Below are 54,915 nucleotides of genomic sequence, written 5' to 3' on the forward strand. Positions count from 1 at the left end.
GCCGCGCTACATCATCAACGGCTATGTGACGTTCAATGCGGAGCCTGCCACGCTGCAGGTGCAGGTCCGTCACATCTCCAGCGGCACCTACAACAACTCGCTGATCGGGCCTGGCCAATATGGCTATGACCCGAACCTCGATAACAGCGTCAACGACAACTACATCGCGCCCTGGACCTATGTGAACCTGAACGGCAGCGTCGCGGTCTGGAACCGTGGCGACCAGAAGATGGAGATCTTCGGCGCGATCAACAATCTGTTCGACAAGGATCCGCCGGTGGACGCACCGTCCAGCTTCGGTCCGACCAACAACGTGCTGTATGACGTGGTTGGCCGTTCCTACCGCATCGGTGCCCGGTTCAAGTTCTGATCCGTTAATGATGTGCCCGGCGGTCCAACCGATCGCCGGGCATTTTTAATTTCCAGACGAGAGGATAGTCGATGAGCGATACGGCCGGCTTCACGCTGATCATGCAGGATAGCATTGATCCCACGACAGCACCGGGCAAGCCGCCGCTGCCGCCGATTGCCCATGAGCAGTGGGAAGAGGACGGCCTCCTCATCGATCGCAATATCCAGGTGACGCTGCGCGACGGCGTTCACATCTATGTCGATCTTTATCGTCCCGCCGATGCCGCGGAGGGCCCGCTGCCGGTGCTGCTGGGCTGGAGCCCTTATGGAAAGCATGGCCTGTCCGATAAGCTCTTCCCGCCCCATTCGGGCGTGGAGGCCGGTTGGATGTCGCGCTTCACCGCCTTCGAGGCGCCCGATCCTGCCTTCTGGTGCGCGCATGGCTATGCCGTGTGCAATGCGGACTCGCGCGGCATGTGGCAGTCCGAGGGCGAGGTGCGCCACAACGGCCTGGGCGAGGGAGAAGATTGCTACGATCTCATCGAATGGCTTGGCGTGCAGGATTGGAGCAATGGCAAGGTCGGAATGACCGGAGTCTCCTATCTCGCTGCGATCCAGTATCTCGTCGGTCAGCTCAAGCCGCCGCATCTCGCCGCCATCAATCCTTGGGAGGGCTTCTCGGACTGGTATCGCGAGTTTGCCTATCATGGCGGCATTCGCGAGACGGGCTTCCTGCCGCGCGGCAGCAGCAACCTGCGCTTTGGCCATCAGCGCTACGAGGATACCAACGCCAATGTGCAGGCGCATCCCTTGTACGACGCCTATTGGGCAAGCAAGGAAGTCGACCTGTCGGCCATCGACATTCCGGCGCTGGTCGTCGGCAGCTGGGCGGATCAGGCGCTGCACACGCGCGGCACCTTCGAGGCCTTCCGCCAGTTCTCCTCGGCGGACAAATGGCTGATCGGCCATGGCCGCAAGAAATGGGCGCATTATTATATGCCCGAGAGCAAGGAACTGGCCCGCGTCTTCTTCGATCGCTATCTCAAAGGCGTCGAGAGCGGCCTTGCCGACTGGCCTAAGGTGCTGCTCGAAGTTCGCGAAAGCGCGCAGACATGGACCATGCGCGGCGAGCAGGAATGGCCGCTGGCACGCACGGTCTACACGCCGCTCTATCTCGATGCCGCGACCGGCACGATGCAGGGCGAGCCCGTGGGCAATGCAGCCAGCGCCTCCTATGATCCGCTCGACGAAGCCGGCGAGGCCTGCTTCGATATCCGCTTCGACACGGATACCGAGCTGACCGGCTATATGAAGTTGCGCCTGTGGGTGGAAGCGCAGGGCGCGGACGACATGGACCTGTTCGTCGCGCTGCAGAAGCTGGATGCCGATGGCAATCCGGTGGGTATGACCTTCTACGCCTTTTTCGAGAACGGCCCTGTGGCGCTCGGTTGGCTGCGCGCCAGCCATCGCGCCTTGGATGAGGCACGCTCGACGCCGTTCCAGCCGGTTCACAGCCATCTGGTCGAGGAGCCGCTGGAGCCGGGCGTTCCGGTGCCGGTCGATATCGAGATCTGGCCGTCCTCCACGCTGTTCCGGGCGGGCGAGCAATTGCGCGTGGTGGTGAAGGGCATGGATATCTATCGCGAGGGCCTGCCGATGCTGCCCTTCGCGCGCCACGAAGAACTGCGCAACGCCGGCACGCATATCATCCACACCGGTGGTCAATATGACAGCCATCTGCTGGTGCCGGTCATCCCCAAGGCGTGAATGCGAACGCCCGCGACGTGGAGTTTTCCATGTTGCGGGCGCGCTCGCGCACCTAAATGCTAGCGGAACTGAGAGGGTAGGCGGCTGCGCGTTGTTCAGGCTGCCGCGCCCTGATTGGCGGCGCGTAGCGTTTGAATAGCGGGCTGCTTCAGAGGTAGCGTTCCGACCAATTAAATGCTCCATGCCTTGAAAGACATGATATACCATATCATAATGGTGGCATGGAATTGAATCACGCAGCCGCCGCATCTCCCCTCACGCAAACCCGGAGCAGAAACGACTGGCTGGACGGCTTTGCCGTCTGCGCCTCCGTCGCCTGCATGATCCACTGTCTGGGACTGCCGCTGCTGCTGGCAGCCCTCCCGGCCTTCGCCGATCAGATCGATCCGGGCGAGAGCTTCCACGCGATCGTCCTCGCGCTCGCGGTGCCGACCAGCGCCTTCGCGCTGGTGAGCGGTTGGCGCAGGCACCGGGCGCCCGTGCCCTTGGCGATCGGCGCGGTCGGCCTGGCGCTGATGGCGGTCGGCATCCTGTTCGCCAGCCGGGAGATTCTGGAAACGGCGATCACGGTCTCGGGCAGCCTGCTGCTCGCGGGGGCGCACATCGCCAACTGGAGGCTACGGCGTGCGCGGAACCGGTGATGTCCTTCACGACACCGGCAGTGGCTCCCGCCCGACATGCGCAAGGTCGAACGCGGTGGTTTGATAGGCCTCGTTGATCCAGTTGGCGAACAGCAGATGGGCGTGACTCCGCCAGCTGTTCAGCGGTGGACGCGTTGGGTCATTCTGCGGGAAATAGTCGACAGGCAAACAGGCCCCGCCATCGCGGGCATATTCGCGCGCGAGCGTCTCGGTATCATATTCCAGATGATTGAACATGTGGAGCATGTGCCGGGCCTCGTCATAAACCAGACCCGCGCCTGTTTCGGGCGCATCGGCCAGGACCTGCACATGCGGCGCCGTCTCCAGTTCGACCTGCGGCACCTCGGTCCATCGCGACACCGGCACGTCGAACTCGTCGGACATACCCCGCAGATATGGCGAGGTCGGCAGGCGATTGCGATGCGGGAAGATCCCGAACGCCTTCTGCTCCAAGGTGCGCTTGCGCAGGCCATGGAAGTGATAAAACGCCGCCTGCGCCGCCCAGCAGATCGTCAGGCTGCGGTGAACATGCGTCTGCGTCCAGTCGAAGATGTCGGTCAGTTCCGGCCAGTAGCGTACATCCTCATAATTGAGCCGCTCCACTGGCGCCCCGGTGATGATGAAGCCATCGAACCGCTCATGGCGTACCGCGCACCACGGGCGATAAAAGGCGGCCATATGATCGGCGGACGTATTGCGGGTGGCGTGATCCGTAATCCGCACAAGCGTCAGTTCGATCTGGAGCGGCGTGGCGCCGAGCAGCCGGGCGATCTGCGTCTCGGTGCTGATCTTGTCCGGCATCAGGTTCAGCAGGCCGATCCGCAATGGCCGGATGTCCTGCCGCGTGGCGGTGCCTTCGTCCATCACGAGGACGCCTTCCGCTTCCAACGTGCGGCGGGCGGGAAGGTGGTCTGGTATCTTGATCGGCACGGTGCGTCGGTCCTTGTCTGGGTCGACGCTGAGTGGCTTGATCCGCATAATTGCCGTTCGGCCACATCCTCCTTGCGGAGTGCCACCTTGCCCGGATTGGCAGGTTGGCGTTGGGCGTCGCCCCAACTCTTGATGTACGGGTCCTGCTAGACGCTCGCGCGGGCTTTGGCAACCGCGCCTGCTATCAGTCTGTGAGATCGATGCCGAAAAAGGCCTCGCCTTCCACCTGCTTGCCATCCACGAACCGCATCGTCTCCAGCGCGCGCCGGGATCGGCCATTGCGTTGCGCGAGATAATGGACGTCCACCACCTGTGCCTCGACGTCGCACACCGCCGCGAGGAGGGTGAAGTGCATGTCCGTGGTGACCGCAAGCGCATCGGACCAATAAGCGCGCAACGCGGCCTTGCCCTCGATAATGGGCGAGCCGGCAATCTCCTTGGCCAAGGGACTGATGAAGCGCGCGTCCTCGGCGAAGTGCGAAAGCACCGCCTCCAGATCACGCGCGTTCCAGTTGGCGATCCACTGGGTCGCAAAGCGGATCATTTCGTCGCGTGTCATGTGCCTATCTCCCTAAATTAGAAACAGCAGGGCAGTGAGTGCCGTCATGATGGCCATGGTCCGCACGAACAGGGTCATAGCCTTGCGACTCTCGAGCAGTTCGCGCGCGCCAGCGCCCATGGCCGCCCAGCCCGCGATGGAGGGCAGGCCGACCAGCGAGAAAGCCGCGACGATCACCGCAAGCTGCAGACCCAGCGGCCGATCCGGCACCGTAAAGGTGGCGATGGCAGGCACCGTGATCGTCCATGCCTTGGGATTGATGAACTGGAAGGCCGCCGCTTGCCAGAAGGTCATCGGATGCGCGCCTTCACGCCGTGCCATGCCTTCGGACTGCCAGAGTTTGACCGCCAGCCAGGCCAGATAGGCTGCGCCCACGATGCGCAGCACCCAGCGCAGGATCGGCCAGGCGTCGAAGATCGCGCCAAGGCCAAGCCCGCTCAAGGCCAGCATCGCCGCACAACCGAAATTGATGCCGAAGATATGGGGCAGCGTCCGCCGGAATCCGAACACCAGCCCGGATGAGGCGAGCATGATGTTGTTAGGCCCAGGCGTGGCCGTGCAGACGAAACTGTAGAGCGCCAAAGGCGCGAGCAGGCTGGTATCCATGATGATCTCCCGCTTGCGGAAATGATCGCGATTGATCCATGTGTCAAATGTGATATTGAACCGGTTCAATCGAGCGAGGATGATGGATGAAGGACTGGCGGCCGGAGGTAACGGGCGACGATGCGCCGATGTACGAGCGCCTTGTCGCGGCGCTGGAGCGCGACGTGCGCGAGGGGCGGCTCGTCCCCGGGGATCGCCTTCCGCCGCAGCGGGACCTTGCCCATCGTCTGGCGCTGAGTGTCGGGACGGTCAGCCGCGCGTATGTCGAGGCGGAACGGCGGGGCTTTATCTCCAGCCATGTCGGGCGCGGTTCCTTCGTCGCGGACCGGGCGCGGCCGCAGTCGCCGTCCGAGGCTGGCGGGCCATTGGACATGGCGCGGAACATTCCGCCGCTAGCGCCTGCCGAGCGCTGGATCGGCGAAGGGTTGAGCCGTGTGCGCCAGCGCGCGGATCTGGCGACAGCCGTCAACTACGCCCCGCCCGAGGGGCTTGAATCCATCCGCGAGGCCGGCGCCTCCTGGCTCAGCCGTCGCCATGGCGTTCAGCGCGCCACGCGGGATCGCGTGATTCAGTGCAATGGCGGGCAACACGGCCTCGCGCTTGCCTTCGCAGCGCTGGCGCGGCCCGGCGATACGATCTTGTGCGAGGCGGCTACCTATCCCGGCATCCGGACGCTGGCCGATCATGCCGGCTATCGCTTGCGCGGTGTCGCCATGGACCAGCGCGGGCTCGAGCCTGAGGCACTGGCCCGGGCCGCCCGCGAGACCGGTGCGCGGGTGGTCGTGCTGATCCCGACCTTGCAGAACCCCACCACCATCACGCTCGATGCCGCGCGACGCGCAGAGATCATCGAGGTGGCGCGCGCGCGGGATCTGATGATCGTCGAGGACGATGCCTATCGCGTGTTCGCGGATCGCGACGCCCCGGAGAGTTTCGCCGATCTGGCGCCCGAGCGCACGCTGATGGTCGCCGCCGTGTCCAAGGCCGTCGCGCCCGGCCTTCGCCTCGGCTTTCTGCTGCCCCCGGGGGATGCCGGGGTTCGCGACCGATTGCTGCTCGGTGTCCGCGCCTTTGGTTATACGCCGCCGTCCTTGGGCGGTCTGGTGTTCAGCCAGTGGGAGCAGGATGGCACGGCCGATCGCATCGCCGACGAGCTGGTTTCAGAGACGGAGATGCGGACGCAGCTTGCCCGCGACATTCTCGGCAAGGCCATGGCCGTCCCTGGCGCGGCGGGCAGCCTCCATGTGTGGATGCCGATGCCGATGCTCGATGCCGAACGCCTGAGCGCCCGCGCCCTGCGCGCCGGCATTGCGCTCACCCCGCCCGATGCGCCGGCCGTCGATCCCTGTGCGCCCTCGGGCGTGCGGCTGTGCCTCGGCGCAATCCCGTCACGGGATCGTCTGGAACAGGCGCTTCACGAGGTGGTGGAGATGCTGACGCCGGCGGGCGACAGCGCCGCGCGAGGGCTGGTGTAAAGCGCGGTCGTCGGTCAGGCTGAGGCGTTGGCGCTGATCCTGCGCAGCACGAAATCCGCGCGCTCGTCCGGAGTCGTAAACGGTAGCGGCACGAGATTATATCCAAGGTCGGAATAAACCCGGGCCATGACCTCATGGGTCGTCACGGCTTCTGACCAGTCCTGTTTGCGCTCGGCATCCTGCGCATAAATGTCCGCCCAGGGCGGGGCGATGAAGACGTCGTTATTGTAGCGGCGCGCGCTAGCGGTTCGGTGCAAATTGTCGGGAATGGGAAGGCCGCACAGAGCACGATAACCGATCACATCCGGGATGCCTCGGTCGAAGAGGATCGGGCCGGGCCGTGTCTTCGCTGCCTCATAGGACTTCACGTCGAACGCAAGCATCTTCTCCGCAAACGCCTCCCGGTCGGCCCAGGGCAGGGCGCTGCCGCCTGCGGCCATCTGTTGCTGGATGATCGCGCGCCCGGCCTCGGCCATGGTCGCGATGCCGTGCCGGGCCAGCGCATCGAGCAGTGTGGTCTTGCCCGATCCGGGGCCGCCGGTGACGATGAAGAAGCGATCCACGCCGGCCGCTCAGCGCCCCGCCGCATTCGCGAAGGTCAGGACCAGCGTATCTCGCCACGCCGGCAGATCCCCGACTTCCGACTGGATCGGCGTGGTTCCGTGGCGCACCTCTCCGTCATCGAGGAGCAGCGCCTCGCCGGCGTGCGCGAGCCGGTGTTCGAGCAGGCATGCGCCCGAAACAGTTTCGACGCGGGTCGTGCCGCCGGAATAATTGCTGCCGCCGACCAGCAGGATCAACACCCAATCGCGTCCATCCTGATGCATCCCCTCAGGCGTCGGAAGGCCGGGGAGGTCGGGCAGGGCCTCGATGCGAAACTGATGGGCTTCGACCATCCATGCGTGCTCTTCGCAACCGCTGGCCTGCGAAATGCGCGCCGCAGTATTCCGCATCAGATCGCGCAATAACGCGCTCGTGGCCTGCCCGTCCGCCATGGGGGCAAACCAGCGTTCGACGCCGCCGTTCAAGGGATTGTGATTGCGATCCTGATAATGGGCGCGATGCGGCAGGCGCCCGCAGGCGTCGCCATCGACCTCAAACGCTGCGTAGCGGCGGCGGCGATAGGTTCCGCCATCGGCCATCCACATGTCGCGGGGCAGCTCATCCCAACTTTGCGCGAACGAGCGCCATTCGGGCCGAGCAGGGAGCGCCAAGTCGCCGGGCTGCAGCAGCAGGGCTGTGGGACGAGTCAGGGTCTCGATGCGTGGCCTCATAGCGTAAGGCCAGCTGTACGGTGAATGCGCATGATTGAACCAATACATTATTTCGTTTGGTCGGCGGACCTGCTGATACAATGACGCCGGCCTGTGGGCAACCCCGCCGCGTTCGCTCATCGGCCGCGCAGTCAGTCGAGCCTATCAAACGGCCTTATCGTCGTCTTCCTGCTTGGCTGGCCCGTCGTCCTTCTTCGCGATGAAGCTCATTTTGCCATTGGGTTCGAGGATTGCCCAGGCGACCTCGGATATGTTGGCGATACCCGCCAGCCGCATCTCTATTTCAACCTCGGCCCGGGTGACGCGATCGCGGCGCATGTTGGGGGTAATCAGTTCCCCATCCTTGATCAGCACGCGCGGTACGCCTTCCAGCAGCCGTTCGGCGCGTGGGGAAAGATAGGTGATCCAGCTCAGCGCCAGCGCCCAGAAGGCAATGGTGCCAATGGCGAGGGCGGCGCCGGTCATGCTGAGATCATTATGAGTGATGCCCTGCTGGACGAGATCGCCCATCACCACCAGCAGCACTAGTTCGAACGGCGTGACTTGACTGAGTTCGCGTTTGCCCAGCAGCCGGAGCAGCATGTACATGATGAAGAACATCACGCTGGCGCGCAGGATGATATCCATCAGGGCAAGACCTTGATGTGGACGGGCAGGGCAGCGAGTTCGCGCTCCCCGTCGAGGGCAGCGATCTTGCCGCGCGTGCCGGCGAACAGCGGCGGGTTGATCTGCCCGTCGATCTTGAAGCGGAAGGTCTCGCCGGGTTTTGCCTCGCCGAAGGAGAACTGCCGAGAGCCGTCTTTATAGCGTTCCTCGCTTGCGGCCGGGATCATCGTGTTGATCGTCATCTCCCGCCAGAGGTCATCCGACACGGCAATCACCAGCTCACCGACCGGTTTGCGCGGCGTCACCTCGACGATGGTCTCAAAAACCATGCCGTTGCGCAGCGTTTCCGGCGTTTGCACGACGAGGGTGATGCGGTCGTTCGAGGTGTAGCGCACGACAGGGGCCTGCCCCGCAAACAGGCCGGTCAGACCGGCGCCCAAGATCACCGTGAGCAGGACCAGCGGCCAGGGATTGGCCCGCCGGCTGTTGCTCTCATGCTCTTGCGTGATGCCATCGGGTGCCGGGGTCGCCATGGGCGGCCTCACGCGACCTGCTGAGGATCGGCGACCACCTCGGCGAGCATCTCGCCCAGCATGGCAAGCGCAACGCGCAGGCATTCGATCCGGGTCGCGCCGCGCCCGATGTCGCCGAAGTGATGGACGCCGTGGCGCGTCTCCGCCCCATGCGCGGCGCAGGCGAAATGGACCAGCCCCGGTTCGTCGTCGGAGGCGCCGGGGCCGGCAAAGCCGGTGATCGCAATCGCCAGTCGCGCTTTGGAGCGGCGCAAGGCCCCTTCAGCCATCGCGCGCGCGACGGGTTCGCTCACCGCGCCGTAATCCTCGACAAGCTTATGGCTGAGCCCGAGCAGATCGCATTTGGCATGCTTGCTGTAGACGACGAAGCCCCGGTCAAAGGCATTACTGGTCCCCTCGATATCGGTCAGCAGCGATGCGAGCAGGCCCCCGGTGCAACTTTCTGCGGTGGCGATCCCGATCTCCGCCTGACTGGCGGTTTCGAGCACGGCCATGGCTGCCGCAATGATGCCATCGGGTAATGCCGGGGACAGGGTCTCGGCATCCGAATCTTCTGAGGGTTTCTCCTGCGGAAACATCATCTTTCGACCTGTTGTCCTTATCGCTGGAGAGAAACTTCCATCCGGTCGACATCGTTCCCGGCGCCGGGGTCTCCGCGAGGAGTCGGCCGGCGCTCGGCGCGGCCCGTTGCCGTCCCAGTCCAAGCTTGCGTGTCATTTGAGATCGCGCAGTTATTTGGTCTTCTGATGCCTTTGCGCTTCCTCGCCGGCTTCGATCAGGCTCTCGCCCGTGGCAACGGCTGCGTCCGCCGTCATGGTGACAGCGATCCCACCCGGACCCTCGAGGATGACATGATCCTCCTCGGCCGTGGCGACGCCGGGTTCGGCATAAGGCTCGATTGGGGAGTGGACAGTCATGCTGGTCCTCCTTGCTGGATATCTGCGCAGGGGGCGAGATACAGATAATCTGATGAAAAATTGCCCCGGCGGGCCAGACCGGCATAATCGTTGATCTGGACCAGCGAGGCGTGCCTCTCGCACAGTCCGGCTTCTCTTAATTGGCGGAGCACCCGATTGGTGTGAACGGTGGTCAGGCCGCAAATCTCGGCAATGTCGCCCTGCGTCAGGGTCAGCACGAAGCGATGTCCGTCCGATAATCCCACCGCATACAGGCGGGCATTCATCTCGCACAGGAAATGGGCGACACGCCCGACCGCGTCGAGCCGGCCCACCCGGAACAACCAGGCACGATGAAGGGCAGCATCGATGAGCGTCGAGAACCACAACTTGCGCGCCAGATCGGGCCGGGGGTCGAGTACTTCCCTCAAGGCTTTGTGCGGCACGATGGCGATGCTCGCGGTCGTGAGCGTGCCGATGGCATGGTCCAGCTCTCGCATGGGATAGGCATGGAGATCGACGAATTCGCCCGGCACATGGATGGCGACGAGTTGCCGCAAGCCTTTGCGATCATCGATGTAGCGCGACATGATCCCTTCGACCAGGAAGCTGCTGACATCCACAATCTGACCCGCTTCGACAATCGTCGTGCGGGGCTCAAAGGTGCGAACCTCGAGAATCGTGTCTTCGAGCGCGGCTCGTTCTTCCGGCGTCAGGGCAACGCCGCGGCGGTTTGCAAGGAGGCGATCCATCAACATCGAGTGGCTAACGGATAAGCCGCGCTGGCGATCCAGCCCCGATCGGCTTTCACTATGATCAATGTTAATTCCTAGCCTTAACAGGCAACTGTCATCCGGACGGCGTGTTGGTGAAGCACGAGACGAACTCGTTCACATCCCAGCAATGACAAGGAACCGCGATGGCGAAACAGGCAACGCGTGCGGCGAAAGGCCGTGCGCCGATGAAATCCGATCAGCAGCGGTCATCGGCAAACAGCTCTTCTGCAGATGCCGCCTTTGAGGACATGCCTGTTTTTGAAGGACCGATGGGCGAGGGTGGCGAGACGCGGCAGACCGCTGGCGGTGATGTCGCGACGCTGACGACCGCGCAGGGCGTTCCCGTTTCCGATGACCAGAACAGCCTCAAGCAGGGCGCGCGCGGCCCCGCGCTGCTGGAAGACTTCCATTTTCGCGAGAAGATGTTCCACTTCGATCATGAGCGTATCCCGGAGCGCGTGGTTCATGCGCGCGGTTATGGCGCCCATGGCTTTTTCGAGCTGACAGACAGCCTGTCCGACATCACCCGTGCCGATCTCTTCCAGCGGGTAGGCGAGCGGACCGAGGCCTTCGTTCGCTTCTCGACCGTGGCCGGGTCCAAGGGCTCGTTCGATCTCGCGCGCGATGTGCGCGGCTTTGCGGTGAAGCTCTACACCAAGGAGGGCAATTGGGACCTCGTTGGCAACAATATCCCGGTCTTCTTCATCCAGGACGCGATGAAGTTTCCCGACCTGATCCATGCCGCCAAGCCCGAGCCGGATCGCGCCTTTCCGCAGGCCCAGACGGCGCATGACAACTTCTGGGACTTCATCAGCCTGACGCCGGAATCGATGCACATGGTCATGTGGATCATGTCCGACCGGACGATCCCGCGCTCCTTCCGCTTTATGGAGGGCTTTGGCGTCCATACCTTCCGGCTGGTCGACGCAGACGGAAAGTCGACGTTCGTCAAGTTCCACTGGAAGCCCAAGCTGGGCCTTCAGTCGGTGGCTTGGAACGAAGCGGTCAAGATCAACGGCGCCGACCCCGACTTCCACCGGCGGGACCTCTGGGCCGCCATTGAAGCCGGCGATTTTCCCGAATGGGAACTGGGTCTCCAGCTCTTCGATCAGGAATTCGCCGACAGCTTCGATTTTGATGTGCTCGATGCCACCAAGATCATTCCCGAGGAACTGGTGCCGATCCGCGTCGTGGGTCGTCTGGTGCTCGATCGTCTGGTCGATAATTTCTTCGCCGAGACCGAGCAGGTCGCCTTCTGCACCCAGAATGTCGTGCCGGGCATCGACTTCAGCAACGACCCGCTGTTGCAGGGGCGCAATTTCTCCTATCTGGATACGCAGCTCAAACGCCTCGGCTCGCCCAATTTCACGCATCTGCCGATTAACGCCCCGCGCTGCCCGTTCGCGCATTTCCAGCAGGATGGGCATATGGCGATGCGCAATCCCGTCGGTCGCGCCAATTATGAGCCCAATAGCTGGGGCGCGGAAATCGGCGGTCCGCGTGAGGACCCGCAGCGCGGCTTCAAGAGCTTCGCGGAGCCGGCCGACGGCGACAAGTTGCGCATCCGGCCGGAAAGCTTTGCCGATCATTATAGCCAGGCCACGCAGTTCTACGCGAGCCAGACGTTGATCGAGCAAAAGCATATCGGCGATGCTTTGGTGTTCGAGCTCTCCCGCGTGGAGCGGCCGGACATCCGGTCGCGCATCGTTTCGCATCTGCTGAACATCGATGCGGACCTCGCGGCGACCGTCGCAAACGGGCTGGGGCTGGCCATGCCGCAGGCGGCGACCACGGCGGTACAGCCGCGGACCGATCTGGCGCCGTCCGATGCGCTGAGCATCATCAAGCGCGGGCCGCAGAGCTTTGCCGGCCGCAAGCTCGGCCTGTTGGTGACCGATGGCGCCGATGCGACGCTTGTCCAGGCGATCATTAACGCGGTCAATGAAGCCGGTGCGATGATCGAGTTCATTGCCCCCAAGATCGGCGGGGTCACCCTGTCGGACGGTAAGATCCTCGGCGCGCACTACAAGGTGGATGGCGGGCCTTCGGTCCTATTCGATGCCGTCGCGGTCGTCGCCTCGGCCGAAGGCGGGCAATTGCTCGCGCTCGATGCCACGGCGAAGGACTTCGTGACGGACGCTTTTGCCCACTGCAAGTTCATGGGCCTGAGCAAGGAAGCAGAGCCGCTGCTGACCAAGGCCGGTCTGATGCCCGACCTCGATGAAGGCTGCTTCGCCCTCAAGAGCAAATCCGATGCGACGGCATTCGTCGCGGCGCTGGCGCCGCTGCGGTTCTGGGCACGCGAGCCGCTCGTCGATCTCGATGCCGTTGCCTGAGTTCCTTCGAAAAGGAGATTAATCATGTCCATCATCGATAAGGTCATCGCCGCTGTCACCCCGCCCGAAAGCGAGGAGGCGCGGGCCGAGGCCCGGGCCAAGGCCGAAGGGCTTGCGACGCGCGGCAGCTGGCTCGCGCATATTCTCGATCATCACCGGCAGATCGAGGCTCTGTTCGCAGCCGTGAAGGCCGCAACAACGGCCGAGACGCGTCGCGATGCGCAGGAGCGGTTGGCGCTGCTCCTCACGGGCCATTCTATCGCGGAGGAAGCGGCGATCTATCCCGCGCTGGCCGCGGACAAGCAGGTCGGCCATGCCGAGCTTGCCTATCAGGAACAATCCGCCGCCAAGATGGAGATGGGTCTGCTGGAACGGCTGGACCCGATGAGCCAGGATTATCTCGACAAGCTCGAGCATATCCGCGGCGCGGTCGCCCATCACATCTATTCCGAGGAGGGAACCTGGTTCCCCAAGCTGATGGAGGACGTCTCGTCCAGCGAGCAGGCGATGATCACCCGCCGCTATTCTGAGGAGTTCGTCCGATATGTGGGCAACGGTCCCAGCTGAGACGCGTTGACTGATCATACGCTCACTGAGCCAACCCGCGACAGGAGAAGTAGAATGCCCGATGCGCGCGACGACGCACCGCTGACGACCTCCAAAGATCGCCACGCGGTCGATGAGGCCGCGGCGACCCTGGTCGAACCCAAAGGCGACAGTCTGGTCGGCCGCTCCGTGACGATCAATCGCCCCCGTGCGGAGCTGTACGCTTACTGGCGTGACTTCACTCGGCTGCCGACCTTCATGGACAATGTCGTGCGGGTCGACATGATCGACGATGTGACCAGCCATTGGGTGGTGAAGGCGCCCGGGGGCCGCACCGTCGAGTGGGATGCAGTCATAACCGAAGAGAAGCCCGACGCGTTCATCGCATGGGCCTCGACGGAGGGTGCCGACGTGCCGAACAGCGGTCGCATCGATTTCCGCGATGCAGGCGCGCGCGGCACCGTGGTCACGGCGACGATCCTCTACGATCCGCCCGCAGGATTTATCGGCAAGGTCATCGCGAAGATGTTCCAGCGCGAGCCGGCCATTCAGGCTCGGCGCGACCTGCGGCGCTTCAAGCAACTCATGGAAACCGGCGAGATCGCCACGTCGGCGTGGACGCACAAGCAACTGGAAGAGGAGACGGCCTGATGCGCGCGCTCACCTGGCACGGCAAGCATGATGTCCGCGTGGACACCGTGGACGATCCCGAAATCATCAATCCGCGCGATGCGATCATCAAGGTCACATCCACCGCGATCTGCGGCTCGGACCTGCACCTTTACGATGGCTACATTCCCACGATGAAGTCCGGCGACATTCTTGGCCATGAGTTCATGGGTGAGGTGGTCGAGACCGGCCCCGGCTCGACGCTCCAAAAAGGGCAGCGGGTGGTGGTGCCCTTCACCATCGCCTGCGGGAGTTGCTACCATTGCGGCAAGCACCAATATTCCGCTTGCGACAATTCCAACCCGGCCGACAATCAGGACATCGCCCAGACGCTCTACGGTCAGCCAATGAGCGCGCTGTTCGGCTATAGCCACATGACGGGCGGCTATGCCGGCGGGCAGGCGGAATATGTCCGCGTGCCGTTCAGCGATGTTGGCCCCATCGTCATTCCCGACGGGATCGACGACGACAAGGTGCTGTTCCTGTCCGACATTCTGCCGACGGGCTGGCAAGCCGCAGAGTTCGCGCAGATCGAGCCCGGCGACACAGTCGCTGTCTGGGGTTGCGGGCCGGTCGGGCTATTCTGCGTGCAGGCGGCCTTCCTGATGGGCGCCGAGCGGGTGATCGCCATCGACCATTTCCCCCGCCGCCTTGAGCTGGCGGCAAAATTCGGCGCGGAGACCATCAACTTCGAGGAGAGCAAGACCTACGAGGCGCTGATGGAGATGACCGGCGGCATTGGCCCCGACGCTTGTATCGACGCGGTCGGCCTGGAGGCGCACGGTCTTTTCGCCGACAATGTCTGGGACCAGATCAAAGTCTCCACCTTCACCGGCACCGACCGCACCCATTCGATCCGCCAGGCGATCATTGCCTGCCGCAAGGGTGGCCGCGTATCGATGCCGGCGGTTTATGGCGGCTTCGTCGACAAGTTTCCGCTCGGCGCCTTCATGGAGAAGGGCCTGACGCTCAAGACCGGCCAGACTCATGTGCAGCATTATCTGCCGGGCCTGTTGAATGCGATCATGGAGGGGAAGATCGATACCACCTTCCTCATCAGTCACCGCATGCCGCTGAGCAAAGCCGCGCAGGGCTATAAGATGTTCCACGATCACCAGAACGAAGTGACCAAGGTGGTGTTGAAACCGGGGCTCGACCGGGTCGCCGCATGACTCATGCAAGGAGACGGATGATGAAACTCTATTTTGCGATACCGTTGGCGGCCTGTGTATTGGCTGGGTGCAGCCAGGGCAGCACACCGGCAAATGATACAGCCATGACCAACAACGACATGGCCATGACGGGCAATGCCACGAACATGTCCGTGGGCGCGCCGCCGCCGGGCGAGATGTCCGCCACGCCCACCGATGCGACGGGCTACCTCGCCAAGGCAGGCGCTGGCGACCTGTTCGAGATCGAATCGTCCCGCGCCATCCTTGCGAAAAATCCGGACAAGCCGGTTGCCGACTTCGCGAACATGATGGTCGATGCGCACGGGCAATCCACCGCCAAGCTCAAGGCAGCGGCTGAGAAGGCTGGCCTGACCGTTGCACCACCGGCGCTCGACGCCAACCAGCAAGCCAAGCTGGACGCCATCAAGGCTGCCGAGGGCACTGCCGCCACCACGGCTTACCTGACGGCCCAACGCGACGCCCATGCAGCGGCGCTTGCGCTCCATCAGGGTTACGCCGCCAACGGCAACACGCCGGCGCTCAAGGCAGCTGCGGGCGAGATCGCCCCGGTCGTCCAGAAGCATATCGACATGCTGGCAAAGATGCCGGGCGCATAAGGAGGCATGGGATGGGCGAGAAATTCGCAATCGTCACGGGCGCGTCTACCGGCATCGGTTTCGAACTCGCCCATCTCATCGCGCAGGATGGCTATGACCTGCTCGTCGTCGCTGACGAGCCGCTGATCGACGCGGCCGCGCAGGACTTCAGGCGCCATGGCGGCGACGTGCGATCGCTTGAGGCCGATCTCTCCACGCTCGACGGCGTGGATCGGCTTCTGGCCGCAGCGGAAGGCCGGAGGATCGACGTGCTTTGCGCGAATGCCGGGGTCGGCACGGGCGGACCCTTTCTGGAGCAGGATGTCGCCATGTGGCGACGGTCTGTCGACACCAATGTCACCGGCACCGTCTATCTTCTGCAGAAGGTGCTGGCCGACATGGTCGCGCGCAATGACGGCAAGATTCTCGTCACCGGCTCCATCGCGGGCTACATCCCGGGCACCTTCAATGCCGTGTACAACGCGACCAAGGCGTTCATCGACAATTTCACCGAAGCGCTGCGCAACGAGATCAAGGAGGCCGAGGGCGTTACCCTCACCACATTGATGCCCGGCCCCACGGACACCGAGTTCTTCGAGCGCGCCGGTCTGCTGGATACGCAGGTCGGCCAGCAGGACAAGGCCGATCCCGCCAAAGTCGCGCGCGATGGCTGGAAGGCGCTGCTGGATGGCAAGGGGCATATCGTCTCAGGCCTCTCCAACAAGCTGCAGGTCGCCGCCGCGGGCGTCGTCCCGCAGGCCATTCTCGCCGAACAGCATCGCAAGCTGGCTGAGCCCGGCAGCGGGAAGGACTGAGCCATGGCCGATAAGAAATGGTCTCAGGATGTGACCGAACATTCGGACGCGCTCGATCTGGATGAGGGCGTTTTCAAGCAGGACGATCCGGCGAAGATCGCAGCCTCGCTCAAGCGCTCGGCGGAGCATAGCAAGCGGCGCAAGGGCACCGCGCTCCAGTCCGCGATGAGCATGCTCACCTTTTACATCAACCGCGCAGGCGACAATCTCGGCAAGGAGCAACGCCAGATCCTTGAGAAAGCCAAGGATGAGCTGCGCGAGGCTTTTGGCAAGGAGCCAAAGACTGCTGGAAAGGAGCAAGCCCATGGATAAGGATCGGGAGGCGGAGGCCAATCCCCCCAAGGACAAGGGCGAGAAGGGCAATCCAACCGAGATGCCCCGTGGTCCCATGGGCGATGCCCGACCGGACGCTGCCGAGAATGACAATCGCACCGGCGGTGGTCAGTCGCAGGAGAAGGTGGAAGATCGGCCCATGGTCGGCTCGGTCAAGCCAGAGGATTATCCCGAGCAGCAATAGTCTGTTGCGGGAGGGTGAATACATCGCCTCACTTGGCATTCTGAAGCATTTGCGCCATCATCGCGGGATGAAGATAGCACCGTGTACCATCTGCATCGTGCTTCCGCGTCACTGACGTGAGAAGCTGAGGCGGGCGATCCAGTTATTGCCCGAGCACGTTGTCTTGCGCCAGCGGCCGTCTCAAGGCCCCGAAGCTGGCGATCAAATCTTCAGGCCAGACCAACCATGCAAAATATATTTGAAAGCCCCTTCAAAGGCATCACGCTCGATCGTCTTGTCACGCATCCCAACATCCGGGTGGGACGCTATAGCTATTATTCCGGCTATTATCACGGCCATGGTTTCCACGATTGCGCCCGTTACCTGCTGCCCGATGACGGCGCGGACAAGCTCATCATCGGCTCGTTCTGCTCCATCGGGTCGGGCGCTTCCTTCATCATGGCGGGCAATCAGGGGCATCGCGGTGACTGGATCAGCACCTTCCCCTTCTTCTGGATGCCGGACGCGCCCGCATTTGCCGGTGCGGACAATGGCTATCGGCCCGCTGGCGACACGGTCATCGGCCATGATGTGTGGATCGGGTCGGAAGCGGTGATCCTGCCCGGCATCACCATCGGGCATGGCGCGATCATCGGCACGCGCAGCGTCGTGACGAAGGACGTCGCCCCCTATGCCATCGTCGGCGGCAACCCCGCCAAGCTGATCCGGCAGCGCTTCGCCGACGGGGACGTCGCCCGGCTGCTTGAGCTGTGCTGGTGGGACTGGAGCGATGACGACTTGCAACGCGCCATGCCCATCCTGACCAGCGGCGATATCCCGGCTCTCTACGGACATTGGCGCACCAACATCGCTGCCGACAGATAAGGGAGAAGCCTCGAGCGGGCGCTGGCGTCAGGGACGGCTGCAGGCTAGATCATAGCTTGCCGGCGCCCGCGCGCCGCGCTGTCCGCTCGGATGATGGGGAAGGAACATGGCGGGGCTTTTTGCGGCATCCGATGGCGTGGCCCGTTGCGGCTGGTGCGCAGCGTCGGAGGATTACATCGCCTATCATGACGATGAATGGGGCTATCCCGTGTCCGACGATCGGCGGCTGTTCGAGAAGCTGAGCCTTGAAGGCTTCCAGTCGGGCCTGAGCTGGCGCACGATCCTGACCAAGCGCGAGAATTTTCGGGCGGCGTTTCACGGCTTCGATTTTCATCGCGTCGCGGCCTTTGATGAGACGGATGTCGAGCGCCTGCTGCAGGATGCCGGCATCGTCCGCCACCGCGGCAAGATCGACGCGGTGATCAATAACGCGCAGCGCGTGCAGGATCTCGTGCGCGAAAGCGGCTCCTTCGCAGCCTATGTCTGGGGCTTCGAACCTAAAGACGATATCCCGCATCTCGCCTCAACGTCCCCCGCATCCATCGCCATGTCCAAGGACCTCAAGAAGCGCGGCTGGAAGTTCGTTGGCCCGACCACGGTCCATGCCTTCATGCAGGCCATGGGGCTGTTCAACGACCATGCCGAAGGCTGCGCGATCCGGGCGCGGGTTGCCAAGGCTCGCGCCGCGTTCCAACCGCCGCCGGGTTGAGAGCCATCGCGGGGCCGGTGCGCGATCAGTCCGGCGCGCGCCTGTTTGCCTCGATGGCCGAGACTTCCGGGCCATATTCGTTGATCGTCGCGCGGCGCATGTCACGCTTGTAGCGATAGCGCTCGAATGACGTCGCGCTGTGCATCGTGCAGCGATTGTCCCATACAACCATGTCGCCCGGCCGCCATTTATGCGCGTAGACATAGTGCTCCTGCGTGGCGAAGCGGTAGAGCTCGTCCAGGAAGGTGCGGGCCTCGTCTTCCGGCCACCCTTCGATGCCCACGCCGTGCCAGCCCATGTACAACGCCTTGCGCCCGCTGGCCGAGGTGCGGACCAGCGGATGAGCCATGCGCGGATAATTTTTGCGCATCTCCTCATCCTCGAATTTGACGCCGTTCAACTGCAGCGCGCGGAAAAGGTCGTGGTCCACCTTGAGGTCGGCGACCTTTGCCTTCATGTCCGCCGGCAGATCGTCATAAACGGCGCGGGTGTCGATGAACTCCGTATCGGCGCCCTCCGGTGGCGTCACATAGGCCAGCAACATCGACCATTTCGTGGGCCAGGAATTGAACGGGCTGTCGGTATGGAACAGCTCGAAATCGGCCGGTTGGGCGCCATCCGGCTTGGGCTGGATGATCTCGCCCTCGGCGGTAAGATTGCTGATGTCGTAAAGCTCCGGCGCGATCCGCTTGCGCCCGGGCGGTGCCAGTTCCAGCGGGCCGAAGGCCCGGGCGAAGGCGATATGATCCTCGTCCGACAGGCTGGCATTGCGGATCACGCAGACGGCATATTGCGCCATCGCCGCCTCGAAGAACTCGACGGTCTCGGGCGAGAGGGGGCCGGAGGTATCCAGATCGGTGATCTCGCCCACGAACCGGGGGTGCAGTTGGTTGATCATCATCGCTCCGCTCATTCCTCATCCCACTCTTTATCTCAGCCCGGCGCGCGCAGGTGCTGCCGACGCGCAAAGCCATTCTTCCTCGATCTGACATCAGCGCTGGCCCTCAAAATAGTGTGTTCTTTTGCAGCGGCCACTTCATGCCTGTCGCCAGGCTGCTTTCATGATGCTTTGGGACCGCAACCAATTCACAGCACTATTTTCGTCCCGCGTGCTTAGCCCAAAGGCAGGTGGACAAGAGAGGATGTCATCGACCGGACCTCGTCTGCGACACGCGAGCAATGCGGCGCAGTACCGGATCGTGCATCCCGAAACAGCCGCAAGGCCGGGAGGGTGAACATGACTGCAGGCCATCGTCTTTCATTCACGTCGCGCGCGCAATGCGCGCTTCTGCTGCTCAGCAGCGCCTCGATGCTGGGGCTGGCCCAGCCGGCCAGCGCGCAAGCCGGCTCGGCAAGCGCCGATGTCGGAGCGCAGGACAGCAATGGCGATAATGAGCGCGCAATCATCGTCACCGGCACCCGCATCGGCGGCGAAGCACCGGTCGGCACGGCGCTCGTTCAGTTGGGCAAGGAGGAGATTAGGGCCACAGGCCTCTCCAGCACCGCCGACATTCTCGGCACGGTGCCCTCCATCCTGCGGCTGGGCGGCGGCGACAATTATGCCGGTGGACAGGCGCAGCAGGCGAACACGATCAACTCCTTCAACTTCAACAAGTCGCCCAATGTCCGCGGCCTGGGCGTGGGCGCAACGCTCAGCCTCGTGAACGGGCACCGCGTGCCGTATGAAGGCGGCAACATGAACTCGTTCGACGGGGATAATTACCCCGCGCAGATGATCCAGCGGATCGACGTGGTGCAGGACGGGGGCTCGGCCCTGTACGGTGCGGACGCGATCGCGGGGACGGTCAACTATATCCTGCGGCGGCCGGAGGACACGCTCGAAATCCACGGCGGCTATCGCAAGAATGATGGTCAGGATGGCTGGTATGTGACCGGTATCGGTGGCGTGCGCTGGGGCGAGGGCAGTGTGGGGGAGGGCGGCATCATCCTCTCCTACCAGCATTCCTATCAGACGGGCTTCGCGGCCTCGGCCCGCCCGGATCTCTATAATGACGATCTCTCGCCTTATGGCGGCGCGCCTTCATCGCTTTACTCGGCGCCGGGCAATGTCGTCATCAACGGCATCTATTACGGCATCCCGGGGGGTCAGGACGGGTCGAAGCTGACTCTCGCAGATCTCAAATCCACGCCCAACTATTTCAATACCTGGAGCGGTATCGAGGTTATTCCGCAGGTTGAGGCAGACCGCTTTGCGATGAATTTCGAGCAGAATGTTACCGACTGGCTCCGTGTGTTCGCGGACGCGCTGTATGTACGGCGCGACTTCACCATCAACGGTCCCAACTCCTCCACCAGCAACCGCGTCACCAACCTTGGCCAGTTGCCGCGCATTCCCAACAGCAATCCGTTCAGCCCGTGCAACCCCAGCCATTATGCGGGCGGTGTCGTCACCGGTCCCGCCAACCTTCTCGCCGCCTGCGCGACGGGCGCGCTCTCCGTGGCCTACAGCACCGTCTACGACATCGGGTCGCCGCGCCGCTTCGGCAAAACGGAAACCTGGACCTATGGCGGCGGTGTCGACATCAAGCTGCCTTATGACTGGTCGGTAACCCTGTCGGCCTTCGCCGGCACGCATGATGCACCCTCGACCACCACACAGACGGGCGGCGCACCGGCGCCGGTTTTCGCGACGTTCAACTTCTTCTGCGATCCCACCGCCTTCCAGTGCACCGATCAGGCGACGGCAGATTCCATCAATGCGCGTGGCACCTCGCTCATCAACCGGACCAAATATGACATGCAGGTCTATTCGGCGACCGCCGACGGCCCGCTCTTCTCCCTCCCGGCCGGGCAGGTGAAGCTGGCTGTGGGCGTCGAACGCTATGAAGGCTCGCTGCTCAACGAGAATAATTTCGGCGGCAACAACTTCAATCCGCGCAGCGTCTCTTCGGTGTTCGGCGAATTGTTCGTGCCGGTCGTGAGCCCGGATGCGGAAAGCCGCCTCATCTACAAGCTCGAGCTCAATGGCTCGATCCGCTATGATGATTATAGCGACGCCGGCACCACGACCAATCCGCGTCTGGGCTTCAACTTCTGGCCGACGCGCGGCCTCAAGATCTTCGGCAGCTGGGGCACGTCCTTCCGGGCGCCGGGCCTTGCCGATAATGATCCCTTCTCGCAGACAGGTGTCATCCCGCTGGTGACGGCGGGCAATCAGCTCTCGCCGGCCATCTGCGCGGCGTGTCAGGGCGTGCCGATGGGCGCAATCTATCAGTCGATCGGCGGCGCCAATCGCGATCTCGCACCCGAGACCTCCGAGACCTATGCCATTGGTGTCGACTGGACACCGCCCTCGCTGCCGGGCCTCACCATGTCCGCCAAATATTGGTGGCTGAGCTATGAGGGCCAGATCACCACGCCGGCCTTCAACGTCGGCAGCGTGCCGGCGATCAACCAGCAGATCTACAACTCGCAGATCATCTACAACCCGGCCTATTTCCCGACACTGGCCGCGAACAACCCGACTGCCTTCTTTGGCGATTTCCCGACCATCAATCAGGCAAACCCTTCCTGCGCCGCAGCCTTCGGGAAGAATGTGACCACGCAGGCGCTCTACGATGCGATGATCAGCTGCTACAACACAGGCGGGGAGCGGGGCGGTCTGTTCGGTCCGCCGACGGCGCCGGGCAATGTGTTCGCGCTGGTGAGCGGCCGCCGGATCAACGCGGGCAAGACGGTCGGCCGGGGCATCGATTTCAACATCGATTACGCCTTCGATAGCAGCATGGGCCGGTTCAACCTCGGTGCGGTTGCCTCCTACACGATGAGCTGGAAAGTGTCCCCGCTGCCCGGCGCTGAGCTCGTGCAGGAAGTGAACCAGCTCGGCTTCCCGCTCACCTTCCAGGCGCGCGGCCAGCTGGGATGGCGGCGCGATATCGGGATGGGCGATCTGTTCGCCAGCACCTTCATCAACTTCCGCAATTCCTATGAGATCGATCAGGCACAACTGCCGGTCGGCGTCGACCCATCCTATGCCAAGATCGGCTCCTACACGACGTTCGACCTGACCATCGGCTTCGACACCGGCGACCGGGGCGGCTCATGGCTGACGGACAATTTCAGCATCGTCCTCAGCATGCAGAACGTCTTCGACAAAGATCCGCCACTGGTCGTCAATCAGGCAGGCCTTGCCGGCAGCGCGATCCGCTTCGATCCGACCTATGGCAGCGCGCTGGGCCGTGTGATGCAGATCCAGGTCGGCAAGCGCTTTTGAGGCGGGGTTCGCTGGGCGGGGTGGCGGCCTGCATGCTGCTCGCGGCATGCACGGCCTCCTCGGGCGACGGGTCACCATCGCTCGCACCGCCCGTGGCTGCCGCGAGGGAGGGAAGCGTCGTGACGGTCATGGGTCACCCTGCGCCACTTTCTCTGCTGGAGGACAAGGACCCGCGCCTGGCTCGGAACAAGCGCCTAGCGTTCGATATGTGGCGCAGCATCGTCAATGCCGGCCATGTCGAGCGGGCTGACGATCTGCTGACGGAAGGCTATATCCAGCACAGCCCGGTGCTGCCGAGCGGGCGCGCGGCCTTCAAGCAGATCTTCTCGGCCGTGCCCCGCCGCGACATCCCGGCACTGGTTTCGCCGCCGCTCGTCACGATGGTTGCAGAAGGCGATCTGGTGGTGATGGCGTTGCGGGAGGAGCTGCGCGAACCGGTCGGGTCCGGGCGCTATACCAGCACGCACTTCAACCTGTTCCGGGTGGAAGGGGATCGTCTGGCCGAGCATTGGCACTCGGTCGAGGCCCCGCCCGGACCAGATCTGCCGTCTCCAGACAAGGGCGGGCCGCAACCGGTGACGGGGGCGACCGGGCCAGCCCAGCAAGCGCTGCTCCAATCGGACGATCCGGCGCTGGCAGCCAACAAGCGGCTCGTGTTCGATGCCTGGCGCCACCTGATCGACGCGGGCGACGTGGCAACCGCCGCGCGCTATCTGGCCGACGACTTCATCGAACATGATCCACGCGCCACGCATGGCGAGCCGGCGATCGTCGCCGCAGCTAAGGGGCGCATGGCGGCACCCCTTGCGCAGGCCATGCAGGCCACACTGGTCGCCATGGTCGCGCAGGGCGATTTCGTGGTCGTCGTCACCGGCCATGAGCATCCGCACCCAAGCCGGGCAGGGGCCAGCTACACGACAACCCAGTTCAACATGTTCCGCATCGAGAAGGGGCGCCTTGCGGAGCATTGGACCGGCGCGATGAAGCCGGGAACCGTGCCCGGCCCCTATACCGATTGATGACATGCTGCGTGGAGAGACAATTTGACTGACATCGCCGCCGCGCAGCCCGATCCGGATCGCGCCGCCAGCCCCGTTTATCGCCCCCATTATTCGGACGAAGCCTGGCCCGCCGCGCGTCAGGCCTATCATGTCGCTTGGGTGCTGGCCGCCGTGCAGATGTGCGCCCAGCTCAATAACGGCGTCATGACGCTGCTGGTGGAGCCCATCAAGCGCGACCTGCAATTGACCGATATGGAGATGAGCTATCTGCTCGGCTTCTCGGTCAGTCTCTTCTACGTGCTGATCGGCATTCCTGCCGCTCGACTGGTGGACCGGCATAATCGCAAGCATCTGCTCGCGGTATCCGTTTTCCTGTGGAGCCTTGCCAGCGCGGCGTGCGGCCTTGCCCAGAATTTCTGGCAGTTCTTCGCGGCACGCTTTGGCATCGGCGCCGGTGAATCGATCAGCGGCCCGCTCTCCTATTCGCTGATGGCCGACTATTTTCCGCCGGAAAAGCTCCCCCGCGCCATCGCGATCTACAATGTCGGCTTTCAGGGTGGCACGGCGCTCTCGCTGCTGCTTGGCGCGGTGATGATCCACCTGCTCTCCGGGATGCCCGCCATTCACCTGCCCCTGCTCGGTGCCGTGCGCGAGTGGCAGGTCGTGTGGGTGGTGACCGGCCTCATGGGCATCCCGATCCTGCTGCTGGTCGCCACGATTGTGGAGCCCAAGCGCCGCGGGTTCAGCGCGGCCGCGGTCATGGGGATGCAACCGCGCAAGGTCGGCCTGCGCGAGACCTTGCGCTATCTGCTCGCCCATTGGCGGCTCTATGGCCCGATGTTCCTGGGCCTCTGCTTCACCGCCATGCACATGTTCGGCACGGCGGCGTGGAGCGCGGCCTTTTATGCACGGACCTATGGATGGGCGCCGGCCAGCACGGGGCTTTACACCGGGCTGCTCAGCCTCGTCCTCGCCATTCCGGCGCTGTTCGGCGCGGTCTGGCTCAACGATCATTTCCGCAACCGCGGCCATGCCGATGCGAACATGCGGGTGCTGGCCATCGGCTTTACCGCATCGGCCCCGTTCATGATCGCAGCGCCACTCATGCCCAGCCCGTGGCTGGCGCTCGGCATGGGCGGCATCGGCACGGCCCTGATGTTGATGGCGGCGCCATCGCTCAACTCGGCCTTGCAGGTGGTGACGCCCAACGAGATTCGGGGGCAGATCACCGCGCTCTATCTGTTCACCATGACGGCGGTGGGCGGCGGGCTGGGGCCGACCTACTTCGCCTTCCTCACCCAATATGTGTGGGGGGACGAGGCGCTGCTGCGATATGCCATCGCCACCTCAGCGGCGATTTCCTTCCCGCTGGCGGCGATCACCTATTGGGCGGGGGTGAAGCCCTATCGGCGGCGCATCCTGGAGATGCGGGCCGATGGCGCGCCGCTCTGAACCGCCCACCGCATCTGCCTATTGTCGCCACTATTTTCGCGCCCGGCGCAGCGGCACTCGCTGGGGAAATCAACGGCATGCCTCTTGCGTGAGGCGACGCCGGCAAGCTGACACATATCGAGGGAGAGAATGATGGCGAACAAGCGTGGAACGATCGTGATCGTGCATGGCGCGTGGGTTGGCGGGTGGCGCTGGCGCAAGGTAGCCGATCTGCTGCGCGATCGCGGCCATTATGTGTTCACGCCCACGCTGACCGGGCTTGGTGAGCGCGCCCACCTCAGCAGCCGCGACGTCAATCTGGCGATGCATGCGCAGGATATCGCCAATGTCATCCGCTATGAGGAACTGGAGAATGTGCTGCTGGTCGGCCACTCCTATGGCGGCATGCCGATCTCGCAGGCGACCGAACTGATCCCCGAGGGGGTGATCCAGTCGATCCTCTATATGGACGCTTTCATGCCGGAGAACGGCCAGTCGCTGAACGATCTGGTGCCCGGCGAGCCGCACCTCCCGCCCGAGGAGGGGGATTATCTCGTGCCGCCGCCCCGGCTGCTGCTGCAGGGCTTCAATGCGCATATGGACCCTGCGTCCCGCGCGTCTTACGAGGATCGGCGCACGGCGCAGTCCGTCTACTGTTTCTCGCAAAAGGCGGAGCTGACCGGTGCCCGCGACCGCATCCCGCAAAAGACCTATGTGATCGCCACCGGCTACAAGAACGATACGTTCGCCCCCGTGGCCGAACGGTTGCGCACTCAGCCGGACTGGCGCGTGGAGGAAATGCCCTTCACCCATGATCTCCAGCACGTTGCCGTGACCGAATCTGCCGACATGATCGAATCCGCGCTGCCCTGAGGCCACTCGGCTCGGCTCAGCCTTGCAATGTAGGCACTATTTTCACGCCGGCCGGTCCGCACACTGGCTCGAATTGAACGAAAGGCGGCCCCAGAGGCATTGCCAGACCGGACGGATAGCCCGCCGACTGCGATGCCCCGGCCGCCATGAGGAGAGAGAATCGTGAAGAATCAGGCTGCCGCAGTCGCCTCGCGCCCGACCTCGGTCGAGAGCTTCATTCGCTATTCGGAGCGCGCGGCCGATGGGGGCTGGATCGAGAAGAACGGCTCCTATTCCTTCTCGATGGAAGATCATGACGTGACCGTGCACAACGCCCGGCTTGCGGACACCTCATTCGATGCGCAGGGCTTCACCCTGGTGAACCACGCCACGGATGTCGATTTTACGGACAAGAATGATTTCGAGCGCCGCTATTATCCCGAGGTGGCGCGTCTGGTGAAAGAGCTGACCGGCGCCAGTGAAGTGTTCGCCTTCATGGGAATTTTACGGGGCGGGGAGGATGCCAAGGGCGGCGGCCCGGCGCTGAGTGCCCATGTGGATTTCAACGGGCCCGCGCTGCAGCAGTGGATCGCGCGGCTCGTGCCCGATCGGGCCGAGGAGCTGGCGGCCAAGCGCCTCGTCAACATCAATGTCTGGCGCGGCACCAAGCCGGTCGAGAATTATCCGCTGGCGGTCTGCGACAGCCGCAGTGTCGAGAAGCGCGATTTCTTGAGCGTATCGCTGGGCAAGCCAGAAGGCGGCTTCCGCCAGGGCATGCCAGCCGGCCTCAACATGGCCTACAATCCCCGGCATCAATGGTATTATTATCCGGATATGCAGCCCGATGAGGCGCTGATCTTCCGCCTGTACGATACCGGCAATCCCGATTGGCAGATGACCGGCCATACCGCGTTCGAGGATCCGACCAGCGAACCGGATTCCCCGCGCCGGGAGAGCTTCGAGGTCAGGACCATCGCGGTGTTCGACGCATGATGGCGCAGCGCTCTCCTGTCCGCTCCGCCATCCTGCGCGCCGGATCAGCCCGAGGCTGCGCCGGCCGGCGCGCCGATGCGGAAATGGCCTTCCTCCAGCCGGGTCAGCTTCGCCTGTCCGCTCTGCTGCCAGGGGTCCTTCGCCAGTCGCTCGAGCACTTCTTCGCGGCTGTCGGCCAGAAACACGAACAGCACATCCTCGGACTCGGCCAGCAGGCCCGCCATGGCGATGAAGCCCTCCTTTTCGAGCGCGCCCATATAGCCGGCGTGGTCCGCAAAGCCGGGCTGCTCATGCGCTTCCTTGCTGGGGTCCCAAAGGTCTGTTCGCTCGACCAGAGCAACGAAGGTCTTTTTCATAAGAACGCCTTTCAAGTTTTTCAGACTGCATCAGTATAAGTTCAGTATAACAATATATTCAAGCGTTACGTTGGAGAATAAATCATGAAGGTCTTCGTATTCGACTGGACCGCTTATCAAGAGAATGTTGATAAGTATCGCGAGGATGGTGTTCTTCCGCGCTTGGGTGCAAGTCATTTTGATCCGCAGGCCGCTGCAAAGACTTACAAGAACCATCTCGAAGCATGGGCGGAGATGGACAAGCAGGGTTTTGATGGCATCGCGATCAATGAACATCATGGCACGCCCTTCGGTCTGGGCAATTCGCCCAATCTGATGGCGGCGGCGCTGTCGCAGGTGACCGAGCGCCTGAAGATCCTGGTCTACGCCAATCTGCTGCCCATCCACGAGCCGCTGCGTCTGGCCGAAGAGATCGCCATGCTCGATTGCATGAGCAACGGACGGCTGATCTGCGGCGTGGGCAGGGGTGCGCCCCGCGAATATAAGATCTTCAACGTGCCCATGGGTGAATCACGCGGCCGCTTCAATGAGGGCTTCGAGGTGATGCGGCGCGCCTGGACGCAGGACAGCTTCTCCTTTGACGGGGAGTTCTACAAGTTCGAGGACGTCTCCCTGTGGCCGCGCACCTTCCAGCAACCCCACCCGCCGATCTGGGTGCCGCTCACCGGCTCGAAGGAGTCCATCGAATGGGCGGCCGAGCATGATGCGACCATCACGCCGGGCATCTTCCGCGGGTCCATGCGCGAGGATACCATCCGCTATTTCGCCGAATGCCAGGCCCGCCATGGACGCGAGGTCCAGTCGGACAAGATCAGCATCATGGTCGACTGCTACGTGGCCGATTCCAAGGAGCAGGCCATTGAGGAATATGGCAGCCATCTGATGTATCTGTTCAACACGCTGCTGCGCTACGATCAGGTCTGGCAGTCGGATGTGCGCAAAACGAAATATTACAGTTCGACGGCGTTCGAACATCTGCGCGAAGGTGCGAAAGGCACCCTGGCCGAGGATGACACGGTGTTTAACGAGTGGACGATGGACACGGTCCGTGCCGCAGCCCAGCACATGCCGATCGGCACCGCCGACGAGATCGTCGCGCGCATCATCGATGAGTGCAACGATGCCGGCGCCAACAATGTGCTGCTGGTGTGCAACCGCGGCGACATGCCGCACGAGATGTACATGAATCAGGTGCGCCGCATCGGCGAGGAGGTCTTGCCCCGCCTGCAGGCACACAATGTCACCTTCGTTCCCCATGCCGAGCGGCAGCAGGCAGCGGAATAGCAGTCGGTCAAAAATACAGTAGAACCGACGGACGAAATGCGGGGGAGTGACGATGGCGACGACGACACAGCATAATCCGGCAGAGCCGCTCGCAGACGAAACGCATCCGCTGCTTCGGCCCGGCTACAAGAAATGGGCCGTCTTCGTGCTGCTGCTCGTCAGCATTTTCAACTTCGCCGATCGCGCGATCCTCGCGGTGCTCGCCCAGCCGATCAAGGAAGACCTCGGGCTTACCGATACCGACCTTGGCATTTTGCAGGGGCTGGGCTTTGCGATCATGTATTCCGTGCTGGGCGTGCCGCTCGGCATGTTGGCCGAGCGCGTCAACCGGACGCGGCTGATCGCCATCTGCGTTGCCGCCTGGTCTGCGATGACCGCGGTCTGCGGCCTGGCAACGGGCTTTACGACCTTGCTGTTGGGGCGGATCGGCGTGGGTATCGGCGAGGCGGGGGTGCAACCGCCGACATCATCGCTCCTGTCCGATCATTACCGGGCCAATCGTCGCGCCTCGGTGCTGGCCGTCATCTCGCTCGGTTCGCCGTTCGGCTTTCTGCTCGGCCAGTCGCTGGGCGGTTGGGTGGCGACGCAATGGGACTGGCGCACGGCCTTTTTCGTTATGGCCGCACCGGGCATCATGGTCTCCCTGCTGGTCTGGTTCACCCTGCGAGAGCCGCCGCGTGGATTGGCGGATGGCCGCATCACCCGCGCACCCGTGCCCTCGCTGGGGACGGTGCTGCGCTTCCTTTTGGCCAAGAAGACCTACATTCACTTGCTGGCGGGGGTGACCATTGCCGGTTTCACCCTCAACGCCATCGCCAACTTCGTGCTGCCCTTCTATCTGCGCAGCTTCGAGATCAACCTGGCGACGCTCGGGGTGATCTTCGGCATCGTCACGTTCACCTCCAACGGCATTGGCATGCTGCTGGGCGGGTTCGGCTTCGACTGGTTGTCGCGTCGGGATATGCGCTGGGTGCTCTGGGGCCCGGCCCTGTGCATGGCGCTGTGCGTGCCTATCTATTTCGGCGCCTTCATGAGCCGTGAGCTGTACGTCTCACTCGCCTGCATCTTCTTCGGCAATATGGCCCTCATCACCTTCATGGCCCCCACGATGGGCACGATGCAGAACCTTGCCGGGCCGCAGATGCGCGCCATGACCGCCGCGATCACCGCGCTGGTTGGTGGCCTGCTGGGTGCCGGCCTCGGGCCGACCGTTACCGGGGTGCTCAGCGACTTCTACGCAAGGCGCGCTTATGGTGCGGCTGATTTCGCCATATCTTGTCCGGGGGGCAGGGGGCCCGATGGCATCGGCACGGCTCTTGACGCCGCCTGCCTCACCGCGTCATCGACCGGTTTGCGGTACGCGCTGGTCACTGTGCTGGTGCTGTTTTTCTGGGCCGCGCTGCACTACGTCCTCGCCGCGCGGGATCTGCGCAAGGATGTCTACCGGCCGGAAGACGAGGCAGGGGTGGCATAAGAGCACCCCCTTTGCACCCGCTCAGATCGGGCGCGTCGAACTCATGGAGAGCATGACGCGCGAGGCTTCTGCCTTGGCCCAGCCCAATTGCGCATCGCTCCCCATCGGCAACTGGTCGAGGAGCATGCGCAGCAGCGCGAAATATTCGGCCTGCTTGTGCGCCGGCAGGCGCTCCAGCAGGAAGGGATGGAACCGCGCCTCATAAGCCGCGAGGCAGCGCGAGAAGAGATCGATGATCGGGCTTCTCGCCAGCTTGGAGACATATTGCACCAGCGCCAGCAGATCATAGCGATCGATGGGGTCGCTGCTCTGTGCGCGGTCGAGGAGCTCCCGCAGTCTTGCTCGCTCCGTCGCACTGGCGCGGCTCACGGCCAGCGCGGGTACGAAGCGGTTCAACTGGAACAGCGTCGTGCCAGCGGTCTGCGGATCAACCTGCCGGCTGATCAGGAAGGCAAGGACAAGCCGGATGCTGCCGGTGCCGCGCAGATCTCGCACGATCAGGCCATTGCCCCGACCCCGGCGGCACTCGACGAGCCCGCTATCCTGCAACTGCCGGATCGCCTGACGCAGCGTGACGCGGCTGACGCTGAAGCGTTCGCACAAGTCCCATTCGGAGCCGAGCCGCTGGCCGGCATTGCCGCTCGGCAGGATTTCGGCCGCCAGCCTGCGGGCGACGAGGAGGGCGAGCGTCCGGTCGGCATCCTGACGGGACGCCTCGATGGTCGGCGGCGAAAGCGGCGCATCGCGCGCGGCCAGCCAGTCGCCAAGGCGCCGGTGAAGCCTGTCGGCCTCTTGCTGTGCGGCCGTCACGTCGCGGTTGGCGACGGCCTGGTTGATCGCTTCGGCTTGCTGCTTGGCCTGCCCAAGCCAATCGCCGTCATGCGATTCAACCCCGGTAAACAGCATCGTCAGTTCGTTCAGGCACTGCACGAACAGCGGCAGGACAGGGTCTCCACTCATCGCCGCCAGATCGGACCGCACCCGCAAATGCCAGGCAAGGCCGCCTTCGCGTTCGTCCGGCGCGTCCAGTCGCATCCCATGGTCTGAACGATCGGCTGTGGCCGCAAGCGTTGCGAGCAGCGGGTCGACAGCTTCGCGCGCATCCAGCACCTGCTCGCACGTCACGCCAGCCAGCTGGAAGTAATTGGCGAGCTCAAGCCCGATCCGGCCCACGTCGGGCTGCGCCACCATGAAGCCACCGCTCGGTCCGGGACGTAGCCGGCCCAATCCGCGGCGCTCGAGCAGGGCGACCGCTTCGCGCATAGCTGCGCGTCCCACGGCATAATGCTCGCACAGACCCCGCAGTGACCCCATCACACCACCGACGGGCAAGGGGCTGGAGGCGATATCGTCCTCGATCCTGCGGGCCAGCCGCTCGGCCAGGCGGGCGGTGCCGGCATCCTCGCTGGTGGACGCGCTATATATCTTTTCCGCTGTGTTCATGCGATCCTCTACGGACCGATTGAAACTGTCTGATCCTTGTTATGCAAGCGAAATTCAGCCAGCGACAACTATATTTTCGCTCGGAATTGTTGCCACTATTTTAGTCTGCCAAAGTCCGCCAAGCTCTGGCACACTCGTATCTGTCATACGCATGATGGAACTCAGGAAGATATCTTGAAAAGGCAGCTGCTCGGCGACCTAAGCGCCCAGGTCGTGATCTCTTCGTTACGTCGCAAGCTGCCCCCGCTGCCGGTGATGACGGTTCAAGGTCGCCTCGCGTGACCATTTCCATGCCGGCCCCGGACCCGGACATTCTGGATCGTCGCGCGGAGATTGTGCGGGCGATGCAGGCCATCGTGCCGGGGGAGGGGGTCGTCTCCCATCCCGATGGCCTGCGCCCGTTCGAGACCGATGCACTCACCGCTTATCGGCAGATGCCGCTTGCCGCGGTGCTGCCTGAGACGGTCGCGCAAGTCTCGCAGATACTGGCCTGGTGCCACGCCCATGATGTGAAGGTCGTCCCGCGTGGGGCCGGGACGTCGCTTTCGGGCGGCGCGCTGCCGCTGGCTGATGGCATCCTGCTCGGCCTCTCCCGCATGAACCGCATCATCGAGATCGATTATTCCAACCGGGTCGCCGTCGTGCAGCCCGGCGTCACCAACCTTGCGATCACCAAGGCGGTAGAAGCGCAGGGCTTCTATTATGCGCCGGACCCCTCCAGCCAGATCGCCTGCTCCATCGGCGGCAATGTCGCTGAGAATAGCGGCGGCGTGCATTGCCTCAAATATGGGCTCACGACCAACAATGTGCTCGGCGTGGAGATGGTGCTGATGACCGGCGAGATCATCCGCTTGGGCGGCCGCCATCTCGATGCGGCCGATCTCGATCTGCTGGGCGTCATGACCGGATCGGAAGGGCTGCTGGGTGTCGTGACGGAAGTCACCGTGCGCATTCTCCCCAAGCCGCTGCAGGCACGAGCAATGCTGATCGGCTTCCCGAGCATCGAGACGGCGGGGCGCTGCGTGGCGGATGTGATCGGCGCCGGCATTATTCCGGCAGGCATGGAGATGATGGACCGCGCCGCCGTCGGCGCTGCCGAAGCCTTCGTGAAGGTCGGCTATCCGCTCGACGTGGAGGCCTTGCTGATCGTCGAGATCGACGGCGTCGATGCCGAATGCGATCATCTCGCCGCAGAAATCAGCGCCATTGCGACGGCGAATGGCGCGGTCAGCCTGCAGGTCTCGCAGGACGAGACGCAGCGCCTCGCCTTCTGGGCCGGTCGCAAGGCTGCCTTTCCCGCCGTGGGCCGCCTCGCGCCGGACTATTATTGCATGGACGGCACCATTCCTCGCCGCCACCTGCCGCATGTGCTTCGACGGATCTCCGAGCTGGCCGCAGCGCATGGCCTTGCCGTCGCCAATGTCTTTCACGCCGGTGATGGCAATCTCCATCCGTTGATCCTCTACGATGCCAACCAGCCCGGCGAGCTCGACCGCGCGGAAAAGCTCGGCAATGAGATCCTTCGCCTGTGCGTCGAGGTGGGCGGCGTGCTCACAGGCGAACATGGCGTCGGAATCGAGAAGCGTGATCTGATGCCGGAGATGTTCAGCGAGACCGATCTCGCGCATCAACAGCGGGTGAAATGCGCGTTCGATCCGGCCTTGCGCCTCAACCCCGGAAAGGTCTTCCCCACCTTGCATCGCTGCGCCGAGCTGGGCCGCATGCATGTGCACAAGGGGCAGGTGCCTTTCCCCGAGCTGCCGAGATTTTGATGACCACCAATATGGTCACGCCGACCGACATCGCTGAGCTCTGCGCGATCATTCGCGATGCGGGTCGCGACGGCATGCCTGCGGAACTGCGCGGCGGCGGGACAAAGGCGGATATCGGCCAGCCGGACCGGCAGGCGTTGATCGTGGATATGTCCGCTTTTGCAGGGATCATCGATTATGATCCCGCCGAACTTGTGCTCACGGTAGGGGCTGGCACCCGCTTGTCCGAGATCGAGCTACTTCTGGCGGAGCAGGGCCAGATGCTGGCATTCGACCCCTTCGATTACGGCCCGGTCTTCGCGCGCTCATCCGGCGCCTCGACCATCGGGGGTATCATCGCGGCCGGCGTCTCAGGCTCGCGCCGCCTCTCGGCCGGGGCGGCGCGCGATCACATGCTGGGCTTCGAGGCCGTCTCGGGGCGGGGCGAGGCCTTTATCGGCGGCGGCAAGGTGATGAAGAACGTCACTGGCTACGACCTGCCCAAGCTGATGACTGGCAGCTGGGGCAGGCTGGCTGCGCTCACCAGCCTCACCGTAAAGGTCATGCCCCGCCCGCAGACATGCGCGACGCTGCTGTTGCGCGGACTGGACGACGAAGCGGCCATCGCCGCAATGGCCCGCGCCATGGGCTCCCCGGCCGAGGTCGCCTGCGCCGCGCATCTGCCCGAAGCGGGGATCACGCTGCTGCGCGTCGAAGGCTTTGCGCCATCGGTGGCAGCGCGCAGCGACATGCTGCGGGCGCTGCTGGGGCAGGCCGATCTGCTCGCTGACGGTGCCGACGAGCCTTTGTGGGCAGCGGTGAGGGGTGGAGGCGCCCTGCAGGGCGAGGCCGTGTTGTGGCGGATCAGCACCGCGCCGTCCCGTGGGCCGGAGGTCTTCCGGGCGCTCCAGCATCTGGGTGCGCGACGCTGCTATGACTGGGCGGGCGGCCTCGTCTGGCTGAGTTTGCCGCAAGATGCCGATCAGCACCGCGTGCGCCAGGTCATCGCGCAGACGGGCGGGCACGCGACGCTGATCCGCGCGCCAGCCGCGCTGCGCGCCAGCATGTCCGCGCTCCATGTCGAAGAGCCCGGCGTCGCCGCACTCTCGGCGCGGGTGCGGGCGGCGTTCGATCCGCTGGGCATCCTCTCACCCGATCGCTTTGGAGTCGCCCATGCGCACTGATTTCACGGCCGAGCAATTGGCCGATCCTGCGATGGCGACCAGTGAGCGCGCGATCCGCAAGTGCGTCCATTGCGGCTTCTGCACCGCGACTTGCCCGACCTATGTGCTGCTCGGCGATGAGCGGGATTCGCCGCGCGGGCGCATCTACATGATGCAGGATATGCTCCAGAATGAGCGCGTGCCCTCCAGTGAGACCGTGCGCCATATCGATCGCTGCCTGTCCTGCCTGTCCTGCATGACGACCTGCCCGTCGGGGGTGAACTACATGCACCTCGTCGACCATGCGCGCAGCTGGATCGCGACGCATTATAGGCGCCCCTGGCACGAGCGGCTGATGCGGCGCCTGCTCGGCGCGGTCCTGCCGCACCCGCGCCGCCTGGCCTTGGCGCTGCGCCTCGCACCGTTCGGTCGCCCCTTCGCACCGCTGCTGGCGCGATGGCCGGCCACGCGCCCTCTGGCAGCGATGCTGCGACTGGCGCCGTCCGAACGCCCAACGGCTGCTGGGGTGCCGCCAACCGCGACCGGCAATCTGGGCCGGGTCATTCTCCTGCAAGGCTGTGCAGAGCCGGTCCTGAAGCCCAACATCCGCGCTGCCACGCACCGACTGCTATCGCGCGCCGGCTATGAGGTCTTGTTCGCCAAAGGCGAGATTTGCTGCGGCGCGCTGGTCCGGCACATGGGGCAGGACGCCGAGAGCCTGAACGCCGCGCGTCGGAATGTCGATGCCTGGACTCCTCATATAGACGCCGGCCTGAAAGCCATCATCATCACCGCCTCGGGCTGCGGCACGACGATCAAGGATTATGGTTCCATGCTGCGCGACGACCCGCTTTATGCGGAGAGGGCCGCCCGCCTATCGGCGCTGGCCTGCGATATCAGCGAGTTTCTCGCGAAAATCACGCTTCCGCGGGGACGTCCGCAGGGCATCCGCGTCGCCTATCAATCGGCCTGTTCGCTCCTGCACGGGCAGTCGGTCGACCACGAGCCGCGCGCGCTGCTGGAGCGTGCTGGTTATGAGGTCGCGACCCCCGCCGAGCCCCATTTGTGCTGCGGCTCGGCCGGCACCTACAATATCCTTCAGCCGGAAATCTCCGCACAGCTGCGCGATCGCAAGGTCGCCAATCTGCAAGCTTTGCAGCCAGATGTCATCGCCACGGGCAATATCGGCTGCGCGATGCAGATCGGCAGCGCAACTGACATTCCCGTTCTGCACGTCGTTGAGCTGCTGGATCAGGCGTTGGGCGGGGCGGACGCCAGGTCTATCACCTGACGCCCAAGCCCTTCATTCGCCGCAGCTTCGATCAGTGCGGCGCAAGCCCCATTTCTACGCCGGTTTTGTCGTGCAACGCGAAGCGGTCGACAATGTCGGCGCTGGCGCGGTTATAGCCCACGACCTCGACCTCGCGTCCATCGCGCCGCAGCCGCGCCACGATCTTGTCCAGCGCGCCGACGGCCGAGATGTCCCAGAAATGTGCGCCGGTCACGTCGATGACGACGCGCGTCGCTGTGCCTTCCGATTGGAACGCGCGGGTGAAGCGGTCGACCGACGCGAAGAAAATCTCGCCAGTCACGCGGTAGATGGCCTGCGCGCCGTCCGCAGTTTCGTCACGCTCGACGGCGAACATGCGCTGGACCTTACCGGCGAAGAAGATGCCGGAGAGCAGCACCCCGGCCAGCACGCCAAGCGAGAGATCATGCGTGGCGACGACCACGATGACCGTGGTCAGCATCACCACTGATGATGTCGCAGGATGGCGGCGCAGATTGGGGATGGAGTTCCAGCTGAACGTGCCAATCGAGACCATGATCATCACCGCGACCAGCGCCGGCATTGGCACCCGCCCCACAAATGGCCCGAGGACGGCCAGAAGGAAGAGGAGGAAGGCACCGGCGACGAAGGTCGAGAGGCGCCCGCGGCCGCCCGACGTGACGTTGATCACCGACTGGCCGATCATCGCGCACCCGCCCATGCCGCCAAACAGCGCGGCGACGATGTTGGAGCCGCCCTGGCCGGCGCATTCGACCCGCTTGTTGCTGTCGGTGTCGGTCATGTCGTCGACGATCTGCGCGGTAAGCAGGGATTCCAGCAGGCCGACCGCCGCCATCGTCAGGGAATAAGGCAGGATGATCCGCAGGGTATCGAGGGTCAAGGGCACGTTGGGCAGCGCCAGGCTGGGCAGTCCCTCGGGCAGCTTGCCCATGTCGCCTACCGTGTTGACGGGCAGGCCCATGCTGATGCTGATTGCGCTGAGCACGAGGATGGCGACGAGCGGCGAGGGGATGGCCTTCGTGATCCGCGGAAAGCCATAGATGATGACCAGGCCGCCGGCGACCATGGCATATGTCTGCCACCCGACATTGGTCAGCTGGGGCAATTGAGCCATGAAGATGAGGATCGCCAGCGCGTTGACGAAGCCCGTGATGACCGAACGGGACACGAACTGCATCACCAGATCGAGGCGCAGCAGTCCGGCGATCATCTGGATAAGGCCCATCAGGATGGTCGCCGCGAAGAGATAGTCGACCCCATGCTCGCGGACGAGGGGCACGACGAGGACGGCGACAGCCGCCGTGGCCGCTGAGATCATGCCCGGGCGGCCGCCGATCAGCGCGATGGTCATGGCGATCGCGACGGATGCATAAAGGCCAACGCGCGGATCGACGCCGGCGATGATCGAAAAGCCGATCGCTTCCGGGATGAGGGCGAGAGCGACGACCACGCCCGCCAAGATGTCGCGACGGGCGGTCGGTCCGTCAGTGAACCACTGGCGGCGGTAAGATGTCAGATGAGAGCTCATGCGGATTCCACAACAAGGCACATGGCGCACATTGGGCGCAGAGAAGGTTGCATGTGTGATGTTGTCCGGCGGATCGGCGGCCGGAATAGCCACCCGGGGTTTCACCGGGTCCTTGCGATTGCCCGCCTGCTACACGGCAGAACGCGGTCGGGCAAGGGACTGTTGGGTATCAGCAAGAACCACCGCTTGGCATCGCCTTGGGATCGGCTGCATAGTCCTGACCGCCCTATCGGCGCTCATCGCCCATCGGTCAGCGCAGCCGCGGCGCGGTCAGCGGAAGGATCCACGCTGATTCCCCGCGCTTTGCGTTCGGAATAGCGATCGACCAGTTGCGCCGCATGCGGTCGCATGAGCACGGTGATCCGCACCAGTTCCTCCATCACATCGACGATGCGGTCATAATAGCTGGAGGGCTTCATGCGGCCGGCCTCATCGAACTCCTTATAGGCCATGGCCACCGACGACTGGTTGGGGATGGTGAACATCCGCATCCAGCGGCCCAGCAGGCGGAGCGTGTTGACCGCGTTGAAGGACTGCGATCCGCCCGACACCTGCATGACCGCGAGCGTTCGGCCCTGTGTCGGGCGCAGGCCTTTCATCTCCAGCGGCAGATGATCGATCTGCGCTTTCATGATGCCGGTGATCTGCCCATGCCGCTCCGGGCTGCACCAGACCTGTCCCTCCGACCACAGCGACAGCGCGCGCAACTCGTGCACGGCCGGGTGATCGTCGCCGGGCACCTGATCGGGCAGCGGCAGGTCCGAGGGATCGAAGATGCGGGTTTCCGCGCCGAAGAACCGCAGCAGGCGCGCGGCTTCTTCGACCGCGAGGCGCGAAAAGGACCGCTCCCGGAGCGACCCATAAAGCAGCAGGATGCGCGGCGGCGGCTGATCCTCGCCAATCCCGAGGGCGGGCCTGGGTATCGCATAGGAACGGTCGAGCGCGGGAAGAAGATCAGGATCGGGCAGGATGCGCACACGGCTCACGAAACGAGGTTCCTTTCATAACAGGGCCGGCTGCGCTTCACGATGGCGACCACGGAGAGCATCACCCGCACTTGGACCAGCACGATCATCAGCCAGATCAGCGCGGCGACGATGAGGTTTACTTGTGCCACTTCGGCCGACGCGATCGCGGCGAAGACACCGGGCAAGGCCTTGCCAAGCAGAATCCCGCTAACGATGCACAGGGCCACCCAGAGCGAGAGATAGCGCTCGAACGTGCCCATCAGCTCACCCGCTGCCCGGCGGCATCGACGACCGGCTCGCCATCCTCCTTGGTGAAGGCGCCGCGCTGCGCATCGGGCAGGATATCGAGAACAAGCTCGGACGGGCGACAAAGCCGCACGCCCAGCGGCGTCACCACCAGCGGGCGATTGATGAGGATCGGGTGCGCCATCATGGCATCGAGCAGCGCGTCATCGCTCAGGCGCTCATCGTCCAGCCCGAGTTCGGCAAACGGCGTGCCCTTTTCACGCAGCAACGCGCGCGGCGTCAGCCCGGCCCGCGCGATCATCTCGGCAAGCAGCGCTCGCGTCGGCGGGCATTTCAGATATTCGACGACATGCGGCTCGACCCCGGAATTGCGGATGAGCGCCAGCGTGTTGCGCGAGGTTCCGCAACCGGGATTATGATAGATGACGATGGTGGTCATGATCCCGTCCTTCAGCAGCAGGAGAGTTCAGCAAGCAGCGGCTCGCAAAAATCTGCGCGGCCCTGGCAGCAATCCTTGGCGAGGAAGAGCATCAGATCGCGCAAAGGCGCCATATTGGCGCGCTGGATCTGCTGACGTCCCCGCTTTTCCGAGATCACCAGCCCTGCCTTCGCCATGACCGCCAGATGGGTCGAAAAGGTGCTCTGCGTCAGGCTGCTCGCCTCGACAAGTTGCCCCGTCGAAAGGCCCTCCGGCTCATGCCGTACGAGCAACTGGAAGGTTGCCAGGCGGGTCGGGTGCGACAGAGCCGCCAGAATGCCGAGCGCGTTATCGGTTTCCATTCATCGGGAATATCCGATAGGACGGGCGCGCGTCAATATCGAACGGGAAAACCCGATGCTACTTTCCAGATGACGAACGGCGGCTGCCGCTGGACGCCGGGAACCTAAAGCGGAAGCAATGTCTCGCTTCGCTCTAGAGATTGAAATTTAGGAGAAAAATGGTGGACGCACTTGGGCTCGAACCAAGGACCCGCTGATTAAGAGTCAGCTGCTCTACCAACTGAGCTATGCGTCCACTTCGGCGGCTCGTTGATCGTTTGATCAACATCCCGTCGGGAGGTGGGCCGTTAACATGGTGTTTTCAGGATGCCAACAAAAAATCCGAGGCGTGGCGAAAAAAGATGCTGCCTTGCGAGAAAACCGCGTGCGGCTCAGTCGGTGTCGCGGGTGCCGGGGCCGACGGGGGCATCGATGTCGCCATCCTCGCTTGCATTGGCGCCGTCTTCGCTCCCCGTCTGCGCCGGGGTGGCGGGAGTCGGGGCGGCCGGGGAGGCCGCATTGCCGGGCTCGGGCATGAGTGGCGCAGACTCAAGGCCGCGCGCAATGCGGAAGGCGTTGAGCTGGCGCTCCATGCGCATCTGCGGCGTGCCGCCCCAGGTCGCTTCGAAGCGCTGCAGCTTCTCCATCGCCTTGGCGGGATCGTAGAGATAGGTGATGCAATCGCCCGAGATCATCGGCGCGTCCTGCACCCGGTCCATATGGCCGCCATGTTCGATGATCGTGGCGATGGCGTAGCGCGGATTGTCATGCGGCGCGAAGCCCTGGAACAGGGCGTGATCGCGCAGGCGGAAGGGCTGGCTTGCCGCGCGCTGCCCGCGGGTGCTGATCGCGCCGACCTGCGCCGTGCCGGTCTTGGCGGCGAGCATTACGCCGGGAACGTCCAGCCGCGCTGCACGGCCGGTGCCGCCGCCGTTCACCACATCCTTCATGGCATTGCGGATGACCGTAAGATGCTCGAGCGACACGCCCAGCGGCTCGCCCTGATGGCGCTTGCCGTCGACGATGAAATGCGGATCGAGATCGAGGCCGGTGGCGAGGCGCGCGGCCATCACGCACATCTGCGTCGGGTTCACCAGCATATAGCCCTGGCCGATGGTCGCGTTGACCGTGTCATAGGTCTGCCAGGGCTGGTTGTATTTCTTCATCTTCCAGGCCGGGTCCGGCACGGTGCCGTAGCTCTGGTTGGGGAAAGGCAGGTCGAAGCGCTGGCCGAGGCCCAGCCGCCGCGCCATCATGGCGATGGCGTCCATGCCGATCTTCTGGGCGAAGTAATAGAAATAGATGTTGCAGCTCTGCTCGATGGCGCGGTGCATGTTCGTCGTGCCGTGGCCGCGGCGCGCATGGCAGTGGAACAGGCGATTGCCCACCCGCAGCGCCCCGGTGCAGTTCACCGTCGCCTCGGCCGGCAGTCCGGCTTCGAGGAAGGAGAGGGCGATCATCGGTTTGACGGTCGACCCGGGCGGATACAGCCCGCCCAGCGTTTTGTTGCGCAGCGGCACATGGTCGTCTTGCGAGAGCATCTGCCATTCGTGATGCGAAATGCCCTCGGAGAAGCTGTTGGGGTCGAAGCTCGGCATTGAGGTCGAGCAGAGAATGTCCCCGGTGTGGCAATCCATGATCACCACGGCGCCGCTCTGCGTGCCCAGCCGCCGGCCGGCGAATTCCTGCAGGCCGGCATCAATGGTCAGCTTGATGGAGCGGCCCGGCGTATCGGGCCGGGTTTCGAGGTCGCGCACCATCGCCCCGCGCGCCGTCACTTCCACGCGGCGGGCGCCCGGCTTGCCGGTGAGAACCGAATTGAGCGACTTCTCCAGACCCTGCTTGCCGAGCTTGAAGCCCGGCGTGATCAGCAAGGGGTCGCGCGATGCATTATATTCCTCGGCTGACGGCGTGCCGACATAACCGAGTAGATGGCCGACCGGCGGCCCAGCAGGATAATAACGCGAAAAGCCTTGCGAGGGCACGACGCCGGGAAAATCGGGCAAGCGCACGGAGAGCGCCGCATATTGCTCGTAGCTCAAGTCATCGGCCACCTGCACGGGCTGATAGCCCGCCGCGCGGTCGAGATGCTCGTTGATGCGGTCCACATCATTGGGCGTCAGGGCCAGCAGGGTGGCCAGCTCACGCACCACCCGCTCCCGGTCGCGCAGGCGATCGGGAATGATGTCGACACGGAAATTGGTACGGTTCGAGGCCAGCGCCTGCCCCCGCCGATCCAGAATCCAGCCGCGCCGTGGCGGGGTGATGGTCAGGTTGATGCGGTTGCTGTCGGAAAGGAGCTGGTACTTCTCATTCTCTGCAATGGCGATCCACCCCATGCGCCCCACCAGCAGGCCGCCCACCGCCAGTTGCGCCCCACCGAGCACGAAGGTGCGGCGGTTGAAGCTGTAGGCCTGGCTGGCGGGGGTGACGACTTTGTTGGGGAACAGGATCTTGCGGAAGGAAATCACGGAAGCCGCCATTTGTCCAACGCGGCACAGATGCGCACGATGAAGGGGAACAAGGCGACACTATAGAGGAACTGCGGGAGGATTTGAATGATTTCCCCGCCATGGCCGGAGAGATGTACGGCAAGCCAGCCACCGGCCAGCGCAAAGCCGATTGCCAGCGAGCCGAGTAGCCAGCCATGCCAGTAGTCGCGCCACAGGTTCCGCTGCCCCTCAAAGTCGAAGGCGAGCAGCAGGATCGTCCATAGAAATACGGCGCTGCCGACCGGTTGCCCGTTCATCAGATCATCGACCAGCCCCAGCGGCACGCCGATCCACAGCGGCCAGATGTCCGGACGCAGCACGCGCCAGGCGATCAGCATCATCAGGCCGAACGGCGGGAGCAGCGGGGTCTGCGCGATGACCGGCATGAGCGGCGCCAGCATCGAGCCGAGAATGACGGACGCGACCGGCACGCCGCGCAGGTGCAGCCAGGTCCGCTTGCGGCCGATCCGGTTGCTGTAGCGGCTGTTCATGGCGTGGCGGGCGCCTGCGCGGCATTGCCGGCACGCTCGGCTTCTTCCGGGCGGAAGGGGGCCTGCACGACCACCAACTCCACGCGCGAGGGATTGGCGAGCGGAATGGCGATGGCCTTCTCGCCTTCGCGCCGCGCGACGATCGCTACAGGGATGTTGGAGCGGTACAGGCCGCCAATACCGGACGTGACCAGCACATCACCGGGCTTGAAGGGATTGCGCTCGGCATTGAGGGCGCGGATCTCGACCGTGCCGTCGCCCCGGCCGGAACTGATGCCCGGAATATTGTCGCTCGTGCGACGCACCGGCACGATATTGCCTTCATCAATAAGCAGTAGGACGTCGGCTGTGTTCGGTCCGGCACGCAGCACGCGACCGACCAGGCCTTCCGGCGCGCGCACCGGCATGCCCGCGCTCACGCCCTCGCTGCGGCCCATGTCGAGACGCGCCAGGCGGGCGGCACTGGCCGGTGTGGAGGAAATCAGGTGGCCGGCAGCGACCACGCCCTGGTCGGTTTCGGTCAGCTTGAGCAGGTCGCGCAGGCGGATATTCTCCTGGCGGATCGCTTCGGCCTCGATGAGGCGCGTGCGGTTCGCTTCCACCTGCCGGCGCAGGGCGGCGTTCTGCGAGCCTGCGTTGATATAGGCGGCAAACTCTTCCTCGATATTGCCGACGCCGACGACGACCGAGCGCAGATTGCTGGAGATGGGGCGCGTGACTTCCGCCGCCGCCGACCGCAGGCCAGCAAAGCCAGCGGGATCGGCAATGGAGACGATCAGCATCAGCAGGCCAGTGACCGCGCCGAGCAGCGCGATCACATAGCTGGCGAACAGTCCATATTGCGCTTTCCGGTTGAAGCCGGGGCGCCTGTTGCCGGGTGGCGCCATGCGAACAACCTCGGGCTTAGGCGGTCTGGAGCACGCCGCGGAAGACCGGGTCCTCCATCGCGCGCCCCGTGCCGATGGCGACGCAGGTCAGCGGGTCTTCCGCAACGGTCACGGGAAGCCCCGTCTCGTCGCGCAGTTCCTCGTCCAGCCCCTTGAGCAGCGCGCCGCCGCCGGTGAGGACGATGCCCTGATCGACGATATCGGCGGCCAGCTCCGGCGCGGTGTTTTCAAGCGCGATGCGCACGCCTTCCACGATGGTGCCAATGGGCTCGGCCAGCGCATCGGCGATCTGGCCCTGATTGATCGCGATTTCCTTCGGCACGCCGTTCACGAGGTCGCGGCCCTTGATGTGGATCGTCGCGCCCACGCCGTCGGCCGGCTTCTGGGCGATGCCATATTCCTTCTTGATCCGCTCGGCCGTGGCCTCGCCGATCAGCAGATTGTGGTGGCGACGGACATAGGAGACGATGGCTTCATCCATCTTGTCACCGCCCACGCGCACGCTGGTGGTGTAGGCCAGGCCGCGCAGCGAGAGCACGGCGACCTCGGTCGTGCCGCCGCCGATGTCAACGACCATTGAGCCGATGGGCTCGGTCACGGGCATATCGGCGCCGATCGCAGCGGCCATTGGCTCCTCGATCAGGAAGACCTGGCTCGCGCCGGCATTGCTGGCGGCATCACGGATCGCGCGGCGCTCGACGCTGGTCGAGCCGGACGGCACGCAGATCACGATCTCGGGGAAGCGGGGGAAGCGGCGGTGGCCATGGACCTTGCTGATGAACCATTTGATCATCTGCTCGGCAATGTCGATGTCGGCGATCACGCCGTCGCGCAGCGGGCGGATGGCCTCGATGGATTCCGGCGTCTTGCCCATCATCAGCTTGGCGTCTTCGCCGACGGCCTTGACGCGCTTCACGCCGTTGATCGTCTCCACCGCAACCACGGATGGTTCATTGAGGACAATGCCGTGACCGCGCACGTAGACCACCGTGTTGGCCGTGCCGAGGTCGATCGCCATGTCCCTGGAAGTGAACTTGAACCAATTGGAGAAGAACGCCATTGACTGTCCTGTTCATGCCGGTCGCGCCGGTGAGGACGCGGCTTTCAGATGCTCCGGGGAATGCCCGCCCTGCCGACTCCAGCCACCGGAAAAACGGGTGGCTTTCGCTCGCGTAGGAGGCTCGCTTGGTCTAGTCGCAATCCAATGTCAATACGCCGCCTCCCCGAGTCCCTTGTTAATCGAATTGCCGCCGGAGAGGTGGTCGAGCGCCCTGCGAGCGCGCTCAAGGAGTTGCTGGAAAACGCGCTGGATGCGCAGGCCCGCTCCGTTGCGATCTCGCTGCAGCAGGGCGGCCTCGGCGGCCTGAGCGTCACCGATGATGGCCATGGCATGAGCCGCGACGATCTGCCGCTTGCGCTGGAGCGCCACGCGACATCCAAGCTGCCTGACGAGGCCATCGAGGCGGTCAGGACGCTCGGTTTTCGGGGTGAGGCGCTGCCCTCGATCGGCAGCGTCTCGCGCCTCAGCATCGCCAGCCGTCAGCGCGATGCGGATGGATGGCGCCTGGTGTGCGACAATGGCGTGCTGGCCACCGCCGCCCCTTGCGCGATGGCGCCCGGCACGCGGGTGGAGATGGATGGGCTGTTCGAGCGCGTCCCCGCGCGCCGCAAGTTCCTGCGCTCGGCCCGGTCGGAATATGCCGCCTGCCTCGACATCGTCCGGCGCCTCGCGATGGCGCGCAACGATGTCGCCTTCGTGCTGGAGCATGACGGGCGCCGGGTGTTCTCGCTGCCGGGCGGGCAGACCCGCGAGGATCGCGTCGCCCAGCTCATCGACCGTGAACTGGCCGACAATCACGTCATCGTGTCGCTGGAACGGGAGGCGGTGACGATCAGCGGCGTCGCCTCCCTGCCAACCTATCATCGTGGCTCGGCCGATCATCAATATCTCTTCGTCAACGGCCGCCCGGTTCGCGACCGCTTGCTGGTGGGCGCTGTGCGCGGCGCCTATGCCGATTTCATCGCGCGGGACCGGCATCCGGTGCTGGCCTTGTTCCTGAATGTGCCGATGCCGGACGTGGACGTGAACGTGCACCCTGCCAAGACAGAAGTACGCTTCCGCGATCCCGCCTTCATGCGCGGGATGATCGTCAGCGGCCTGCGCCGCGCGCTCGATGATGCCGGCATGCGCGTCGCCAACCGGCCCGAGGCCAGCGCCGCCGATCTGTGGCAGCGCGAAGAGGCGCAGGCACCCGAGGCTCCCACAACTTGGCGGGCGCCGTCATCCGGCGGTGCTTATGGCGCCGCGCCGCTGTTCGCGGACCGCCAAGCCCGTTTCACCGGTTTCGCACCGTCTGGCCGGGCGGAAGCGCCGGTCACACAACCGCAGGCCGAGCATCGCGAGTTTCCGTTAGGCGTGGCGCGCGGGCAGGTGGCGCGGACCTATATCGTCGCCGAGGCGGAGGACGGGCTGGTGCTGGTCGACCAGCATGCCGCGCACGAACGTCTGGTTCTGGAGCGGATGCGGCGGGCTCTGGCGGACGGCGTCGTCGCGCGGCAGGCGCTGCTGCTGCCCGAAGTGGTCGAGCTGGATGAGCCGGCCTGCGACCGGATCGAGGCGCGCGCCGCCGAGCTGGCCGAACTCGGTCTGGAGGTCGAGCGCTTCGGCCCGGCGGCGATCCTCGTCCGCGCCGCACCGGCGCTGCTCGGCACCAGCGACGTGCCCGGCCTCGTCCGCGATCTCGCCGACGATCTGGCCGCGCTGGGCGATGCCGCTTCGCTCAAGGCCCGGCTCGATCTTGTTGCGGCGACCATGGCCTGCCACGGCTCGGTGCGGGCAGGGCGGGTGCTCTCCGTGGCGGAAATGAACGCGCTGCTTCGCGAGATGGAGGTCACGCCCCATAGCGGGCAATGCAACCATGGCCGGCCGACCTGGATCAAGTTGGCGCATGGCGACATCGAGAAGCTGTTCGGCCGGCATTGAGCCGGCGCGGCTTGTTCGCTCTGCTTATTCGCTCTTGCCGGCCGGGATGAATTCCCGCCGGAACACCGCCGAGCGGATGTTGGTGAAGACGTCGCCCACATATTCATACAGCGCGAAGCTGTTGATGTGGATGCGGTCGCCCTTCTTGAGCGGACCGGAGGTGAAATCGGGCGCATCGACGGTAGCCAGAAACTCCGATTCCAGCTCGGCGACCAGCCGCTTGCCGTCGGTAAAGACATTGCGGACCTGAATGATGCGCCGCGTCTGCTGGTTCACCTTCTTGTAGAAGGCGACGATGGCATCGTGCCCGATCAGCTCTGTGCCATTGCCGATGACCAGATGCACGTCAGGCGCGTAATTCTTCACCAGCGCAGGCCAATCCTGCGCGTTGAACGAGGCGATATAGGCTCGGAAGCGATCTTCCTGTGTCATGCGCTGCGCCCCTTCTGCGGACTGAACCGGGCCGAGCGGACCCGCGTAAACAGGCCATCCTTGATGTCGTACATGACGAAGTTGACGCTCGAGCGCGTGTCGCCCGCCTTGAGCGCGCCGGTCGGCATGTCCGGCCAGTCGGTGTGCGCCACCAGCGTCGTGCGGAGCACCGCGAGGATATGCGCGCCGGAGGGATCGCCCACATAGGTCAGCAGATCGACCTTCTCATGCAGATGCTTGCGCACGCCGCGATAGAAATCGATCACCGCCTGCCGGCCGGTCACCTGCGCGGCCTGGCCGAAGAACTGCACGTCATCGGCATAATAAGCGCTAAATACCGCTTCGTCGGCGCGGTTGAACGCGGCCAGATACGCCTCGAACCAGGGCTGCGACGGCACGGTGCCCTCCTGCGTTGCGGCTCTTGCAAGCGCGCTGGTGCTGCCGATGCCGAGTGCTGCCGCCCCGGCGATGAACGTGCGCCGTGATGGCGCGAGCGCTACCGGCACAGCCTTGTCATCCTTCATGATCCTCTCCTTGCCGCCCCCATGGCCGACGCGCGCAGGGTGCAGCAAGGATGTTGAGAGATCAATACATCTTGTGCAGCATTTGTCGCATCAGGCCTGCGGGCGGCGACGATGGAGTACCACGGAGACGAGGCTGAGCACTTCTTGATCGTCCTGATTGAGCAGGCGGGTGCGCCATTTGAGGATGCCCGTCTCCGGCCGGCTGCGCGATTCCAGCTTCTCGACCAGTTCGCTCGATCCGCGCAGCACGTCGCCGGGGAAGACCGGCCGGCGCCAGCGCAGTTCGTCCAGACCCATCGCGCCCAGGGCATTGGCCTGCCAACCGCCGCTATTCTGTCGCGCCCGCACCATCGCGCCCATCATCATTGCGCAGGTCTGCCAGCCGCTCGCCGCGAGCCGGCCGAAATGGGTCTTTGCGGCCGCTTCCTCATCGAGGTGGAAGGGCTGCGGATCATAGCGCTCAGCAAAGGCGATCACTTCATCGCGATCCACTTCGAACGGGCCGAAATGCTCGGTGAGGCCAAGCTCCAGGTCTTCCCAATAATAGTCCATGTCTGTGCCTTCGGTTCAGGGATCGGATGGCCGTTTGCCTAGGCGGGGCGGGCAAGAAGGGCAAGCGGCGCTCATCCGGCTTGAACAGGGCGCGAATATGTAACATGATATGTTGCATGAGTCGCAACAGCAGCAAATTGTCCGGCGTCCTCCACGTCCTCCTCCACATGGCCGAGCAGCAGCGCCCGGTTACATCCGAGATGCTGGCCAGGATCATGCAGACCAATCCGGTGGTGATCCGCCGGGTCATGGCCGGCTTGCGGGACGCCAGTTATGTCCGCTCGGAAAAAGGCCATGGCGGGGGCTGGTCGATTGCCTGCGATCCGGCGGCCGTCACGCTGCTGGATATCTATCGGGCCATCGGGGCACCGCCGCTCTTCGCCATCGGCAATCGCAGCGACAACCCCGGCTGCGCGGTCGAGAGGGCCGTTAACGCCGCGCTCGATGCACCGCTGCGGCAGGCCGAGGCGTTGCTGCTCGACTCCTACGCCACCGTCACGCTCGCCAGTCTCAGCGCCGGCTTCCACCGTCTCTTGCCGTCCCATTACGGCCCCCAACACAGGATCGAAAATCCATGACCACGCACGACGCCGCACCGGACGAGACGGTGGACCCGGACATGTTCATCAAGGCCTTCGATGATCCGGCAGCCACGGCGCGCTATTGGGACGGCCCGCGCCGCTTCGTGCCGGGGCTGGATGCGCTGCACCGGATGACCGGACTGCTGCTTGCCGAGCGCGCCCCATCGAATGCGCGGGTGCTCGTGCTCGGCGCGGGCGGCGGCATGGAATTGAGGGCGCTCGCGGAGGCGCAACCAAATTGGCGCTTCGTGGGCGTGGACCCGGCCGGCGAAATGCTGAAACTGGCCGAACGGCAGCTCGGTCCGCTGATGGCGCGCGTCAAGCTGGTGCACGGCCTGATCGATGATGCGCCGGACGGGCCATTCGATGCGGCCGTCTGCCTCCTGACCTTGCATTTTCTCGATCCCACCGAGCGCACGCGCACCGTGCAGCAGATCCACCGCCGCCTGCGCGCAGGCGCGCCCTTCGTCGCTGCCCATAGCAGCTTCCCGCAGGATGCTGAGACCCGCGATGTCTGGCTGGACCGCTATGCGGCTTACCCCAAGGCGATGGGCGCGGACCCGGCGGACACCGCCAAGGCCCGCGCCGCCGTCGCCGCCAGCCTCCACTGCCTCTCGCCTGACGAAGACGAAGCCATCTTGAGAGCCGGCGGCTTTGCGGACGTGGCGCTGTTCTACGCCGCCTTCACATGGCGGGGCTGGGTCGGCCACGCCTGACAGCTCAATTAGCCCCTCCTGTTGAGCTTCGCTCGCCTGCGGGTCAGAGGAGGGGTTGGGGTGGTGCAGCAACGCTACGGACGCGCAATCGCTTTGCGATGCCGACGCATCGCCACTACCCCCGCCCCCCTCCTAGCAGGAGGAGGGGAGGCTGATGTCAGCGCCCCAAGGAAAGGCGCGCGAACAGCGTGTAGCCCCAGGGATTATCCCCATAGACCGCATCCAGCGCCGCCGGCTTGGCGTAGAGATTGACGCTACCGCCAAGCGCGAGGTGGACCGGGCCGTCACCGATCGGGGTGTTCCACGCATAGCCAGCCTGCATCTTGGTGATGCGGAACGGTACGTCGTGGAGCGGATCGTCATGATCGGGGATCAGCTCATCATTGGCGACATTCTCGACCCGGCCGAACAGGCTGTGGCGGGGCGTCAGATCGTAATTGAGCTCGCCGAGCCAGGCGGTCAGCGTATCGCCGGGGTCGCGGTTCTTGGCGGAGAAGGCCGCGGTCGCCGAGAGGGCGCCGTCCGCATAATGGACGCTCGCCGTGCTACGATGCTCGTTCTGGTCGCCATGAAGCGTCTCGGGATTTTTGAGGAAGCCATGGCTGACCTGCGCGGCCCAGTTGGGCGTCGGCGTCCAGCTCAGTCGCACCGACCAGCTATCGAGCTTGGGCGTCTCGATCCCCCAGCGCTCCTCATCCGGCTCACGCCCCCGAAAGGCCGAGCCTTCGAGCTGCCATTGCGGCAAGGCGACGCCCGCAGTCACCACGCCATAAGTGATATGGGTGGAATCGAACCAGTGGTGCGTGATCGGCGGCTCGGGATTATAATGCGCGCTCGCCCGGTGCATGAAGGCCGATGGTCCGAGCGCCGGCTCGCCGACCGGTCCGCCATAGAGGAAGACGCTTGCGCCGGGCGCGATGTCCACGTCCAGCCGGGCGGCCAGCTCCATGAACAGATCGTGCGGATGCTGGCGGTCGACCAGCGCTGTGCCGCCCGCCGTCTCGCCCGTGGCAAAGAGATTGGGGTAACCCCGCGCCGACATGGTCGGTTCAAGGCTGAGCATCGAGCGGAGCGCAAGCCGCGCACCGCCCAAATCCCGCTCCGCCGCCAGCATCAGCATGGAGGTGGCGTAGACCAGATCGTCGCCGCGCGGCCCCTTGTGATCGGTGTAATTGAGCTGGACATTGCCGTGCGCCATCAACATCCAGTCGCCGCTCATCGCATGAAGGCCGCTCATCGGGCCTTGCGCCGCCGGGAGCCGCGCCGTGCCGGAGCCATCGACATAAGGTCGGGCGGTGTCGGTGGGGTGGACGTGGTTCGGTGCCGAGGCGGGCACTTCGGCATTGTGGCGGGCGTGATCCATCCCAGAATGATCCATGCCAGAATGGTGCATGCCGGCATGATCCATCGCGCCATGATCCATGGTCGAATGGTCCATCGTCTCGCCGGCATTTTCGGCGGGCGGTGTCACCGGGTTGGCGCTCTGGTGTCCGGCATGGTCATGCCCGGCCATCGGCGCCTGCGCGAAGAGGGCAACGGGCGAGGCTGCCGCGAGCAGGCTCGCAGCCACGTTCAATCGAAAACTCATGATAAAAAAGTCCTATCTGAAGCTGTTTGGGAAAGCGTTCAGAGGACCTGTCGGGGAGGGGGCGTGTCGGGCGATCCCAGCCAGTCCGTCAGCCGGGCAGGGTTGGGGGACCAACTCGCCTTGCCGGGCAGCAAGGACAGTCGATCGACCGGCCGATAGGTCCGGCTGTCGATCGGCGCGACGCAGCCGATGCAATCATGATGCGCCACCACCGGCTTGGAGCCATCCGGGGCGGACGGCGCATGGCCGCTATGGGCAGCGTGGTCGCCATGCGGCGCGGCAGTCTCGGCGCTCGCATGGTGCGCTACCCCCGTCCCCTCGCTCCCCGGCGCGCATGCGCTGGCCTGCATCGCCGGCAAGGCCAGCAGCAGCGTCAGCAGCGCGCAGAGGAGTCGGCGGGGGAACGACATGATGGCGAGGTTATCGCACCGATCTAGCTGTGAAGGAAGTGCATCACGTCGCCGTCCTGCACCACATAGGCCTTGCCTTCGGCGCGCAGCTTGCCGGCCTCGCGCGCCTTCGCCTCGCCGCCAAGCGAGATGAAATCGTCGAAGGCGACGGTTTCGGCGCGGATGAAGCCCTTCTGGAAATCGCTGTGGATTTCGCCCGCCGCTTCCGGCGCGCTGGCGCCGCGATGGACGGTCCAGGCACGCGCTTCCTTGGGGCCGACGGTGAAGAAGGTGATGAGGTGCAGCAGATCATAGCCGGCGCGGATCACGCGGGCGAGCCCCGCTTCCTCCAGACCCATGGCCTCCAGAAACTCGGCGCGATCCTCGATCGGCATCGTGACGAGATCGGCTTCGATCGCGGCGGAGACCACCACGGCCTGCGCGCCCTCGGCCTTGGCCTTCTCGAACACGCGGGCGCTGAAGGCATTGCCCTCGGCCGCGCTCTCTTCCTCGACATTGCACACATAGAGCACGGGCTTGGAGGTCAGCAGCTGCGCCTGCTGGAAGATGCGCGCTTCCTCCTCGTCATTGATCTCGACGAGCCGCGCGGGCTTGCCCTCGCGCAGCAGATCGAGCGCACGACCGAGCACAGCGGCGGCGATCTTGGCTTCCTTGTCGCCACCAGTCGCCTTCTTGGTAAAGGCCGGCACGCGCTTTTCGAGGCTTTCAAGGTCGGAGAGCATCAGCTCGGTCTCGACCGTCTCGGCATCGGCAATGGGATCGACGCGATTGTCGACATGCTGAATATCGTCATTCTCGAAGCAGCGCAGGACATGCACGATGGCGTCGACTTCGCGAATGTTGCCGAGGAACTGGTTGCCCAGGCCCTCGCCCTTGGAGGCGCCGCGCACCAGGCCGGCGATATCGACAAAGGCGAGCTGGGTCGGGATGATCTTCTGGCTGCCGGCAATGGCCGCGAGCTTGTCGAGCCGCGCATCCGGCACCGAGACCTGGCCGACATTCGGCTCGATGGTGCAGAAGGGATAGTTGGCAGCCTGCGCTGCCTGCGTCTCGGTCAGCGCATTGAAGAGGGTCGACTTGCCGACATTGGGCAGGCCGACGATCCCGCATTTGAAACCCATGGAAATCTGTCCGTTCGATCTGGAAGCACGTGATGTGGCCCCTTAGCGCCCTGTCGCTGCCATGGCCAGCCGTCTCGACCGCAGCGCCCAACAAGAAACCGCCGCGCCGGGGTGGGCGCGGCGGCGATGCAGTGTCGGATCGTGAACCGGTCAGGCGCCGACGGGCTTGCCGTCCGTCCGGGTGATGACGACGGTCGAGGAGCGGGGCTGCTCGCCGGCGATCGGCCAGTTGCCGGTCGGGTGCTGGATGTTCACGAAGAAGGTCTTGAGGTCCGGCGTATAGGCAAGGCCGGTGATCTCGCAGCCCGTCGGGCCGACGAGGAAGCGTTTGCTCTTCTTGCTGGTCTGGTCGATATAGAACATCGCATTGTGGCCCACGACCTGCTCGATGGTGACGCCGCTCGCGCCCGAGGTGCCCGGCACGCTGTGGTCTGTCTGCACCCACAGGCGCCCCTGCGGATCGATGCGGATGCCATCGGGGCTGGAGAAGGTGTCGCCATTGATATTGCCGACCAGATTGGTGCCGCCGGCTGCATAACCGGGGTCGCCGGCCAGCAGGAACAGTTCCCAGGTGAAGCCGGTCGCCAGCGGAGAATCGCCACTCTCGCGGAACTTGAGGATATGGCCGTGGCGGTTGGTGACGCGCGGGTTCGCCGCATCCGTCACCTTGCGGCCGCTGTTGTTGGTCAGCGTCACGAAGATCGCCTTGCCATCGGGCGAGACCGTGATCCACTCCGGCCGATCCATCACGGTGCCACCAGCAACGCGCGCGGCCGAGGCGCAGTTGATCAGCACGTCGGCCTGGCTGTTGAAGCTCACCGGTGTCGGCGCAGGGGCCGTCGTGAACTGACTGACATCGCCGGGATCGGACGCATTGGCGACGAGGCCGTTCTGGCCCTGCACCAGCGCTTTCCACTCGCCCGAGCCGTCCGCATTGAACTTGGCGACATAGAGTGTGCCATAGTCGAGCAGGTTGCTGTTCGCCGCCCGGTTGGTCGTGCTGTAGGCCTGATCCGGCACAAACTTGTAGATGCAGCCCGGCGTCGAATCATCGCCCATGTAGAAGGCCACGCGGCGATCGCTGTTGGTGAGGTGAGCGACATTCTCGTGACTGAACCGGCCCATGGCGGTCCGCTTGGTCGCCGGAGCCAGCTCCTGCAGCGGGTCGATCTCGACCACCCAGCCATAATCCCGCTCGGGGCGTGTGGGATCGAGATAATTGTCCGTCGTTTCCTCGCAGGTGAGGTAGGTGCCCCAAGGCGTGCGGCCGCTCGAACAATTGTTGAGCATGCCCTTGATCGTGCCGGAGAGCAGCCCGGCGGCGGGGCCACCCGCGCGATAATTGGAGTTGCCGGTATAGCGCTTGTTATATTGCGAGCCGGCCTTCACCGCCCAGTTGCCATCGCTGCCCTTGGCGACTTCCACCACGCCGATGCCCACAGCCGATAGGGCGAGCGCCTTCTGGTCGGCGGTGGCGGTAGTGGCATCGTAATTGCCGTTCATCAGAATGTTGAAATCGGGATATTCGAAATTGATCGCCAGCAGGCCGCCCTTGTTGGGGTCGACGCCGGAGAGTTCGAAATATTCCATGCCGTCATGATTGCCGCCGGCCCATTTCTCCGCCGTCGCAGGCGTCGGGAAGCTGCCGGCATAGCCGGTGACGCCGGTCTCGATGGCATCGCCCGCCTTCAGCAGGACCTTCACGTCATAGCCGGCCGGCACGGTGACCTTGTCATCCTGATTGGCGGCCACCGACGTGAACTCGATGGCGTAGCTGACCGCCGGCGTGGGCGTGGGGGTCGGCGTCGGGCTGGGTGTCGGCGTGGGATTGGGAATGGTCACCATCCCGTCCTTGTCCTCCCCGCAGGCCGAGAGCATCGCCGCGACCGGGAAGATCGACAGGCCGAACAGCCCGTTCTTGATGATCGTGCGGCGCGAGGGATTGGCCTCGACAATGGCTTCCAGACTGTTGGGATTGGCCTCGTCGGATATCGCGGTCCGGTAGGGCGCGCGGGCTTCGTCGGTAAGATGTGACATGATTTCCCCTGATTTGGTTCCGCCACGGCTCGCGGAAGGTGCATTTGCCGCTCAGGCGGGGCCTGATCGCAGAGGCGGATGACATGATGATTGCGAGGCGATGGCACGGGGATGAAGATTGCAAGTCAGTTCTGTGACTTAGGTGAGGTGAGCGGGCGGGCTGAGCGGGAAGTCGAAAGTTCAGAGGCACAAAACGCCGTCATTCCCGCGCACGCGGAATCAAGATCGACGCTTACATTCGGGACCAACGCCCCAGCTGATTCCCGCGTGCGCGGGAATGACGAAGGGTGGGCGGCTTGGATGAATTCAGAGGCAGGCGACGTCCGGTTTCAGACACAGCCCAGAAGGGACTGTACGGCTGACTTGGCGTAGAAAGCGGCCGTTGCAACAAGGGCCAACTCCTGTAGTCTGTAGGCGTGGAAATGGACGAGCTACGCAGCCGCTTAGCGGTCATTCTGGCTGTCGAAGAACGAGAACCAACAGATTGGCTTGAGGTGGAGCGGCTAGCAAGCGAGCTTCAGCAGGAACTGCCAATCGACGCGACGCCGGAGGCCGTTCACCACTATCTTGATGATGCTGACATTCGATCCCGCGACGGCGCATACGGGGCGCGTCAAAGACAAGCGTTACAACGGTATGTCGACTTGGGAGATTATGACGATGGCACCCCCATCCCGTGGTGGGGGTGC

56 protein-coding genes, 1 tRNA gene, 1 riboswitch and 1 other annotated feature (1 of these 59 running past the window's edge) are annotated in these 54,915 nt (G+C 64.3%); of the genes, 27 read left to right on the forward strand and 30 right to left on the reverse strand.

Annotated elements, in window-relative coordinates:
• The 3 genes from M2342_RS08830 to M2342_RS08840 form a co-directional block, all read left to right on the forward strand.
• On the forward strand, positions 1 to 370 hold the end of the coding sequence (locus tag M2342_RS08830; protein WP_264578801.1) for a TonB-dependent receptor plug domain-containing protein. Its footprint begins 2,570 nt before the window's first position; the window shows 370 of its 2,940 coding nt (coding positions 2,571–2,940); the start codon falls outside the window, past its left edge; its stop codon occupies positions 368 to 370.
• Positions 371 to 441: 71 nt separating this feature from the next.
• Positions 442 to 2,118, forward strand: coding sequence for a CocE/NonD family hydrolase (locus tag M2342_RS08835; protein WP_264578802.1), 1,677 nt, complete (start codon positions 442 to 444; stop codon positions 2,116 to 2,118).
• Between the two features lie 221 nt (positions 2,119 to 2,339).
• Positions 2,340 to 2,759, forward strand: a complete 420-nt coding sequence (locus M2342_RS08840) for a MerC domain-containing protein (RefSeq protein WP_264578803.1) — start codon at positions 2,340 to 2,342, stop codon at positions 2,757 to 2,759.
• 6 nt (positions 2,760 to 2,765) lie between these two features.
• Here the strand turns inward: M2342_RS08840 and M2342_RS08845 are convergent, their stop codons facing one another.
• The 3 genes from M2342_RS08845 to M2342_RS08855 all read right to left on the reverse strand — a co-directional run bounded on the left by M2342_RS08845 (position 2,766) and on the right by M2342_RS08855 (position 4,854).
• The gene (locus tag M2342_RS08845) at positions 2,766 to 3,689 is read right to left on the reverse strand and encodes a homoserine O-succinyltransferase (protein WP_264580023.1); all 924 of its coding nucleotides are present in this window, start codon (positions 3,687 to 3,689) and stop codon (positions 2,766 to 2,768) included.
• A 36-nt stretch (positions 3,690 to 3,725) separates the two neighbouring features.
• Positions 3,726 to 3,830, reverse strand: a riboswitch (SAM-I-IV-variant riboswitch).
• A gap of 43 nt (positions 3,831 to 3,873) precedes the next feature.
• Positions 3,874 to 4,248, reverse strand: a complete 375-nt coding sequence (locus M2342_RS08850) for a nuclear transport factor 2 family protein (RefSeq protein ID WP_264578804.1) — start codon at positions 4,246 to 4,248, stop codon at positions 3,874 to 3,876.
• Between the two features lie 12 nt (positions 4,249 to 4,260).
• Positions 4,261 to 4,854: a LysE family translocator gene (locus tag M2342_RS08855; protein ID WP_264578805.1), complete on the reverse strand. Its 594-nt coding sequence runs from the start codon at positions 4,852 to 4,854 to the stop codon at positions 4,261 to 4,263.
• An 86-nt stretch (positions 4,855 to 4,940) separates the two neighbouring features.
• Between M2342_RS08855 and M2342_RS08860 the strand changes: the two genes are divergently transcribed.
• On the forward strand, positions 4,941 to 6,329 hold the full coding sequence (locus M2342_RS08860) for a PLP-dependent aminotransferase family protein (RefSeq protein ID WP_264578806.1): 1,389 nt from the start codon (positions 4,941 to 4,943) through the stop codon (positions 6,327 to 6,329).
• 14 nt (positions 6,330 to 6,343) lie between these two features.
• Here M2342_RS08860 and M2342_RS08865 read toward each other — a convergent pair whose 3' ends face one another.
• From M2342_RS08865 to M2342_RS08895, 7 genes are all read right to left on the reverse strand, one after another.
• The gene (locus tag M2342_RS08865) at positions 6,344 to 6,892 is read right to left on the reverse strand and encodes an AAA family ATPase (protein WP_181559560.1); all 549 of its coding nucleotides are present in this window, start codon (positions 6,890 to 6,892) and stop codon (positions 6,344 to 6,346) included.
• A 9-nt stretch (positions 6,893 to 6,901) separates the two neighbouring features.
• Entirely contained in the window at positions 6,902 to 7,603 is a 702-nt protein-coding gene (locus M2342_RS08870; protein WP_264578807.1) for a 2OG-Fe dioxygenase family protein, read from the reverse strand.
• 144 nt (positions 7,604 to 7,747) lie between these two features.
• Positions 7,748 to 8,230 (reverse strand): DUF421 domain-containing protein, encoded by a 483-nt coding sequence (locus tag M2342_RS08875; RefSeq protein ID WP_181559562.1) that lies wholly within the window; start codon positions 8,228 to 8,230, stop codon positions 7,748 to 7,750.
• Positions 8,230 to 8,742: a hypothetical protein gene (locus M2342_RS08880; protein ID WP_264578808.1), complete on the reverse strand. Its 513-nt coding sequence runs from the start codon at positions 8,740 to 8,742 to the stop codon at positions 8,230 to 8,232. Before M2342_RS08880 ends, M2342_RS08875 begins: the two co-directional genes overlap by 1 nt.
• An 8-nt stretch (positions 8,743 to 8,750) precedes the next feature.
• On the reverse strand, positions 8,751 to 9,323 hold the full coding sequence (locus tag M2342_RS08885) for a CinA family protein (RefSeq protein ID WP_264578809.1): 573 nt from the start codon (positions 9,321 to 9,323) through the stop codon (positions 8,751 to 8,753).
• Positions 9,324 to 9,473: 150 nt separating this feature from the next.
• Positions 9,474 to 9,659, reverse strand: coding sequence for a hypothetical protein (locus M2342_RS08890; RefSeq protein WP_181559564.1), 186 nt, complete (start codon positions 9,657 to 9,659; stop codon positions 9,474 to 9,476).
• Positions 9,656 to 10,396: a Crp/Fnr family transcriptional regulator gene (locus M2342_RS08895; RefSeq protein ID WP_264578810.1), complete on the reverse strand. Its 741-nt coding sequence runs from the start codon at positions 10,394 to 10,396 to the stop codon at positions 9,656 to 9,658. The genes M2342_RS08890 and M2342_RS08895 overlap by 4 nt, the downstream gene beginning before the upstream one ends.
• Before the next feature lie 203 nt (positions 10,397 to 10,599).
• On the opposite strand from M2342_RS08895, the gene M2342_RS08900 reads away from it, so the two are divergent.
• The 10 genes from M2342_RS08900 to M2342_RS08945 all read left to right on the forward strand — a co-directional run bounded on the left by M2342_RS08900 (position 10,600) and on the right by M2342_RS08945 (position 18,638).
• Complete coding sequence (locus tag M2342_RS08900) at positions 10,600 to 12,750, forward strand: catalase (RefSeq protein ID WP_413715165.1); 2,151 nt, start codon at positions 10,600 to 10,602, stop codon at positions 12,748 to 12,750.
• Positions 12,751 to 12,774: 24 nt separating this feature from the next.
• Positions 12,775 to 13,317: a hemerythrin domain-containing protein gene (locus M2342_RS08905; protein WP_264578811.1), complete on the forward strand. Its 543-nt coding sequence runs from the start codon at positions 12,775 to 12,777 to the stop codon at positions 13,315 to 13,317.
• Positions 13,318 to 13,371: 54 nt separating this feature from the next.
• The gene (locus M2342_RS08910; protein WP_264578812.1) at positions 13,372 to 13,947 is read left to right on the forward strand and encodes an SRPBCC family protein; all 576 of its coding nucleotides are present in this window, start codon (positions 13,372 to 13,374) and stop codon (positions 13,945 to 13,947) included.
• Positions 13,947 to 15,137, forward strand: a complete 1,191-nt coding sequence (locus tag M2342_RS08915) for a zinc-dependent alcohol dehydrogenase (RefSeq protein ID WP_264578813.1) — start codon at positions 13,947 to 13,949, stop codon at positions 15,135 to 15,137. The genes M2342_RS08910 and M2342_RS08915 overlap by 1 nt, the downstream gene beginning before the upstream one ends.
• A 104-nt stretch (positions 15,138 to 15,241) precedes the next feature.
• Positions 15,242 to 15,754, forward strand: a complete 513-nt coding sequence (locus M2342_RS08920) for a DUF4142 domain-containing protein (protein WP_264578814.1) — start codon at positions 15,242 to 15,244, stop codon at positions 15,752 to 15,754.
• An 11-nt stretch (positions 15,755 to 15,765) separates the two neighbouring features.
• Positions 15,766 to 16,548 (forward strand): SDR family NAD(P)-dependent oxidoreductase, encoded by a 783-nt coding sequence (locus M2342_RS08925; RefSeq protein ID WP_181559570.1) that lies wholly within the window; start codon positions 15,766 to 15,768, stop codon positions 16,546 to 16,548.
• Between the two features lie 3 nt (positions 16,549 to 16,551).
• Positions 16,552 to 16,860 (forward strand): DUF3175 domain-containing protein, encoded by a 309-nt coding sequence (locus tag M2342_RS08930; RefSeq protein ID WP_181559571.1) that lies wholly within the window; start codon positions 16,552 to 16,554, stop codon positions 16,858 to 16,860.
• Positions 16,853 to 17,065, forward strand: a complete 213-nt coding sequence (locus M2342_RS08935) for a hypothetical protein (protein WP_264570216.1) — start codon at positions 16,853 to 16,855, stop codon at positions 17,063 to 17,065. Before M2342_RS08930 ends, M2342_RS08935 begins: the two co-directional genes overlap by 8 nt.
• Before the next feature lie 225 nt (positions 17,066 to 17,290).
• Positions 17,291 to 17,929, forward strand: coding sequence for a type B chloramphenicol O-acetyltransferase (catB, locus tag M2342_RS08940; RefSeq protein WP_264578815.1), 639 nt, complete (start codon positions 17,291 to 17,293; stop codon positions 17,927 to 17,929).
• Between the two features lie 106 nt (positions 17,930 to 18,035).
• Positions 18,036 to 18,638 carry a DNA-3-methyladenine glycosylase I gene (locus M2342_RS08945; RefSeq protein WP_319801091.1) on the forward strand — a complete coding sequence of 201 codons (603 nt, stop codon included), beginning with the start codon at positions 18,036 to 18,038 and terminating at the stop codon, positions 18,636 to 18,638.
• Positions 18,639 to 18,663: 25 nt separating this feature from the next.
• Here M2342_RS08945 and M2342_RS08950 read toward each other — a convergent pair whose 3' ends face one another.
• The gene (locus M2342_RS08950; RefSeq protein ID WP_264578816.1) at positions 18,664 to 19,539 is read right to left on the reverse strand and encodes a TauD/TfdA dioxygenase family protein; all 876 of its coding nucleotides are present in this window, start codon (positions 19,537 to 19,539) and stop codon (positions 18,664 to 18,666) included.
• A 336-nt stretch (positions 19,540 to 19,875) separates the two neighbouring features.
• Here M2342_RS08950 and M2342_RS08955 point away from each other — a divergent pair, with 336 nt between their 5' ends.
• The 5 genes from M2342_RS08955 (at position 19,876) to M2342_RS08975 (ending at position 27,149) form a co-directional block, all read left to right on the forward strand.
• Positions 19,876 to 22,872 carry a TonB-dependent receptor plug domain-containing protein gene (locus M2342_RS08955; protein WP_264578817.1) on the forward strand — a complete coding sequence of 999 codons (2,997 nt, stop codon included), beginning with the start codon at positions 19,876 to 19,878 and terminating at the stop codon, positions 22,870 to 22,872.
• Positions 22,873 to 23,000: 128 nt separating this feature from the next.
• Positions 23,001 to 23,891 carry a nuclear transport factor 2 family protein gene (locus tag M2342_RS08960; RefSeq protein WP_264580026.1) on the forward strand — a complete coding sequence of 297 codons (891 nt, stop codon included), beginning with the start codon at positions 23,001 to 23,003 and terminating at the stop codon, positions 23,889 to 23,891.
• Between the two features lie 24 nt (positions 23,892 to 23,915).
• A complete protein-coding gene (locus tag M2342_RS08965; RefSeq protein ID WP_264578818.1) occupies positions 23,916 to 25,325 on the forward strand; it encodes an MFS transporter in 1,410 nt (469 codons plus the stop codon).
• A 132-nt stretch (positions 25,326 to 25,457) separates the two neighbouring features.
• Positions 25,458 to 26,177, forward strand: a complete 720-nt coding sequence (locus M2342_RS08970; protein ID WP_264578819.1) for an alpha/beta hydrolase — start codon at positions 25,458 to 25,460, stop codon at positions 26,175 to 26,177.
• 162 nt (positions 26,178 to 26,339) lie between these two features.
• A complete protein-coding gene (locus M2342_RS08975; RefSeq protein ID WP_264578820.1) occupies positions 26,340 to 27,149 on the forward strand; it encodes a CmcJ/NvfI family oxidoreductase in 810 nt (269 codons plus the stop codon).
• Positions 27,150 to 27,193: 44 nt separating this feature from the next.
• Here M2342_RS08975 and M2342_RS08980 read toward each other — a convergent pair whose 3' ends face one another.
• Positions 27,194 to 27,505: a hypothetical protein gene (locus tag M2342_RS08980; protein WP_264578821.1), complete on the reverse strand. Its 312-nt coding sequence runs from the start codon at positions 27,503 to 27,505 to the stop codon at positions 27,194 to 27,196.
• Positions 27,506 to 27,589: 84 nt separating this feature from the next.
• Here M2342_RS08980 and M2342_RS08985 point away from each other — a divergent pair, with 84 nt between their 5' ends.
• Both M2342_RS08985 and M2342_RS08990 read left to right on the forward strand, forming a co-directional pair.
• Positions 27,590 to 28,789 carry an LLM class flavin-dependent oxidoreductase gene (locus M2342_RS08985; RefSeq protein ID WP_264578822.1) on the forward strand — a complete coding sequence of 400 codons (1,200 nt, stop codon included), beginning with the start codon at positions 27,590 to 27,592 and terminating at the stop codon, positions 28,787 to 28,789.
• A 52-nt stretch (positions 28,790 to 28,841) separates the two neighbouring features.
• Positions 28,842 to 30,263: a spinster family MFS transporter gene (locus M2342_RS08990; protein WP_264578823.1), complete on the forward strand. Its 1,422-nt coding sequence runs from the start codon at positions 28,842 to 28,844 to the stop codon at positions 30,261 to 30,263.
• Positions 30,264 to 30,284: 21 nt separating this feature from the next.
• Here M2342_RS08990 and M2342_RS08995 read toward each other — a convergent pair whose 3' ends face one another.
• Entirely contained in the window at positions 30,285 to 31,706 is a 1,422-nt protein-coding gene (locus M2342_RS08995; protein WP_264578824.1) for a FadR/GntR family transcriptional regulator, read from the reverse strand.
• 278 nt (positions 31,707 to 31,984) lie between these two features.
• Here M2342_RS08995 and M2342_RS09000 point away from each other — a divergent pair, with 278 nt between their 5' ends.
• From M2342_RS09000 to glcF, 3 genes are read left to right on the forward strand one after another with little or no spacing between them, the layout of a single operon-like run.
• Positions 31,985 to 33,478, forward strand: a complete 1,494-nt coding sequence (locus tag M2342_RS09000) for an FAD-linked oxidase C-terminal domain-containing protein (protein WP_264578825.1) — start codon at positions 31,985 to 31,987, stop codon at positions 33,476 to 33,478.
• A complete protein-coding gene (locus M2342_RS09005; RefSeq protein WP_264578826.1) occupies positions 33,478 to 34,641 on the forward strand; it encodes an FAD-binding protein in 1,164 nt (387 codons plus the stop codon). The genes M2342_RS09000 and M2342_RS09005 overlap by 1 nt, the downstream gene beginning before the upstream one ends.
• Positions 34,631 to 35,911, forward strand: coding sequence for a glycolate oxidase subunit GlcF (gene glcF / locus M2342_RS09010; RefSeq protein WP_264578827.1), 1,281 nt, complete (start codon positions 34,631 to 34,633; stop codon positions 35,909 to 35,911). The genes M2342_RS09005 and glcF overlap by 11 nt, the downstream gene beginning before the upstream one ends.
• Positions 35,912 to 35,942: 31 nt before the next feature.
• Here the strand turns inward: glcF and M2342_RS09015 are convergent, their stop codons facing one another.
• The 10 genes from M2342_RS09015 to M2342_RS09060 form a co-directional block, all read right to left on the reverse strand.
• Complete coding sequence (locus tag M2342_RS09015; protein ID WP_181559586.1) at positions 35,943 to 37,439, reverse strand: SulP family inorganic anion transporter; 1,497 nt, start codon at positions 37,437 to 37,439, stop codon at positions 35,943 to 35,945.
• Between the two features lie 59 nt (positions 37,440 to 37,498).
• Positions 37,499 to 37,554: a sequence feature (sul1 is cis-regulatory element that is thought to sense ions involved in sulfur or methionine metabolism; They are found in Alphaproteobacteria), on the reverse strand.
• Between the two features lie 121 nt (positions 37,555 to 37,675).
• Complete coding sequence (gene arsH, locus M2342_RS09020; RefSeq protein ID WP_319801092.1) at positions 37,676 to 38,425, reverse strand: arsenical resistance protein ArsH; 750 nt, start codon at positions 38,423 to 38,425, stop codon at positions 37,676 to 37,678.
• Positions 38,422 to 38,667 carry a hypothetical protein gene (locus M2342_RS09025; protein ID WP_413715128.1) on the reverse strand — a complete coding sequence of 82 codons (246 nt, stop codon included), beginning with the start codon at positions 38,665 to 38,667 and terminating at the stop codon, positions 38,422 to 38,424. Before M2342_RS09025 ends, arsH begins: the two co-directional genes overlap by 4 nt.
• A complete protein-coding gene (gene arsC / locus M2342_RS09030) occupies positions 38,667 to 39,092 on the reverse strand; it encodes an arsenate reductase (glutaredoxin) (RefSeq protein WP_264578828.1) in 426 nt (141 codons plus the stop codon). Before arsC ends, M2342_RS09025 begins: the two co-directional genes overlap by 1 nt.
• An 11-nt stretch (positions 39,093 to 39,103) precedes the next feature.
• On the reverse strand, positions 39,104 to 39,433 hold the full coding sequence (locus M2342_RS09035) for an ArsR/SmtB family transcription factor (RefSeq protein ID WP_264578829.1): 330 nt from the start codon (positions 39,431 to 39,433) through the stop codon (positions 39,104 to 39,106).
• Positions 39,434 to 39,592: 159 nt separating this feature from the next.
• Positions 39,593 to 39,668: transfer RNA gene (locus tag M2342_RS09040), tRNA-Lys, on the reverse strand.
• Positions 39,669 to 39,804: 136 nt separating this feature from the next.
• Positions 39,805 to 41,895 (reverse strand): penicillin-binding protein 2, encoded by a 2,091-nt coding sequence (mrdA, locus tag M2342_RS09045; protein ID WP_264578830.1) that lies wholly within the window; start codon positions 41,893 to 41,895, stop codon positions 39,805 to 39,807.
• Positions 41,880 to 42,395 carry a rod shape-determining protein MreD gene (locus M2342_RS09050; protein WP_264570233.1) on the reverse strand — a complete coding sequence of 172 codons (516 nt, stop codon included), beginning with the start codon at positions 42,393 to 42,395 and terminating at the stop codon, positions 41,880 to 41,882. The genes mrdA and M2342_RS09050 overlap by 16 nt, the downstream gene beginning before the upstream one ends.
• Positions 42,392 to 43,282: a rod shape-determining protein MreC gene (gene mreC / locus M2342_RS09055; RefSeq protein WP_264578831.1), complete on the reverse strand. Its 891-nt coding sequence runs from the start codon at positions 43,280 to 43,282 to the stop codon at positions 42,392 to 42,394. Before mreC ends, M2342_RS09050 begins: the two co-directional genes overlap by 4 nt.
• A 16-nt stretch (positions 43,283 to 43,298) precedes the next feature.
• Entirely contained in the window at positions 43,299 to 44,342 is a 1,044-nt protein-coding gene (locus tag M2342_RS09060; protein WP_181559593.1) for a rod shape-determining protein, read from the reverse strand.
• Positions 44,343 to 44,486: 144 nt separating this feature from the next.
• On the opposite strand from M2342_RS09060, the gene mutL reads away from it, so the two are divergent.
• Positions 44,487 to 46,265 (forward strand): DNA mismatch repair endonuclease MutL, encoded by a 1,779-nt coding sequence (gene mutL, locus M2342_RS09065; RefSeq protein ID WP_264578832.1) that lies wholly within the window; start codon positions 44,487 to 44,489, stop codon positions 46,263 to 46,265.
• A gap of 24 nt (positions 46,266 to 46,289) precedes the next feature.
• Here the strand turns inward: mutL and M2342_RS09070 are convergent, their stop codons facing one another.
• From M2342_RS09070 to M2342_RS09080, 3 genes are all read right to left on the reverse strand, one after another.
• The gene (locus tag M2342_RS09070; protein WP_264570236.1) at positions 46,290 to 46,697 is read right to left on the reverse strand and encodes a nuclear transport factor 2 family protein; all 408 of its coding nucleotides are present in this window, start codon (positions 46,695 to 46,697) and stop codon (positions 46,290 to 46,292) included.
• Complete coding sequence (locus M2342_RS09075) at positions 46,694 to 47,221, reverse strand: nuclear transport factor 2 family protein (RefSeq protein WP_264578833.1); 528 nt, start codon at positions 47,219 to 47,221, stop codon at positions 46,694 to 46,696. Before M2342_RS09075 ends, M2342_RS09070 begins: the two co-directional genes overlap by 4 nt.
• Positions 47,222 to 47,311: 90 nt before the next feature.
• A complete protein-coding gene (locus M2342_RS09080) occupies positions 47,312 to 47,773 on the reverse strand; it encodes a MaoC family dehydratase (RefSeq protein ID WP_264575839.1) in 462 nt (153 codons plus the stop codon).
• A gap of 116 nt (positions 47,774 to 47,889) precedes the next feature.
• On the opposite strand from M2342_RS09080, the gene M2342_RS09085 reads away from it, so the two are divergent.
• Positions 47,890 to 48,351 (forward strand): Rrf2 family transcriptional regulator, encoded by a 462-nt coding sequence (locus M2342_RS09085; RefSeq protein ID WP_264578834.1) that lies wholly within the window; start codon positions 47,890 to 47,892, stop codon positions 48,349 to 48,351.
• Complete coding sequence (locus M2342_RS09090; RefSeq protein ID WP_264578835.1) at positions 48,348 to 49,070, forward strand: class I SAM-dependent methyltransferase; 723 nt, start codon at positions 48,348 to 48,350, stop codon at positions 49,068 to 49,070. Before M2342_RS09085 ends, M2342_RS09090 begins: the two co-directional genes overlap by 4 nt.
• A gap of 157 nt (positions 49,071 to 49,227) precedes the next feature.
• Here M2342_RS09090 and M2342_RS09095 read toward each other — a convergent pair whose 3' ends face one another.
• The 4 genes from M2342_RS09095 to M2342_RS09110 all read right to left on the reverse strand — a co-directional run bounded on the left by M2342_RS09095 (position 49,228) and on the right by M2342_RS09110 (position 54,226).
• The gene (locus M2342_RS09095; RefSeq protein WP_264578836.1) at positions 49,228 to 50,658 is read right to left on the reverse strand and encodes a hypothetical protein; all 1,431 of its coding nucleotides are present in this window, start codon (positions 50,656 to 50,658) and stop codon (positions 49,228 to 49,230) included.
• Between the two features lie 38 nt (positions 50,659 to 50,696).
• Positions 50,697 to 51,068 carry a hypothetical protein gene (locus tag M2342_RS09100; protein ID WP_264578837.1) on the reverse strand — a complete coding sequence of 124 codons (372 nt, stop codon included), beginning with the start codon at positions 51,066 to 51,068 and terminating at the stop codon, positions 50,697 to 50,699.
• A 23-nt stretch (positions 51,069 to 51,091) separates the two neighbouring features.
• Positions 51,092 to 52,189 (reverse strand): redox-regulated ATPase YchF, encoded by a 1,098-nt coding sequence (gene ychF, locus M2342_RS09105; protein ID WP_264578838.1) that lies wholly within the window; start codon positions 52,187 to 52,189, stop codon positions 51,092 to 51,094.
• Between the two features lie 150 nt (positions 52,190 to 52,339).
• Positions 52,340 to 54,226 carry a PhoX family protein gene (locus M2342_RS09110; protein WP_264578839.1) on the reverse strand — a complete coding sequence of 629 codons (1,887 nt, stop codon included), beginning with the start codon at positions 54,224 to 54,226 and terminating at the stop codon, positions 52,340 to 52,342.
• Positions 54,227 to 54,915 lie beyond the last annotated feature (689 nt).

The organism is Sphingobium sp. B8D3A (assembly GCF_025961995.1).
Classification (GTDB): domain Bacteria; phylum Pseudomonadota; class Alphaproteobacteria; order Sphingomonadales; family Sphingomonadaceae; genus Sphingobium.

What these genes read in the sequence shown, in the direction of transcription:
- M2342_RS08980 (WP_264578821.1), bottom strand. Translation starts at nt 27,505, where the DNA reads ATGAAAAAGACCTTCGTTGCTCTGGTCGAGCGAACAGACCTTTGGGAC.
- glcF (WP_264578827.1), top strand. Translation starts at nt 34,631, where the DNA reads ATGCGCACTGATTTCACGGCCGAGCAATTGGCCGATCCTGCGATGGCG.
- M2342_RS08970 (WP_264578819.1), top strand. Translation starts at nt 25,458, where the DNA reads ATGGCGAACAAGCGTGGAACGATCGTGATCGTGCATGGCGCGTGGGTT.
- M2342_RS09070 (WP_264570236.1), bottom strand. Translation starts at nt 46,697, where the DNA reads ATGACACAGGAAGATCGCTTCCGAGCCTATATCGCCTCGTTCAACGCG.
- M2342_RS09075 (WP_264578833.1), bottom strand. Translation starts at nt 47,221, where the DNA reads ATGAAGGATGACAAGGCTGTGCCGGTAGCGCTCGCGCCATCACGGCGC.
- M2342_RS09015 (WP_181559586.1), bottom strand. Translation starts at nt 37,439, where the DNA reads ATGAGCTCTCATCTGACATCTTACCGCCGCCAGTGGTTCACTGACGGA.
- M2342_RS08875 (WP_181559562.1), bottom strand. Translation starts at nt 8,230, where the DNA reads ATGGATATCATCCTGCGCGCCAGCGTGATGTTCTTCATCATGTACATG.
- M2342_RS09060 (WP_181559593.1), bottom strand. Translation starts at nt 44,342, where the DNA reads ATGGCGTTCTTCTCCAATTGGTTCAAGTTCACTTCCAGGGACATGGCG.
- M2342_RS08920 (WP_264578814.1), top strand. Translation starts at nt 15,242, where the DNA reads ATGACCAACAACGACATGGCCATGACGGGCAATGCCACGAACATGTCC.
- M2342_RS08945 (WP_319801091.1), top strand. Translation starts at nt 18,036, where the DNA reads ATGGCGGGGCTTTTTGCGGCATCCGATGGCGTGGCCCGTTGCGGCTGG.
- M2342_RS08870 (WP_264578807.1), bottom strand. Translation starts at nt 7,603, where the DNA reads ATGAGGCCACGCATCGAGACCCTGACTCGTCCCACAGCCCTGCTGCTG.
- mreC (WP_264578831.1), bottom strand. Translation starts at nt 43,282, where the DNA reads ATGGCGCCACCCGGCAACAGGCGCCCCGGCTTCAACCGGAAAGCGCAA.
- M2342_RS09085 (WP_264578834.1), top strand. Translation starts at nt 47,890, where the DNA reads ATGAGTCGCAACAGCAGCAAATTGTCCGGCGTCCTCCACGTCCTCCTC.
- M2342_RS09095 (WP_264578836.1), bottom strand. Translation starts at nt 50,658, where the DNA reads ATGAGTTTTCGATTGAACGTGGCTGCGAGCCTGCTCGCGGCAGCCTCG.
- M2342_RS09090 (WP_264578835.1), top strand. Translation starts at nt 48,348, where the DNA reads ATGACCACGCACGACGCCGCACCGGACGAGACGGTGGACCCGGACATG.
- M2342_RS08850 (WP_264578804.1), bottom strand. Translation starts at nt 4,248, where the DNA reads ATGACACGCGACGAAATGATCCGCTTTGCGACCCAGTGGATCGCCAAC.
- M2342_RS08840 (WP_264578803.1), top strand. Translation starts at nt 2,340, where the DNA reads ATGGAATTGAATCACGCAGCCGCCGCATCTCCCCTCACGCAAACCCGG.
- M2342_RS08855 (WP_264578805.1), bottom strand. Translation starts at nt 4,854, where the DNA reads ATGGATACCAGCCTGCTCGCGCCTTTGGCGCTCTACAGTTTCGTCTGC.
- M2342_RS08995 (WP_264578824.1), bottom strand. Translation starts at nt 31,706, where the DNA reads ATGAACACAGCGGAAAAGATATATAGCGCGTCCACCAGCGAGGATGCC.
- M2342_RS08910 (WP_264578812.1), top strand. Translation starts at nt 13,372, where the DNA reads ATGCCCGATGCGCGCGACGACGCACCGCTGACGACCTCCAAAGATCGC.
- M2342_RS08890 (WP_181559564.1), bottom strand. Translation starts at nt 9,659, where the DNA reads ATGACTGTCCACTCCCCAATCGAGCCTTATGCCGAACCCGGCGTCGCC.
- M2342_RS08985 (WP_264578822.1), top strand. Translation starts at nt 27,590, where the DNA reads ATGAAGGTCTTCGTATTCGACTGGACCGCTTATCAAGAGAATGTTGAT.
- M2342_RS09005 (WP_264578826.1), top strand. Translation starts at nt 33,478, where the DNA reads ATGACCACCAATATGGTCACGCCGACCGACATCGCTGAGCTCTGCGCG.
- M2342_RS08915 (WP_264578813.1), top strand. Translation starts at nt 13,947, where the DNA reads ATGCGCGCGCTCACCTGGCACGGCAAGCATGATGTCCGCGTGGACACC.
- M2342_RS09025 (WP_413715128.1), bottom strand. Translation starts at nt 38,667, where the DNA reads ATGGGCACGTTCGAGCGCTATCTCTCGCTCTGGGTGGCCCTGTGCATC.
- M2342_RS08860 (WP_264578806.1), top strand. Translation starts at nt 4,941, where the DNA reads ATGAAGGACTGGCGGCCGGAGGTAACGGGCGACGATGCGCCGATGTAC.
- catB (WP_264578815.1), top strand. Translation starts at nt 17,291, where the DNA reads ATGCAAAATATATTTGAAAGCCCCTTCAAAGGCATCACGCTCGATCGT.
- M2342_RS09035 (WP_264578829.1), bottom strand. Translation starts at nt 39,433, where the DNA reads ATGGAAACCGATAACGCGCTCGGCATTCTGGCGGCTCTGTCGCACCCG.
- M2342_RS08885 (WP_264578809.1), bottom strand. Translation starts at nt 9,323, where the DNA reads ATGATGTTTCCGCAGGAGAAACCCTCAGAAGATTCGGATGCCGAGACC.
- M2342_RS09110 (WP_264578839.1), bottom strand. Translation starts at nt 54,226, where the DNA reads ATGTCACATCTTACCGACGAAGCCCGCGCGCCCTACCGGACCGCGATA.
- arsC (WP_264578828.1), bottom strand. Translation starts at nt 39,092, where the DNA reads ATGACCACCATCGTCATCTATCATAATCCCGGTTGCGGAACCTCGCGC.
- M2342_RS08955 (WP_264578817.1), top strand. Translation starts at nt 19,876, where the DNA reads ATGACTGCAGGCCATCGTCTTTCATTCACGTCGCGCGCGCAATGCGCG.
- M2342_RS09100 (WP_264578837.1), bottom strand. Translation starts at nt 51,068, where the DNA reads ATGTCGTTCCCCCGCCGACTCCTCTGCGCGCTGCTGACGCTGCTGCTG.
- M2342_RS08930 (WP_181559571.1), top strand. Translation starts at nt 16,552, where the DNA reads ATGGCCGATAAGAAATGGTCTCAGGATGTGACCGAACATTCGGACGCG.
- mrdA (WP_264578830.1), bottom strand. Translation starts at nt 41,895, where the DNA reads ATGGCGGCTTCCGTGATTTCCTTCCGCAAGATCCTGTTCCCCAACAAA.
- M2342_RS08905 (WP_264578811.1), top strand. Translation starts at nt 12,775, where the DNA reads ATGTCCATCATCGATAAGGTCATCGCCGCTGTCACCCCGCCCGAAAGC.
- M2342_RS09080 (WP_264575839.1), bottom strand. Translation starts at nt 47,773, where the DNA reads ATGGACTATTATTGGGAAGACCTGGAGCTTGGCCTCACCGAGCATTTC.
- M2342_RS08990 (WP_264578823.1), top strand. Translation starts at nt 28,842, where the DNA reads ATGGCGACGACGACACAGCATAATCCGGCAGAGCCGCTCGCAGACGAA.
- ychF (WP_264578838.1), bottom strand. Translation starts at nt 52,189, where the DNA reads ATGGGTTTCAAATGCGGGATCGTCGGCCTGCCCAATGTCGGCAAGTCG.
- M2342_RS08835 (WP_264578802.1), top strand. Translation starts at nt 442, where the DNA reads ATGAGCGATACGGCCGGCTTCACGCTGATCATGCAGGATAGCATTGAT.
- M2342_RS08895 (WP_264578810.1), bottom strand. Translation starts at nt 10,396, where the DNA reads ATGTTGATGGATCGCCTCCTTGCAAACCGCCGCGGCGTTGCCCTGACG.
- M2342_RS09050 (WP_264570233.1), bottom strand. Translation starts at nt 42,395, where the DNA reads ATGAACAGCCGCTACAGCAACCGGATCGGCCGCAAGCGGACCTGGCTG.
- M2342_RS08950 (WP_264578816.1), bottom strand. Translation starts at nt 19,539, where the DNA reads ATGATGATCAACCAACTGCACCCCCGGTTCGTGGGCGAGATCACCGAT.
- mutL (WP_264578832.1), top strand. Translation starts at nt 44,487, where the DNA reads ATGTCAATACGCCGCCTCCCCGAGTCCCTTGTTAATCGAATTGCCGCC.
- M2342_RS08935 (WP_264570216.1), top strand. Translation starts at nt 16,853, where the DNA reads ATGGATAAGGATCGGGAGGCGGAGGCCAATCCCCCCAAGGACAAGGGC.
- M2342_RS08925 (WP_181559570.1), top strand. Translation starts at nt 15,766, where the DNA reads ATGGGCGAGAAATTCGCAATCGTCACGGGCGCGTCTACCGGCATCGGT.
- M2342_RS08880 (WP_264578808.1), bottom strand. Translation starts at nt 8,742, where the DNA reads ATGGCGACCCCGGCACCCGATGGCATCACGCAAGAGCATGAGAGCAAC.
- M2342_RS08900 (WP_413715165.1), top strand. Translation starts at nt 10,600, where the DNA reads ATGAAATCCGATCAGCAGCGGTCATCGGCAAACAGCTCTTCTGCAGAT.
- M2342_RS08960 (WP_264580026.1), top strand. Translation starts at nt 23,001, where the DNA reads ATGGGTCACCCTGCGCCACTTTCTCTGCTGGAGGACAAGGACCCGCGC.